Source organism: Nonomuraea sp. NPDC003707, from assembly GCF_053587055.1.
Map to the genome: position 1 here is coordinate 1 of NZ_JBSFNK010000053.1, position 57,671 is coordinate 57,671.

Here is a 57,671-nt window from a genome sequence, read left to right on the forward strand (position 1 = left end):
GGGATTTCGCCGCGTGAGGCGTTGGCGATGGATCCGCAGCAGCGGTTGTTGCTGGAGACGTCGTGGGAGGCGGTTGAGCGGGCGGGGATCGATCCGACGGGGTTGCGGGGCAGTCGGACGGGTGTGTTCGCCGGGGTCATGTACCACGACTACGGGCTGGGCACTCCGGCGAACACCAGTGGTGGGAGTTTGGTGTCGGGTCGGGTCTCTTACACGTTGGGGCTGGAGGGCCCGGCGGTGACCGTGGACACCGCCTGCTCGTCGTCGTTGGTGGCGTTGCATTGGGCTGCTCAGGCGTTGCGGTCGGGGGAGTGTGATCTGGCGCTGGCCGGTGGTGTGACGGTGATGTCGACGCCGGGGATGTTCATCGAGTTTTCGCGGCAGCGGGGGCTGGCGGCGGATGGGCGGTGCAAGGCGTTCTCGGCCTCGGCTGATGGTACGGGCTGGGGTGAGGGTGTCGGTGTGCTGCTGGTGGAGCGGCTGTCGGATGCGCAGCGCAATGGGCATCGGGTGCTGGCGGTCCTCAAGGGTTCGGCGATCAACCAGGACGGTGCGAGCAACGGGATCACGGCTCCGAACGGTCCTTCCCAGCAGCGGGTGATCCGGCAGGCGCTGGCGAACGCCGGGTTGTCGGCCGCCGATGTGGACGTGGTCGAGGCGCACGGGACTGGTACGACGCTGGGTGACCCGATCGAGGCTCAGGCTTTGCTCGCGACGTATGGCCAGGAGCGGGACCAGCCGTTGTGGCTGGGGTCGCTGAAGTCCAACTTCGGTCACACGCAGGCCGCCTCTGGTGTGGGCGGCGTGATCAAGATGGTCATGGCGATGCAGAACGGCTTCATGCCCCGGACCTTGCACGTGGACGAGCCGTCGCCGCATGTGGACTGGTCGGCCGGTGCCGTTGAGCTGCTGACCGAGGCGCAGCCGTGGGAGCAGAACGGGCATGCCCGTCGTGCGGCGGTCTCCTCGTTCGGGATCAGCGGCACCAATGCGCATGTGATCATCGAGCAGGGGCCGAGGGCAGAGGAGCAGCCGGAGCCTGTTGACGAGCCGCAGGTGGTGCCGTGGGTGGTCTCGGCCAAGGACCCGCAGGCGCTTCAGGCTCAGGCGTCTCGGCTGGCGTCGTGGCTGGAGGAGCGGCCGGAGCTGAAGACGGCCGATGCCGCGTGGTCGTTGGCCACGGGGCGGGCCGTGTTGGAGCAGCGTGCGGTCGTGGTAGGTGCTGACCGTGACGAGCTGCTGGCCGGGTTGCGGGCGCTGGCCTCGGACGTGGTTTCCGAGAGTGGCTCGGGTGGCCGGCTGGCGTTGTTGTTCGCCGGTCAGGGGAGCCAGCGGGTCGGGATGGGCCGTCAGCTCGCTGAGGCGTTCCCGGTGTTCGCCGAGACGCTGGAGGAGATCAACCAGCTCCTGCCGATCCGCGAGGTCATGTTCAACGACCCGGACGGGGTGTTGAACGAGACCGGCATGACCCAGCCGGCGCTGTTCGCCTTCGAGGTCGCGCTGTATCGGCTGCTGGAATCCTTCGGCATCCGCGCCGATGTGCTGGTCGGGCATTCGATCGGGGAGATCGCCGCCGCGCACGTGGCCGGAGTGTTCTCGCTGGCCGATGCATGCGCGCTGGTGGCGGCCCGGGCCCGGCTGATGCAGGCCCTGCCGACCGGCGGTGCGATGCTCGCGATCGCGGCACCCGAGGCGGAGGTTCTGCCGCTGCTGGGGGACCGGGTCGGGATCGCGGCGGTCAACGGCCCGGCTGCGGTGGTGATCTCCGGAGACGCCCGAAAGATCGCTGAGATCGAGGAGCGGGTCAGCGCTCGGACGCGCAGGCTGCGGGTCTCGCACGCCTTCCACTCGCCATTGATGGAGCCGATGCTGGCCGACTTCGAGCAGGCCATCACCGGGCTGACCTACCACGAGCCCACTCTCGCGATCGTTTCCAACCTCACCGGCCAGATCGCTGAACCGGGCCAGTTGACCACCCCGAGCTACTGGGTGGAGCACGTGCGCCAGGCCGTGCGGTTCGCCGACGGAGTAGCGGCTGCGGAGGCTGGTTGCTTCCTGGAGGTCGGCCCGGATGGGGTGTTGACCGGGTTGGCTCAGCAGAGCATCGCCGATGGGGTGTTCGTTCCCGCCACGCGCAAGGACCGCGATGAGGTCCGCGCGCTGGTCGAGGCGCTCGGTCGGTTGCACACCCACGGCATCGCCGTGGACTGGACGGCCGTGCTGACCCCGGCCAGGCACGTAGACCTGCCCACCTACGCCTTCCAGCGGGAGCGGTACTGGGTCAACGCGCAGGTCGAGGCCCGTGAGATGAGTTCCGTCGGGCTGGCGGACGTGGACCATCCGCTGCTGGGCGCCATGACCGAAGTGGCCGCCGGAGAGTCCGTGGTCTTCAGCGGCCGGTTGTCGGTGGCCACGCAGCCCTGGCTGGCCGATCACATGGTCAACGACACGATCCTGCTCCCCGGCACGGCGTTCCTGGAGCTGGCGCTGCACGCCGGGAACGAAGTGGGCTGCTCCCGGCTGCAGGAGCTCACTCTTCAGGCGCCTTTGCTGCTGCCTGCGGATGCCAGTTGTCAGCTGCAGGTCGTGGTGGGCGCGAGCGACGAGTCCGGGACGAGGCCGGTCTCGATCCACTCCCGTGTCGAGACCGACGCCGCGGGCGCGTGGACGGGACATGCCGAAGGCGCGCTGACCACGGCTCCGCCGGTGTCGGTGTCGGCGTCCAGGCTGGAGCAGTGGCCGCCGTCCGATGCCGTCGGGATCGATGTGGCAGACGCCTACGACATGCTGCTGGACCGCGGTTACGAGTACGGGCCGGTCTTCCAGGGGCTGCAGGCGGCCTGGCGGCGCGGCGAAGAGATATTCGCCGAGGTCGCGCTGCCGGAGCAGGCATTCGCCGACGCGGGACGCTTCGGGATCCACCCGGCTCTGCTGGACGCCACGCTGCACGCGCAGCTGGTCGCCGGAGAAGGGCCGACGGTCCTCCCGTTCTCCTGGGCCGGAGTGGATCTGCACGCGGCCGGCGCGACCAGCGTACGGGTGCGGATCTCCCCCTTGCGCGACAACGCCATCGCCCTGACCATCGCCGATCCCACCGGGGCTCCGGTCCTGTCGGTGGAGTCGCTCGCCGTACGCCCGATCTCGGCTGACCAGCTCGCCGCGGCCAAGAGGAACAGCCTCGAGTTACTGCACCACCTCGAGTGGAGCACGGTTCCGGCCGATCCCGTGGCGCAGGTACCCACGTGGGCATTGCTTGAGGGACTCGCCGAAACCGGGACGGTTCCGGAGTGCGTGTTGGTGGCGGCCCCCGCCGGACGGGGAGCAGCGCATGAGGTGCTGGGCCTGCTGCAGGAGTGGCTGGCCGACGAACGGTTCACGTCGTCGCGGCTGGTCGTCGTCACGCGTGGCGCGGTGGCGGCGAGTCCGGCGGATGTGCCGGAGCCGGCCCAGGCGGCGGTGTGGGGTCTGGTACGGGCCGCGCAAGGCGAGCAGCCGGGCCGGTTCGTCCTGCTCGACCTGGATGACGACACACCTGAGGACGTGATCGGCCGGGCGCTGGCCTGTGGTGAGGCCCAGGTGGCGGTGCGGGCCGGTGAGGTGTGGGCGCCGCGTCTGGCCCGGGCAGCAGTGCCCGAGGGCCTGAGGCCGGTGTTCGGGCCGGAGTCGACGGTGCTGGTCACCGGCGGTACGAGCGGCCTGGGCGCGCTGGTGGCCCGGCATCTGGTCACGGCGTACCAGGTGAGGCATCTGGTGCTGGTCAGCAGGCGGGGCGCGGACGCTCCGGGGGCCACAGAACTGGTGGCGGAGCTGTCCGAGCTGGGCGCCGAGGCGAGTGTGGCCGCCTGCGACGTGAGCGACCGTGACGCCGTTGCCGAGCTGATCGCCTCCATGCAGCGTCCGCTGGCCGGTGTCGTGCACGCCGCCGGCGTCCTGGACGACGGCGTGATCACTTCCCTGACGTCCGAACGGCTCGACACGGTCATGCGGCCCAAGGCCGACGCCGCCTGGCACCTGCACGAGCTGACCCGGGATCTGGATCTGTCGGCGTTCGTCCTGTTCTCCTCGATCGCCGGGGTGCTGGGTGGCCCTGGCCAGGGCAACTACGCGGCGGCGAACGCGTACCTGGACGCCCTGGCGGAACACCGCAGGGCACAGGGGCTGCCCGCGATCTCGCTGGCCTGGGGCCTGTGGAACACGGGCGGCATGACCGAGGAGCTGACCGAGGCCGACCTGCGCCGCATGGAGCGCGTGGGGCTGAAGCCGCTGTCGGAGGCAGAAGGGCTGACGCTCTTCGACGCCGCGCTGTGCTCCGATCGGTCGGTGCTGGTCGCGGCGCGGTTCGCGCAGGCCAGGAGCGCTCGTACCCAGCCGCGGCGGGCCGCCGCGGTCAACGGGCTCGCCGACCGGCTGGCCGCGATGGAGCCGGCCGAACGCCACTCGGCACTGTCGAACCTGGTGCGCCAGGAGGTGGCGACCGTCCTGGGCCACGCCTCGGCCGACGCGGTACAGCCCGATCGGACGTTCCAGGATCTCGGCTTCGACTCCCTCACCGCGGTCGAGTTCCGCAACCGGCTCACCACGGTCACCGGGCTGCGCCTGCCGGCCACGCTGATCTTCGACTACCCGACCGCCGCCGCGGTCGCCGATTACCTGGACTCGGAGCTGACGGGGGCCGCATCCGCGGCGTCCGTCGCCGTGGCCCGGACGGTGATCGACGACGAGCCGATCGCGATCGTGGGGATGGCCTGCCGCTATCCGGGTGGCGTGGTGTCTCCGGAAGGGCTGTGGGAGCTCGTCTCCTCCGGCACGGATGCGATCGGGGAGTTCCCCACCGACCGTGGCTGGGACCTCGGCAGGGTGTACGACCCCGACCCGGAGAGCAAGGGCACCTCCTACGTTCGCCACGGCGGGTTCTTGTACGAGGCCGCCGAGTTCGACCCCGGGTTCTTCGGGATCTCGCCGCGTGAGGCGTTGACCATGGATCCGCAGCAGCGGCTGCTGCTGGAGACCTCGTGGGAGGCGCTTGAGCGCGCCGGTGTCAGTCCCGTCGGGCTGCGCGGCAGCCGGACCGGTGTGTTCGCCGGGGTCATGTATCACGACTACGGGCTGGGCACTCCGGCGTCGACCAGCGGCGGCAGCCTGGTGTCCGGGCGGGTGTCGTACACGTTCGGGTTCGAGGGCCCGGCGGTGACTGTGGACACGGCGTGCTCGTCGTCCCTGGTCGCGCTGCACCTGGCGGCGCAGGCGCTGCGGTCCGGTGAGTGTGATCTGGCGCTGGCCGGTGGTGTGACGGTGATGTCGACGCCGGGCACGTTCATCGAGTTCTCCCGCCAGCGCGGCCTGGCCACGGACGGCCGGTGCAAGTCCTTCGCCGCCGCGGCGGACGGTACCGGTTGGGGCGAGGGCGCCGGCGTGCTGCTGGTGGAGCGGCTGTCTGACGCGCGCCGTAACGGTCACCAGGTGCTGGCGGTCCTCAAGGGCTCGGCGATCAACCAGGACGGTGCGAGCAACGGGATCACGGCTCCGAATGGTCCTTCGCAGCAGCGGGTGATCCGGCAGGCGCTGGCGAACGCCGGGTTGTCGGCCGGGGACGTGGACGTGGTCGAGGCGCACGGCACGGGCACCAAGCTCGGCGACCCGATCGAGGCCCAGGCGCTCCTCGCGACCTACGGCCAGGAGCGGGACAGGCCGTTGTGGCTGGGTTCGCTGAAGTCGAACTTCGGTCACACGCAGGCCGCCGCCGGCGTGGCCGGGGTCATCAAGATGGTGATGGCCATGCGGCACGGGCTCATGCCCCGGACCTTGCACGTGGACGAGCCGTCGCCGCACGTGGACTGGTCGGCGGGTGCTGTTGAGCTGCTGACCGAGGCCCGCCCGTGGGAGCGGCAGGACCGGCCGCGGCGGGCGGCGGTCTCCTCGTTCGGGATCAGCGGCACGAACGCCCACGTGATCATCGAGCAGGTTGACGCCGAGGTCGCGAGTGACGACGCGGTTCTGCCCATGGTGCCGTGGCTGATCTCGGCCAGGACCACCGAAGCGCTGCGGGCCCAGGCCCGGCGTCTGGAGTCGTGGGTCTCGGAGGAGACCTCGATCGCCGGTACGGGCGCGGCGCTGGCGCTGAACCGGGCAGTGCTGGAACAGCGTGCGGTCGTGGTGGGCGCTGACCGTGACGAGCTGCTGGCCGGGTTGCGGGCGCTGGCTGAGGGTTCCTCGGAGGTGGCGGCTGGAGGCAGGCTGGCGTTGTTGTTCGCCGGTCAGGGCAGCCAGCGGGTCGGGATGGGTCGGCAGTTGGCCGAGGCGTTCCCGGTGTTCGCCGAGACGCTGGAGGAGATCAACCAGTTCCTGCCGATCCGCGAGGTCATGTTCAACGACCCCGATGGGGTGTTGAACGAGACCGGTATGACCCAGCCGGCGCTGTTCGCCTTCGAGGTCGCGCTGTATCGGCTGCTGGAGTCCTTCGGCATCCGCGCCGATGTGCTGGTCGGTCACTCGATCGGGGAGATCGCCGCCGCGCACGTGGCCGGAGTGTTCTCGCTGGCCGACGCATGCGCGCTGGTGGCGGCCCGGGCCCGGTTGATGCAGGCCTTGCCGACCGGCGGGGCGATGCTCGCGATCGCGGCGCCCGAGCCAGAGGTTCTGCCGCTGCTGGAGGGCCAGGTCGGGATCGCGGCGGTCAACGGCCCGGCAGCGGTGGTGATCTCCGGAGACGCCCAGACGATCGCCGAGATCGAGGAGCGGGTCAGCGCTCGGACGCGCAGGCTGCGGGTCTCCCATGCTTTCCACTCGCCGCTGATGGAGCCGATGCTGGCCGACTTCGAGGAGGCCATCTCCGGTCTGACCTACCACGAGCCGACGGTCGCGATCGTCTCCAACCTCACCGGCCAACTGGCCGAGCCGGGCCAGCTGACCACTCCGAGCTACTGGGTGGAGCACGTGCGGCAGGCGGTGCGGTTCGCCGACGGGGTGACGGCTTCAGGGGCGAGCCACTTCCTGGAGGTTGGCCCGGATGGGGTGCTGACCGGGCTGGCCCAGCAGAGCATCGCCGACGGCGTGTTCATCCCCGCCACCCGCAAGGACCGCGACGAGGTCCGTACCCTGGTCGAAGCCCTGGGGCGGATGCACGCCTGTGGCCTGGCCGTCGATTGGGAGGCGTTCTTCGCCCCCGTGGGGGCGCAGCGGTCGGATCTGCCCACCTACGCCTTCCAGCGGGAGCGGTACTGGGTGCCCGCCGCACAGGGCACCGGCGATGTGGACGCGGCCGGGCTGGGCGCCGTCGATCATCCGTTGCTGAGCGCGGTGACCGAGGTGGCCGGCGGCGAGTCGGTGGTCTTCAGCGGCCGGCTGTCGCTGGCCACGCAGCCCTGGCTGGCCGATCACCTGGTCAACGGCATGGTCCTGCTTCCCGGCGCGGGCCTGGTGGAGCTGGCGGTTCGCGTCGGTGACGAGGTGGGCTGCTCGTGCCTGCAGGAGCTGACCCTGCAGGCCCCGCTGGTGGTGTCCGCCGAGGGCGGCGTGCAGCTGCAGGTGGTGGTCGGCGCGGAGGAGGAGTCCGGTCAGCGGTCGGTGAGCATTCATTCCCGGTCCGGTGACGGGGACGAGTGGGTCCGGCACGCCGAGGGCGTCCTGGCGGCCACGGCCGCGGAGCCGGGCTTCGACGTGGCGCAGTGGCCGCCGGCGGACGCGGTGCCGGTCGATGTCGAGGACCTGTACGAGAACCTGGCGGGGATCGGCCTGGAGTACGGCCCGCTCTTCCAGGGCCTGACGAGCGCGTGGACCCGGCCGGGCGAGGTGTTCGCCGAGATCACGCTGCCGGACCAGGCGCACGCCGAGGCGGCGCGGTTCGGGATGCATCCGGCCCTGCTGGACGCCGCGCTGCACGCCAGCGCACTGGGCGATCTGCTGCCGACGCCCGAGCCGGGTCAGCCGTTCCTGCCCTTCGCCTGGTCGGGAGTGTCGCTGCACGCGACCGGAGCGACCGGCCTGCGCGTAAAGGCCACCAAGAACACCGCCGCCGGCAGCACCTCCGTCTCGCTGACCATCGCGGACGGCACCGGCGCGCCGGTGGCCGACATCGACGCGCTCACCGTCCGGCCGCTGTCCACCGGCCAGCTGCAAACGGGTCAGAACCCCCTCTACCAGGTGACCTGGACGAAGCCGGCCGAGGTTCCGGCAGCGCCCGTCGAAGTGGGCGAGTACCCGGACCTGGCGGCTCTAGGGGACGCGGTGCCTGAGTGGGCGTTCCTGGAGTGCCCGGCCACCGACCCCGCGACGGACGTCCCCACCGCCGTACGGCAGGCCATCCGTCCCGTCCTGGAATCGGTGCGGGAGTGGCTGGCGGACGAGCGGTTCGCGTCGTCGCGGCTGGTCATCGTCACGCGTGGCGCGGCGGCGGTGCGGCCCGACGAGTCCGTGGACGTCGGCGTGGCCCCGGTATGGGGGCTGGTGCGGGCGGCCGAGGCCGAGAACCCGGGCCGGTTCGTCCTGGTGGACGTGGACGGCAGCGAGGAGTCCTGGCGCGCTCTGGGCGCGGTGGTCGCTTCCGGGGAGCCCGAGGCCGCTGTCCGCGAGGGCGAGGTGTGGGTGCCGCGGCTCGCGCGGGCCGCGAGCGCGGAAGGCGGGTCACCGGCGTTCGGGCCGGACGGCACGGTGCTGGTGACCGGTGGCACCGGCGGGCTCGGCGCGCTGGTCGCCCGGCACCTGGTGGTCACCCACGGAGTGCGGCACCTGCTTCTGGCCAGCCGCAGCGGGCCGGCGGCCGCGGGCGCGGCCGATCTGGTGGCCGAGCTGGGCGAGCTCGGGGCCGAGGTGTCGGTGGCGGCCTGCGATGTCGCCGACCGGGACGCGCTGGCCGAGGCGATCGCCTCCGTCCCTCAGCAGCATCCGCTGGTCGGTGTGGTGCACGCGGCGGGCGTGGCCGACAACGGGCTGGTGGGTTCGCTGTCGGCCGAGCGGATCGACGGGGTGCTGGGGGCGAAGGCCGACGGAGCCTGGCACCTGCACGAACTGACCCGCGATCTGGACCTGTCGGCGTTCGTGCTGTTCTCGTCGGCCGGCGGGTTGGTGCTGGCGGCCGGGCAGGCGGCGTACGCGTCGGCCAACGTGTTCCTGGACGCGCTGGCGGTGCACCGTCGCTCGCTGGGGCTGCCGGCGACGTCCTTGGCGTACGGGCTCTGGGACGCCGAGACAGGGCTGAGCGCCTGGCTGAGCGAGGCCGACCTGGAACGGATGCGGCGTCAGGGGCTGCCGGCGCTGTCGGTGGACGAGGGCCTGGCGTCGTTCGACGCGGGCGTGGCCGCGGAGGCGGCGGTGCTGGTGCCGTTGCGGGTCGACGCGCAGGCGCTGCGTTCGCGGGGTGACGGCCTTCCGGCGCTGCTGCGCGGGCTGGTACGCGGCTCGGCCCGGCGGGTGGCGCGCTCGGACGCGTCGGCGCTGGGGCGGCGGCTGGCCGGTCTGGAGCCGGCGGAGCGCCGGCAGGTGCTGCTGGAGCTGGTACGCCAGGAAGTGGCGACCGTCCTGGGCCACGCCTCAGGGGACGCGGTGCAGCCCGATCGCGCCTTCCAGGAGCTGGGCTTCGACTCGCTGACCGCGGTGGAGCTGCGTAACCGGCTGAACGCCGTTTCCGGGCTGCGCCTGCCCGCCACCCTCGTCTTCGACTACCCGACCGCCGCCGCGGTCGCCGATTACCTGGACTCGGAGCTGACGGGTGCCGCGTCCGCGGCGTCCGTCGCCGTGGCCCGGACGGTGATCGACGACGAGCCGATCGCGATCGTGGGCATGGCCTGCCGGTATCCCGGCGGCGTGGTGTCTCCCGAGGGCCTTTGGGAGCTCGTGCTCTCCGGTACGGACGCGATCGGGGAGTTCCCCACCGATCGCGGCTGGGACCTGGACAAACTGTACGATCCCGACCCCGACACCAGGGGCACCTCCTACGTACGCCACGGCGGGTTCTTGTACGACGCAGGGGAGTTCGACCCCGGGTTCTTCGGGATCTCGCCGCGTGAGGCGCTGGCGATGGACCCGCAGCAGCGGCTGCTCCTCGAAACCTCGTGGGAGGCCCTGGAGCGGGCCGGAATGGACCCGCACGGGCTACGCGGCAGCAGGACCGGCGTGTTCTCCGGCGTCATGTACCACGACTACGCCTCTCAGCTCACTTCGGTGCCGGAAGAGCTGGAAGGGCTGATCGGCACCGGCAACTCGGGCAGCGTCGCCTCCGGCCGGGTGTCGTACACCTTCGGCTTCGAGGGCCCCGCGGTGACCGTGGACACGGCCTGCTCGTCGTCGCTGGTGGCGCTGCACCTGGCGGTGCAGGCGCTGCGGTCCGGTGAGTGCGACCTGGCCCTCGCCGGCGGCGTGACCGTGATGGCGACGCCGGGCACGTTCATCGAGTTCTGCCGGCAGCGCGGCCTGTCCACCGACGGCCGCTGCAAGGCGTTCTCGGCCGAGGCGGACGGCGCCGGTTGGAGCGAAGGCATCGGGGTGCTGCTGGTGGAGCGCCTGTCGGACGCGCAGCGCGACGGCCACCAGGTGCTGGCGGTCATTCGCGGTACGGCGGTCAACCAGGACGGCGCCAGCAACGGCCTGACCGCGCCGAACGGTCCCTCCCAGCAGCGCGTGATCCGCCAGGCCCTGGCCAACGCCGGGCTGTCGGCCAACGACGTGGACGTGGTCGAGGCGCACGGCACGGGGACCCCGCTGGGTGACCCGATCGAGGCCCAGGCGCTCCTCGCCACCTATGGCCAGGAGAGGGACCAGCCGGTGTGGCTCGGCTCGATCAAGTCGAACATCGGCCATACGCAGGCCGCCGCCGGCGCGGCGGGCGTCATCAAGATGGTCATGGCGATGCGCAACGGCGTGCTTCCCAGGACCTTGCACGCGGACGAGCCCAGCCCGCACGTGGACTGGTCGGCGGGCGCGCTGGAACTGCTGAACGAGCGCCAGCCGTGGGACCGGCAGGACCGCCCGCGCCGGGCAGCGGTCTCCTCCTTCGGCGTCAGCGGCACGAACGCGCACGTGGTGCTGGAGGAGCCGCCGATCGAGGCCCCGGTGCAGCCGGAGCCCGTTGACGAGCCGCCGGTGGTGCCGTGGGTGCTGTCGGGCCGTAGCGCGGAGGCGTTGCGGGCCCAGGCGGGCCGGTTGGCCGATGCGGCGACCGGGATCCGACCGGCAGATGTCGGCTGGTCGTTGCTCGGCCGCTCGGCGTTCGACCACCGTGCGGTGGTGATCGGCGCCGACCAGGAGGAACTGCTGGCCCGGCTGGAAAGGCTGGATGAGGGCGCGGTGCGGGGCGTGGCCGGGCCGGGTGGCAAGACGGCGTTCGTCTTCCCCGGTCAGGGGTCGCAGTGGCTCGGCATGGGCGTCGAACTGCTGGACGACTCGCCGGTGTTCGCGGCGCGGATGGCGGAGTGCGAGGCGGCGCTGTCGGAGTTCGTGGACTGGTCCCTCACAGATGTGCTGCGTAGCGGGGAGGGCCTGGACCGGGTCGATGTGGTGCAGCCGGTCCTCTGGGCCGTGATGGTGTCCCTGGCCGAGGTGTGGCGCTCGCTCGGAGTGGTCCCGGCCGCAGTGGTGGGCCATTCCCAGGGTGAGATCGCCGCCGCCGTGGTGGCGGGTGCGTTGTCGCTTGAGGACGGTGCCCGGGTGGTCGCGCTGCGGAGCCAGGCCATCGTGGCACTGGCCGGACAGGGCGGCATGGCATCGATCCCGCTACCGGCTGCAGAAGTGACCGCAGACGACCGGATCTCCATCGCGGCCGTGAACGGACCTTCTTCGACGGTGGTGTCAGGAGACGCGGACGCCATTGACGAATTGATCGCCGGCTATGAGGCCCAGGGGGTGCGGGCGCGGCGGATCGAGGTGGACTACGCCTCGCATTCGGCCCATGTCGCGGCGATCGAGGACGAACTGGCGAGACTGCTGGCCCCGGTCACCCCGCAAACGAGCGACGTGCCGTGGTACTCGACCGTCCGGCAGCGCTGGCTGACCGGCACCGAGGTGGACGCCGCGTACTGGTACGAGAACCTGCGGCAGACGGTGTGGTTCGCCCCGGCGGTGAGTGAGCTGGCGGGTTCGGGCTTCCGGTTCTTCGTGGAGGTCAGCGCGCATCCGGTGGTGCAGATCGGGATGCGCGAGGCGGTCGAGGAGGCCGGCGCCGAGGCGGTCGTGGTGGGTACGCTGCGCCGCGACGACGGCGGCCTGCGCAGGCTGTGGACCAGCGCCGCCGAGCTGTGGGTACGCGGCGCGGAGATCGACTGGGCCGGTGTGTACGAGCCCGCCCGGCCGAACCAGGTCGAACTGCCCACCTACGCCTTCCAGCACCAGCGCTTCTGGCTGCTGGAGTCGGCCGGTGCCGGCGACGCGGAGAGCCTTGGCCTGTGGGCCACGGGACACCCGCTGCTCGGCGCGGTCACGGGCCTCGCCGACGGCGGAGCGGTGGTCCTCACCGGCCGCGTGTCGATCGCCACCCACCCGTGGCTGGCCGACCACGCCGTCAACGGGCAGGTGTTCCTCCCCGGCACGGGCTTCGTGGAGCTGGCCATCAGGGCCGGCGACGAGGCCGGCTGCGACCTGCTCGAAGAGCTCACCCTGCAGGCGCCGCTCGTCGTGCCCGAGCGCGGCGCGGTCCAGCTCCAGGTGGCCGTCAGCGCCCCGGACGAGGACAGCCGCCGCCGGCTGGGGATCTACTCCCGCCTCCACGGCGCGCAGGACGAGCTCTGGACCCAGCACGCCGCCGGAACGCTGACGCGAGCCGGCGTGACGGTGCCGGAGCCCGAGAGCGTCTGGCCGCCGGAACGGGCAGAGGCAGTGGCGCTGGACGGCCTGTACGACCAGTTCGCCGCCATGGGCCTCGGCTACGGCCCCGCCTTCCGCGGGCTCCGGGCCGCATGGCGCAAGGGCGACGAGGTCTTCGCCGAGCTGGCGTTGCCGGAGGAGATGGCGCGCGACGCGGCCCGGTTCGGGCTGCACCCGGCGCTGTTCGACGTGGCGCTGCACGCCACCGCGCTCGGCGGGTTCGCGCCGGACGCGGAGCCCGGCCGCCCGTCCCTGCCGTTCGCCTGGAGTGGCGTGGCGCTGCACGCCTCCGGCGCCACGAAGCTCCGCGTACGGATCTCCTTGCGGGCACAGGGCGCGGTTTCCGTGACATTGACGGACACGGGCGGCCTGCCCGTGGCCACGGTCGCCTCGCTCGCGGTGCGTCCGGTGTCCACCGGTCAGCTGGAGACCACCCCGGCGGCCAGGAGCAGGAACAAGCTGTTCCAGGTCGACTGGGTGCCGGTGGAGTTGAGCGCGACGGGCGACCCGCAAGAGATCCTGGCAGGGCTCGCCGAGATCGGGACGGTTCCGGAGTGCGTGCCGGTGGCGGCTCCGGCCGGTGCGCACGAGACGCTGGACCTGCTGCAGGAGTGGCTGGCGGACGAGCGGTTCACGTCGTCGCGGCTGGCGGTCGTCACGCGTGGCGCGGTGGCGGCGGGTCCGGCGGACGTGCCGGATCCGGCACAGGCGGCGATCTGGGGCCTGGTACGCGCCGCGCAGGCCGAGCAGCCCGGCCGATTCGTCCTGCTCGACCTGGACGACGACACGCCCGAGGACGTGATCGGCCGGGCACTGGCCGGCGACGAGGCCCAGGTGGCCGTGCGGGCCGGTGAGGCGCGGGTCCCGCGCCTGGCGCGGGCGGCGGTGCCGGAAGACCTGGCACCGGTGTTCGGGCCGGAGTCGACGGTGCTGGTCACCGGCGGTACGAGCGGTCTGGGCGCGCTGGTGGCCCGGCACCTGGTCACCACCTATCAGGTCAGGCATCTGCTGCTGGTCAGCAGGCGCGGGCCGGATGCTCCGGGGGCCGCGGACCTGGTGGCCGAGCTGTCCGCGCTGGGCGCGGAGGTGAGCGTGGCCGCCTGCGACGTGGCCGACCGTGAGGCGCTGGCGGCGGTGGTGACCTCGGTGGCGGACTCGCTGACCGGCGTCGTGCACGCGGCCGGCGTCCTGGACGACGGCGTGATCACCTCCCTCACATCCGAACGGCTCGACACGGTCATGCGGCCCAAGGCCGACGCCGCCTGGCACCTGCACGAGCTCACCCGCGATCTGAACCTGTCCGCGTTCGTCCTGTTCTCCTCCCTGGCAGGCGTCATGGGAGGCGCGGGCCAGGGCAACTACGCGGCGGCGAACGCGTACCTGGACGCCCTGGCGGAGCACCGCAGAGCACAGGGGCTGCCCGCGATCTCGCTGGCCTGGGGCCTGTGGAGGGAAGGCGGGCTCGCGGAGCTCGACGACGCCGCCCTGCGGCGGCTCGCACGCTCCGGCGTCGACCCGTTGTCGGCCGAGGACGGGCTGGCCCTCCTCGACGCCGCGCTCGGCACCGACCGGGCCACGCTGGTCCCCGCCCAGCTGAACCTCAAGGTCCTCGGAGCCCACGCGGACATGCTGCCCCCGCTGCTGCGCGGGCTCGTGTCCGGTCCCGCCAGGCGCGTGGTGACGGCCGCGTCGGAGGCCGCCGCCACGCTGAAGCAGCAGCTGGCGAGCATGCCGGCGGCCGGACAGCAGTCCGTGCTGGAAGACCTCGTACGCGATCAGCTGGCCGTGGTGCTCGGCTTCGCCGACCGGTCGGCCCTCGACGAGGGCATGTCGTTCCAGGAGCTGGGCTTCGACTCGCTGATGGCGGTGGAGTTCCGCAACCGGCTCAGCGAGGTCACGGGCATCCGGCTGCCGGCGACGCTGGTCTTCGACTATCCCACCCAGGCGGCGCTCGTCAGGTTCCTGTCCGGCGAGCTGCTGGGCACGCGTGAGGTCGCGGTCACGGCACGGACGTCGGCGGCCGACGACGAGCCCATCGCGATCGTCGGCATGGCCTGCCGCTACCCCGGCGGGGTCGCCTCGCCCGAGGACCTGTGGCGGCTGGTGGCGCAGGCCGGGGACGCCGTGGGCGAGTTCCCGGCGGACCGCGGCTGGGATCTGGACAGGCTCTACGACCCGGACCCCGGCAACCGGGGTACCTCGTACGCCCGGCACGGCGGCTTCCTGTACGACGCCGCCGAGTTCGACCCCGGCTTCTTCGGGATCTCGCCGCGTGAGGCGCTGGCCATGGACCCGCAGCAGCGGCTGCTGCTCGAAACCTCATGGGAAGCGCTCGAACGTGCCGGAATCGATCCCCACGGGCTGCGGGGCAGCCGGACGGGTGTGTTCGCCGGTGTGATGTACCACGACTACGCGTCCCAGCTGTCCTCGGTGCCGGAAGAGCTGGAAGGCCTGATCGGCACCGGCAACTCGGGCAGCGTCGCCTCCGGCCGGGTGTCGTACACCTTCGGCTTCGAGGGCCCCGCGATGACCGTGGACACCGCGTGCTCGTCGTCCCTGGTCGCGCTGCACCTGGCGGTGCAGGCGCTGCGGTCGGGGGACTGCGACCTGGCGCTGGCCGGCGGCGTGACCGTGATGGCCACCCCGTGGACGTTCATCGAGTTCGCCCGGCAGCGCAACCTCTCCGTGGACGGCCGGTGCAGGGCGTTCGGCGAGGCCGAGGGCGGCGTCGGGCTGTCGGAGGGCGCGGGCATGCTGCTGGTGGAGCGGCTGTCGGACGCGCGGCGCAACGGCCACCAGGTGCTGGCGGTCGTCCGCGGATCCGCGGTCAACCAGGACGGTGCCAGCAACGGCCTGACCGCCCCGAACGGCCCCTCCCAGCAGCGGGTGATCCGCCAAGCCCTGGCCAACGCCGGACTGTCGGCCGCGGACGTGGACGCGGTCGAGGCGCACGGCACGGGCACGGTGCTCGGCGACCCGATCGAGGCCCAGGCGCTGATCGCGACCTACGGCCAGGAGCGGGACCAGCCCCTGTGGCTCGGCTCGATCAAGTCGAACATCGGCCACTCCCAGGCCGCCGCGGGCGTCGCGGGCGTGATCAAGATGGTGATGGCGCTGCGGAACGAGACGCTGCCGCAGACCCTGCACGCGGACGAGCCGTCCACGCACGTGGACTGGACGGCAGGCGCGGTGCGGCTGCTCACCGACGCGCAGCCCTGGCAGCAAAACGGGCACGCGCGCCGCGCCGGCATCTCCTCCTTCGGGATCAGCGGCACGAACGCCCACGTCGTCCTGGAGGAGTCCCCGGTCGCGCCCGAGCCGGAGCCCGCCGGCGAACTGCCCATGGTTCCGTGGGTGCTGTCGGGACGCAGCGAGCAGGCGCTGTCGGCGCAGGCCGGACGGCTCCGCTCCTGGATCGAGTCGCGGCCCGAGCTGGACGTGGCCGACGTCGGCTGGTCGCTGGCGGCAGGCCGGTCGGTGCTGGAGCACCGCACGGTGATCACCGGCACGGACCGCGCCGAACTGCTCGAAGCACTGGCGGCGCTGGCCGACGGCAGCCCGGACGAGCCGAGGACCCAGACGGGGCTGGTGCGCTCGCGGGCCAAACTGGCACTGCTGTTCGCCGGTCAGGGCAGCCAGCGGGTCGGGATGGGTCGGCAACTCGCCGAGACGTTCCCGGTCTTCGCCGAGACACTGGAGGAGATCAACCAGCTCCTGCCGATCCGCGAGGTCATGTTCGACGACCCGGATGGGGTGTTGAACGAGACCGGAATGACCCAGCCCGCGCTGTTCGCCTTCGAAGTCGCTTTGTATCGCCTGCTGGAATCCTTCAGTATCCGCGCGGATGTGCTGGTCGGGCATTCGATCGGTGAGATTGCCGCCGCGCACGTGGCCGGGGTGTTCTCGCTGGCGGATGCGTGTGCGCTGGTGGCGGCCCGGGCCCGGCTGATGCAGGCCCTGCCGACCGGCGGGGCGATGCTCGCGATCGCGGCACCCGAGGCGGAGGTTCTGCCGCTGCTGGAGGGCCGGGTCGGGATCGCGGCGGTCAACGGTCCGGCAGCCGTGGTGATCTCCGGAGACGCCCAGACGATCGCTGAGATCGAGGAGCGGGTCAGCGCTCGGACGCGCAGGCTGCGGGTCTCCCATGCTTTCCACTCGCCGCTGATGGAGCCGATGCTGGCCGACTTCGAGGAGGCCATCTCCGGTCTGACCTACCACGAGCCGACGGTCGCGATCGTTTCCAACCTCACCGGCCAGTTGGCCGAGCCGGGTCAGCTGACCACCCCGAGCTACTGGGTGGAGCACGTGCGCCAGGCCGTGCGGTTCGCCGACGGGGTCGCCGCCGCTCGTGCCGCCGGGGCGAAGGTGTGGGTGGAGGTCGGTCCGGACACCACTCTGACCGCGCTGGCCCAGCAGAGCCTGGAGGACGGCGCCTTCGTACCGGCCGCGCGCAAGGACCGCGACGAGACCCGTACGTTCGTCGAGGCCCTGGGCCGGATGCACGCGAACGGCGTCGCCGTCGACTGGGAAGCGTTCTTCGCGCCGGCCCGCCCGTCCCGGGTGGACCTGCCCACGTACGCCTTCCAGCACGAGCGCTACTGGCTCCTGCCCGGCCCCGACACCGGCGACGTCACCACCGCGGGCCTGGGCGCCGTCGAGCACCCGCTGCTCAGCGCGGCGACCGAGGTGGCCGGCGGCGAGACGGTGATCTTCAGCGGGCGGCTGTCGGTCGCCACGCACCCCTGGCTGGCCGACCACGTCGTGGGCGGCAGCGTGATCGTGCCGGGCACCGCGCTCGTCGAGCTGGCCGTCCGAGCCGGGGACGAGAGCGGCTGCCCGCACCTGCAGGAGCTCACCCTGCAGGCCCCCCTGGTCCTGCCCGAGGGCGGCGGCGTCCAGCTCCAGTTGGTGTCCACCGCCACCGAGGAGCCGGGCCGCAGGTCGCTGGCGATCCACTCCCGTACGCAGGACGCGACCGAGTGGACCCAGCACGCCCAGGCCACGCTCACGGCGACCGTGCCCGAGCCGGACATCGACCTGCGGCAGTGGCCGCCCGCGGGCGCGGAGCCGGTCCCGGTTCAGGACCTCTACGACGACATGCTCGCGATCGGACTGGACTACGGGCCGACGTTCCAGGGGCTGACAAGCGCCTGGGAGCGGGGCGGCGAGGTGTTCGCCGAGATCGTCCTGCCCGAGGAGGCGCACGCGGACGCCGGCCGGTTCGTGCTGCACCCCGCCCTGCTGGACGCCGCGCTGCACGCCACCGCCCTGGGTGGTCTGCTGCCGCGGCCCGAGCCGGGGCGGCCGTACCTGCCGTTCGCGTGGTCGGGCGTGTCCCTGCTCGCGGCGGGAGCGACCAGCCTGCGCGTCAAGATCGCCAACGTCGGCGGCGCGGCCATCACGCTGAGCATCGCCGACGAGCTCGGCGCGCCGGTCGCCGCCGTCGAGACCCTCACCCTGCGCCCGATGGCCGGCGGCCGGCAAGGCGGCGGGAACCAGGGCACCCTGCACCAGATCGAGTGGACCCGGCTCCCCGACGCGCCCGCGTCCGAGACGCCGCGCTGGGCGCTGCTCGGTGCCGACGACCTCGGCACCGGCCGCGTCACCTATCCGGACCTGGCCACTCTGGTCTCGCTGCACGACCCCGCCGATCTCCCGGAGGCGGTCCTGACCGGCCCCTCCGCCGGGCAGGACCATCACGCGGCGACGCACGGCGTCCTCGAACTGCTGCAGAGCTGGCTGGCGGAGGAGCACCTCGCGTCGTCCCGGCTCGTCATCCTCACGCGCGGCGCCCTCACACCCACCACCGGTGAGAGCCCGGACCTCGCCCAGGCGGCGGTCGGCGGCCTCGTGCGGGCCGCGCAGGCCGAGCAGCCCGGCAGGTTCGTGCTGCTGGACCTGGACGGGGACACGTCCGAGGACGTGATCGGCCGGGCGCTGGCGTCGGGTGAGTCGCAGCTCGCGGTGCGGGCGGGCGAGCTGTGGGTGCCGCGCCTGGGCCGGGCCACGGATCTGGAGGATCGGGGCCCGGTGTTCGGGCCGGAGGGCACGGTGCTGGTCACCGGTGGCACGGGCGGGCTGGGTGCGTTGGTGGCCCGCCACCTCGTCACCGAGCACGAGGTCAGGCGGTTGGTGCTGGTGAGCCGTCGTGGCCTGGGGGCGCCGGGCGCGGCCGAGCTGGTGGCCGAGCTCTCGGAGCTGGGTGCCGAGGTGGAGGTGGCGGCCTGCGACGTGGCCGACCGTGAGTCGCTGGCGGCGACGGTCGCCTGGGTGGCGGACTCGCTCACCGCTGTCGTGCACACGGCCGGTGTTCTGGACGACGGGGTGATCACGTCCCTGACGTCCGAGCGTCTTGACACGGTCCTGCGGCCCAAGGCCGATGCCGCCTGGCACCTGCACGAGCTGACGAGAGGGCTCGACCTGACCGCGTTCGTGCTGTTCTCCTCGATGTCGGGAGCGCTGGGAGGAGCGGGCCAGGGCAACTACGCCGCGGCGAACGCGTTCCTCGACGCGCTGGCCCAGCTGCGGGCCGCCGAAGGGCTGGCGGGCACGTCCCTGGCCTGGGGGTTGTGGGAGCAGGGCGGCATGTCCGGCGAGCTGACCGAGGCCGACCTGCGCCGCCTGGCGCGCATGGGTGTGGCGCCGCTGTCCGCGGCCGACGGGCTGGAGCTGTTCGACACCGCGGTCGCGTCCGGCCGGTCATTGCTCATCCCGGCCCGATTCGTCCAGGCCCGTGCCAGTGCGCGGGCCTCCATGCGGCGGGCGGGAACCACCGACGGGCTCGCCGAGCGGCTGTCCGCGATGGAACCGGCCGAGCGGCGGTCGGCGCTGTCGGACACCGTTCGCGGCCAGGTGGCGGCCGTCCTCGGGTTCTCCGACGGATCCGCCATCGACCCGCAGCGCCCGTTCCAGGACCTCGGGTTCGACTCCCTGACCGCGGTCGAGTTCCGCAACCAGCTCGGCCGGGCCACGGGCCTGCGGCTGCCCGCCACCCTCGTCTTCGACTACCCCACCCCGGTGGCCCTGACCGACCACCTCATGGGGTACTTCGGCGAAGCCGGGGCGGAGAACGAGGAGGCCGGCATCCTGCGGATCTTCGCGGAGCTGGACCAGATCCAGGATTCACTGACCACACTCGCCGAGGACAGCACGGTGCGCGCCAGGCTCACCGCGCGCCTCAAAGAGCTCCTGTCGGGCCTGAACGGCACGGGCGAGTCGGACGTCGCGGACCAGCTCGAGTCCGCCAGCGACGACGAGATGTTCGCCTTCATCGACAACGAGCTCGAGATCTCTTGACAGTTGCAGCGGCTCAGAAGGGCTACGTTCGATGGCAAACGAAGACAAGCTCCGGGGCTACCTGAAGCGGGTCACGGCCGACCTGCACCAAACCAGGCAGCAACTGCGGGAGATCCAGGGCCGGGAGCACGAGCCGATCGCGATCGTCGGCATGGCCTGCCGCTACCCGGGCGGGGTCACCTCGCCCGAGGAGCTGTGGCGGCTCGTCGCCGACGGCGTCGACGCGATCTCCGAGTTCCCCACCGACCGCGGCTGGGACGAGAACCTCTACCACCCCGACCCGGACAACCCGGGCACGACCACGGCCCGGACGGGCGGCTTCGTCTACGACGCGGCCGACTTCGACGCCGGCTTCTTCGCGATCTCGCCACGTGAGGCGTTCGGGACCGACCCGCAGCAGCGGATGTTCCTGGAGTCGTGCTGGGAGGCGTTCGAGCGCGCCGGCATCGACGCGAACTCCGTGCGCGGCAGCCGGACCGGCGTCTACGCCGGCGTCATGTACCACGACTACTTCCGCGCCGAGGCGCTCGGCAGCGTGGTCTCCGGCCGGGTGGCGTACGCGCTGGGCCTCGAGGGCCCGGCGATCTCGGTCGACACGGCCTGCTCGTCGTCGCTGGTGGCGCTGCACCTGGCGGCGCAGGCGCTGCGGCGCGGCGAGTGCTCGCTGGCGCTGGCCGGCGGCGTGACGGTGATGGCGACCCCGAACACCTTCATCGAGTTCTCCCAGCAACGGGGCCTGTCGGCCGACGGCCGCTGCAAGTCCTTCGCCGACGCGGCGAACGGCACCGGCTGGAGCGAGGGCGTGGGGGTGCTGCTCCTCGAACGCCTGTCGGACGCCCGGGAGAACGGGCACCACGTCCTCGCGGTCATCCGCGGCAGCGCGGTCAACCAGGACGGCGCCAGCAACGGGCTGTCCGCGCCGAACGGCCCCTCCCAGATCCGCGTGATCAGGGAGGCGCTGGCCGACGCGGGCCTGTCGCCCTCGCAGGTGGACGCGGTGGAGGGGCACGGCACCGGCACCACCCTGGGCGACCCGATCGAGGCCCAGGCGCTCATCACCGCGTACGGGCAGGACCGGGACCAGCCTCTGTGGCTGGGCTCGCTGAAGTCGAACATCGGCCACGCCCAGGCCGCCGCCGGCGTCGGCGGCGTGATCAAGATGGTGATGGCGCTGCGCAACGAGACGCTGCCGCGCACCCTGCACGTGGACGAGCCGTCCACGCACGTGGACTGGTCGGCCGGCGCCGTCGAGCTGCTCACCCAGCCCCGGCCGTGGGAGTCCGGCGAGGCGCCCCGCCGCGCCGCCGTCTCGGCCTTCGGCTTCAGCGGCACCAACGCCCACCTGATCCTCGAAGAGACGCCGGCCGAGCAGGACGACACCGCCGAGCAGGCTGGGCTGAACCTGCCGCTGGTGCCCTGGACGGTCTCCGCCAGGGACGCGCAGGCGCTGGCCGCGCAGGCCGACCGGCTCAGTACGTGGGCGGCCACGCGGCCGGACCTGCGCGTCGAGGACGTCGGCTGGTCGCTCGCGACCGGCCGGGCGGCGCTCGACCAGCGCGCCGTGATCGTGGGGGAGACCCGGGACGAGCTCCTGGCCGGTCTCCGGTCGCTCGCCGACGGCGCCACCGCCGTCACGGGTTCCGGGGCGGGAGGCAGGATCGCCTTCCTGTTCGCCGGCCAGGGCAGCCAGCGGGTGGGCATGGGCGCCGCGCTCGCCCAGGCGTTCCCGGTGTTCGCCGCCGCGCTCGAAGACGTCTGCAAGGTGCTGGACCCGCTGCTGCCGCACCCCATCAGAGACGTCATGTTCACCGACCCCGACGGGGTGCTGGACGAGACGGGCATGACCCAGCCCGCCCTGTTCGCCTTCGAGGTCGCCCTGTACCGGCTGCTGACCTCGCTGGGCATCGAGGCCGACGTGCTTGCCGGGCACTCGGTCGGCGAGCTCGCCGCCGCCCACGTCGCGGGGGTGCTCTCGATCGGCGACGCCTGCGCGCTGGTCGCCGCGCGGGCCCGGCTGATGCAGGCGCTGCCCGCGGGCGGCGCCATGCTGGCCGTCGCCGCCCCGGAGGAGCAGGTCCTCCCGCTGCTGGCCGGCCGCGCGGACCGGGCCGGGATCGCCGCGGTCAACGCGCCGGGCGCGGTCGTCGTCTCCGGCGCCGCCGGCGACATCGACGAGATCGCGCAGGCACTCGAGGCAGGGCAGGTACGCACCCGCCGGCTGCGCGTCTCCCACGCGTTCCACTCGCCGCTCGTCGAGCCGATGCTGGAGGAGTTCCGGCAGGTCGCGGAGTCCCTGACGTACGGCGAGCCCGCCATTCCGATCATCTCCGACGTGACCGGGCAGAAGGCGCAGCCCGGGCAGCTCACCGACCCCGGCTACTGGGTGGACCACGTCCGCCGGGCGGTGCGCTTCGGTGACGCCGTCACCACCGCCAGGGCCGGCGGCGCCACCGTGTTCGTGGAGGTCGGCCCGGACGGGGTGCTGACCAGCCTGGCCAGGCAGACGCTCGACGGCGACGACGCCGCGTTCTTCGTCAGCGCCACGCGCAAGGACCGCGACGAGGCCCGCGCCTTCGTCGAGGCCGTCGGCCGGCTGCACTGCCGGGGCGTCGCCGTCGACTGGGACGCGTACTTCGCCGACGCCGTCCCCCAGCGCGTCGACCTGCCCACGTACGCCTTCCAGCGCAAGCGCTTCTGGTTCATGCCCGGCGCGACCCCGGCCGAGCAGGCGCCCGACGGCTCCGTCGACCCCGAGTTCTGGGCCGCGGTCGAACGCGAGGACGTGGCCGCGCTCGCCGCCACCCTCGGCATCGAAGACGGCTCCCCGCTGGCGGCCATCCTGCCGGCGCTGTCGTCCTGGCGGCGCCGGCGCCGCGACCAGGACGTGCTCGACTCCTGGCGGTACCGCGTCACCTGGACGCCCGTCGGCACATCCGGCGGGAAGCCGCCCGCGCTGTCGGGCACCTGGCGCGTCGTCGTCCCGGCGGACCGGGCCGGCGGCGACGCGGCGGCCTCCGTCGCCGGGGCGCTCGAACGGCACGGAGCCCGGTACGAGCTCCTGGAGGTCACCGGCGACTCCGGAAGGGACGACCTCGCCGCGCTGCTGGGCGGGGACGAGGCGCCGGCCGGCGTGCTCGCCCTTCACTGCGACCTGGCCCGGACGGTCACGCTGATCCAGGCCATGGACGACGCCGGCGTGGCGGCGCCGCTCTGGATCGCCACCGACGGCGCCGAGAGCGTCAGCCGGGCCGACCCGGTCCGCGACCCGGAGCAGGCCGCGGTCTCCGGGCTCGGCCGGGTCTTCGGCCTGGAGCACCCCGCCCGTTGGGGAGGTCTCGTCGACCTGCCGGAGACGCTCGACCAGCGCGTCCTGACCCGCCTGGTCACCGTGCTCGCCGGGATCGGGGAAGAGGACCAGCTTGCCATCCGCGCCTCGGGGATCTTCGCCCGCCGCCTGTCCAGGGCGCCAAGGGCGCGGACCGACTCGGCCGAGCACTGGCGGGCCCGCGGCACCGTACTGATCACCGGCGGCACCGGCGGCCTGGGCGCGAACGTCGCGCGGTGGCTGGCCCGCGACGGCGCCGAGCACCTCGTGCTCACCAGCCGGCGCGGCGCCGACGCCCCCGGCGCCGCCACGCTCGTGGCCGAACTCCAGGAGCTCGGCGCGCGGGTGACGGTGTCCAAGTGCGACGTGGCCGACCGCGACGCGCTCGCGGCCCTGGTCCGCGAGATCGAGGCGGACGCCCCCGTCCGATCGGTCTTCCACACCGCGGGCGTGCCCCACATGCAGCCCCTCACCCGGCTCGGACGGGACGAGCTGGCCGAGGCCACCCAAGCCAAGATCGTCGGAGCCGCCAACCTGGACGCGGCCTTCGACGGGTCGCTCGACGCGTTCGTGCTGTTCTCGTCCGGCGCCGGTGTCTGGGGCGGCGCCCTGAACGGCGCGTACGCCGCCGGCAACGCCTACCTCGACGCGCTGGCCGCGCACCGCCGCGCCCGCGGCCTCGCCGCCACGGCCGTCGCCTGGGGCTTCTGGGACGCCGCGGGCGGCGGCATGACCACGCTCCTCGACGAGGGGGACGCCCGCAGGACCGGCGTCCGCTACATGGACGCCGGCCTGGCCATCGACGCCCTGCGGCAGGCCTTGGACGACGGCGAGACCAACCTGGTCGTCGCCGACGTCGACTGGGAACGGTTCTTCCCCATCTTCACCGCCGCCCGGCGGCGGCCCCTTCTCGACGGCGTCCCCGAGGCCGTGGCGGTGTTCCAGAAGGAGGCGGTAGCCGACTCCGAGTCCTCCGAGCTGCGCGCGAAGCTCCTCCCGCTGAGCGAGGACGAGCAGGACCGGCTGCTGGTCGCGCAGGTGCGCGAGCAGGTGGCCGCCGTGCTCGGGTACGCCCCCGGCGAGGTGGAGGTGGACCGGGCCTTCCGAGACCTCGGCTTCGACTCGGTCACCGCGGTCGAGCTGCGCGGCAGGCTCAACGCCGCGCTGGGCGTGCGGCTCCCGGCGACCGTGGTCTTCGACTACCCGAACGTCAAGGCGCTCGCGGGCCTGGTCCGCGGCGAGGTCCTGGGCACCCGGACGGAGGCCGGGCCCACCGGCGAGAGCCGCGGGCCGGTCTCCGACGACCCGATCGTGATCGTCGGGATGAGCTGCCGGATGCCCGGCGGCGTGACCAACGCCGACGACCTCTGGCGGCTGGTCGCCGAGGGCGGGGACGCGATCTCGGCCCTCCCGGACGATCGCGGCTGGGACGTCGAAGGGATCTACGACCCGGACCCCGAAGCCCAGCTCGCCTCGTACGTACGGGACGGCGGCTTCCTGCGTGACGCGGCCGAGTTCGACCCCGAGTTCTTCGGCATCAGCCCGCGCGAGGCCCTGGCCATGGATCCGCAGCAGCGGGTCCTGCTCGAAGCCTCGTGGGAGGCGATCGAGCACGGCCGGATCGAGCCCGGCTCGCTGCGCGGCACCCGTACCGGCGTCTTCGTCGGCGCGGCCTACGAGGAGTACGGCCGCCACTCCGACCAGGTCCCGCTGGAATCCGTGGGGCACCTGGTCACGGGCACGCTGAGCAGCATCGCGTCCGGCCGGGTCGCGTACGCGCTGGGGCTCGAAGGGCCCGCGGTCACGGTGGACACGGCGTGCTCGTCGTCGCTGGTGGCGCTGCACCTGGCGGCGCAGGCGCTGCGGAACGGCGACTGTGACCTGGCCCTGGCCGGCGGTGTCACGGTGATGTGCACCCCGCTCGGCTTCATCGGCTTCAGCCTCCAGGGCGCGCTCGCCCGGGACGGCAGGTGCAAGCCCTTCGCCGGCGCGGCGGACGGGTTCGCGCTGTCGGAGGGCGTCGGCATGCTGCTGGTGGAGCGGCTGTCGGACGCTCAGCGCAATGGGCATCAGGTGCTGGCGGTCCTCAAGGGTTCGGCGATCAACCAGGACGGTGCGAGCAACGGGATCACGGCTCCGAACGGTCCTTCTCAGCAGCGGGTGATCCGGCAGGCCCTGGCCAACGCCGGGCTGTCGGGCGCCGAAGTGGACGTGGTCGAGGCGCACGGGACGGGCACGACGCTGGGCGACCCGATCGAGGCCCAGGCGCTGATCGCCACCTATGGCCAGGACCGGGACCAGCCGCTGTGGCTCGGCTCGGTCAAGTCGAACATCGGCCACACCCAGGCCGCCGCCGGTGTCGCCGGGGTCATCAAGATGGTCATGGCCATGCGGCACGGCCTGCTGCCGCAGACGCTGCACGTGGACGAGCCGTCGCCGCACGTGGACTGGTCGGCCGGGGCCGTCGAGCTGCTCACCGAGGCCCGGCCGTGGGACGTGCAGGATCATCCGCGCCGCGCCGCCGTCTCCTCCTTCGGCATCAGCGGCACCAACGCCCACGTGATCATCGAGCAGGTGCCGGGCACGGACGAGGAGCCCGAGCCCGTCGACGAGCCGCCGGTGGTGCCGTGGGTGCTGTCGGGTCGCAGCGCGGAGGCGTTGCGGGCTCAGACGGGCCGGTTGGCCGATGCGGTGGCCGGGGTCCGGCCGGTGGATGTGGCGCATTCGCTGGTGGCCTCACGGTCGGCGTTCGACCACCGTGCGGTGGTGATCGGCGCGGATCGGGAGGAGCTGCTGGCCGGTCTGGACGAGGGTGCAGTGCGGGGTGTGGCCGGGCCGTGCGGCAAGACGGTGTTCGTCTTTCCTGGTCAGGGGTCGCAGTGGCTCGGTATGGGCGTCGAGTTGCTGGATGACTCGCCGGTGTTCGCGGCGCGGATGGCGGAGTGTGAGGCGGCGCTGTCGGAGTTCGTGGACTGGTCCCTCACAGATGTGTTGCGTAGCGGGGAGGGCCTGGACCGGGTCGATGTGGTGCAGCCGGTGCTCTGGGCCGTGATGGTGTCCCTGGCCGAGGTGTGGCGCTCGCTCGGAGTGGTCCCGGCCGCAGTGGTGGGCCATTCCCAGGGTGAGATCGCCGCCGCCGTGGTGGCGGGTGCGTTGTCGCTTGAGGACGGCGCCCGGGTGGTGGCGTTGCGGAGTCAGGCGATCGTGGCGCTGGCCGGTCGGGGCGGTATGGCGTCGATCCCGCTGCCCGCTTCGGAGGTGGCGGTGGACGACCGGATCTCCATCGCGGCCGTGAACGGACCTTCTTCGACGGTGGTGTCAGGCGATGCGGATGCCATTGAGGAATTCCTGGCTCGGCACGACGCGGTGCGGGCGCGGCGGATCGAGGTGGACTACGCCTCGCATTCGGCGCATGTCGCGGCGATCGAAGAGGAGCTGGCGAGGCTGCTGGCCCCGGTAACCCCGCAAACGAGCGAGGTGCCGTGGTATTCGACCGTGCGGCAGTGCTGGCTGAGCGGGACCGAGGTGGATGCCGCGTACTGGTACGAGAATCTGCGGCGGACGGTGTGGTTGGAGCCGTCGGTGCGGGCGCTGGCCGAGCAGGGGCATGGGGTGTTCGTTGAGGTCAGCGCTCACCCGGTGCTGATGATGGCGGTGCAGGAGACGGTCGAGGACGTGGTGGCCTGTGGCACGCTGCGCCGCGACGACGGCGGTCTGCGCAGGCTGTGGACGAGCGCCGCCGAGCTGTGGGTACGCGGAGTGAACGTCGATTGGGCCCAGGCCCTGGACCCCGCCGCCCCCCGGATGGTCGACCTGCCCACCTACGCCTTCCAGCACCAGCACTTCTGGCTGGAGGAGCGCACCGCGAGCGCTGGTGACGTCGGAGCCGCCGGGCTCGGGGCGGCCGGGCATCCCCTCCTGGCCGCCGCCGTCTCGCTGGCCGACTCCGACGGCGTGCTGCTGACCGGCAGGCTCTCGCTGAAGACCCACCCGTGGCTGGCCGACCACCAGGTCAACGGCCAGGTGCTGCTGCCCGGCACGGCGTTCGTGGAGCTGGCCGTCAGGGCCGGCGACGAGGTCGGCTGCGACCTGCTCGAAGAGCTGACTCTGCAGGCCCCGCTCATCGTGCCGGAACGCGGCGCGATCCAGCTCCAGCTGGCCGTCGGCGCCCCCTACGAGGACGGGCGGCGGCAGCTCACCGTCCACACCCGGCCCGACGGCGGAGCCGCCGACGACCCGTGGACCTGCCACGCCACCGGCGTGCTCGCGCCGGAGGCCGCCGCGCCGCCCGCCCAGGAGACGGCCGCCTGGCCGCCCGAGGGCGCGCAGCCGCTCCCGATGACCGGCCTGTACGACTGGCTCGGCGCGGTCGGCCTGGGCTACGGACCCACGTTCCAGGGCCTGAAGGCGGCCTGGCGGCGCGACCAGGAGCTGTTCGCCGAGGTGGCGCTGCCGGAAGGGACCGAGACCGGCGGATTCGGGCTGCACCCGGCGCTGCTCGACGCCGCGCTGCACAGCGTCGCGCTCAACGCGGCCACCGCCGAGGACGGGCCGCGGATGCCGTTCGCCTGGACCGGCGTACGGCTGCACGCGACCGGCGCGACCTCGATCCGCGTCCGGCTCACCCCCCGCGGCACCGACGACGTGACGCTCGCCGTCACCGACACGACCGGCGTGCCCGTCGCGCACGTGGACTCGCTGATCCTGCGCCCGCTTCCCGCCGACCTCGGCGCCGAGCAGCGCGCCACCGGAGAGGACTCGCTCTACACGCTCGAATGGGCGCCGGTGCCCGCCGGCGAACCCGCGGGCGAGCAGCGATGGGCGGTCATCGGCGACCCGTCCGACCTGGCGGCCGCCAGGATCGACGCGGCCGCGCACGCCGGCCTGGCCGAACTCGTGGCCACCGGATCGGTGCCCGAATGGGTGGTCGTCCCGCTGGACGGCGAACCGGAGCCCGATCTGGCCGCGGCGGTCGCCGACCGGACCTGCCAGGTGCTGGAGCTGCTGCAGACCTGGCTGGCCGAGGAGGGCTTCCCCGCCTCCAAGCTCGTCCTCCTCACCCGGGGCGCGGTCGCGACCACGGCGGAAGAGGAGGTGCCGGACCTGGTCAACGCCGGGGTCTGGGGCCTCGTCAGGTCCGCGCAGTCGGAGAGCCCCGAACGGGTCGTCGTCCTCGACCTCGACCGTGACGCGGACTCCTGTCGGGCGCTGCCCGCCGCGCTCGCGACAGGCGAGGCGCAGCTCGCGATCAGGAACGGGACGGCGTACGCGCCCCGCCTGGCCCGGCCCGGAGCCGACGGCGCGCTGACCCCGCCGGCCGATGCCGCGAACTGGCGGCTGGACGTCACCGCCCGCGGCACGCTCGACGACCTCGCGCTGCTCCCCACCCCGTCGGCGCCGCTCGCTCCCGGCGAGGTCCGCATCGGCACCAAGGCCATGGGCCTGAACTTCCGCGACGTGCTGATCGCCCTGGACATGTACCCGGGAGACGCGCCCATGGGCGGCGAGGGCGCCGGCGTCGTCATCGAGGTCGCCGACGACGTCACCACGCTCGCGCCCGGCGACCGGGTGATGGGCATCGTCGACGGCTTCGCCCGGGAGGCGGTCACCGACCACCGGCTGCTCGCCCGCATCCCGGACGACTGGACGTTCGTCCAGGCGGCGTCCGTGCCGATCGCCTTCGTCACCGCCTACCACGCCCTGGTGGACCTGGCCGGGCTCCAGGCAGGCGAGGCGCTGCTCGTGCACGCCGCCGCGGGCGGCGTGGGCACGGCCGCCGTGCAGCTCGCGCACCACCTGGGCGCCGAGGTCTACGGCACCGCCAGCGAGAGCAAATGGGACGCGGTACGCGAGCTGGGCGTTCCCGCCGAGCGCATCGCCTCGTCCCGGACGCTGGAGTTCGCGCGGACCTTCGCCGCGGGCGTGGACGTCGTGCTCAACTCCCTCGCGGGCGAGTTCGTGGACGCCTCGCTGGGCCTGCTGCGACCGGGCGGGCGCTTCATCGAGATGGGCAAGACGGACGTACGGGACCCGGCCGAGCTGCCCTCGGTCCGCTACCAGAACTTCGACCTCACCCTGCTCGGCCCGGCGCGCACCGGCGAGATCCTGGCCGAGATCGCCGCCCTGTTCGCGCGCGGCGCGCTCCGGCTCCCGCCGATCAGCACGTGGGACGTCCGCCGCGCCCCCGACGCGTTCCGGTACGTCGCCCAGGCCCGCCACATCGGCAAGGTCGTCCTGACGGCACCGCCCGCCCTCGACCCCGAGGGCACCGTGCTCGTCACCGGCGGCACCGGCGCGCTCGGCGCCCTCGCCGCCAGACGCCTGGTCACCGAGCACGGCGTGCGGCACCTGGTCCTGGCCAGCCGGCGCGGCCCCGCCGCCGACGGCGCGGCGGCGCTGGAGGCGGAGCTGACCGGGCTCGGCGCCACCGTGACGGTCGCCGCCTGCGACGCCGCCGACCGCGACGCCCTCACCGCGCTGCTCGCGAGCATCCCCGCCGAGCACCCGCTGACCGGGGTCGTCAGCACGGCGGGCGTGCTCGACGACGGGATGATCTCCTCGCTCACCCCGGAACGCGTCGAGGCCGTCATGCGCCCGAAGGTGACCGCTGCCGCCAACCTGCACGAGCTGACCACCGATCTCGACCTGGCGCAGTTCATCCTGTATTCGGGCGCCGCGGGCATCCTCGGCAGCCCCGGCCAGGGCAACTACGCCGCGGCGAACACGTTCCTGGACGCGCTCGCCCAGCACCGCCGAGCCCGCGGGCTGGCGGCCACCTCCCTGGCCTGGGGCCTGTGGTCGCCGCAGAGCGGCAGCGGCATGACCGGCCACCTGGACGAGGCGGACCTGAGCAGGCTGAGCCGGTCCGGCATGGGCGCGCTCGACCTCGACGAGGGCCTCGGCCTGTTCGACCGGGCGCTGAGCGTGGACGAGGCGGCGCTCGTGCCGATCCACCTGGATCTCGCCACGCTGCGCGCGGGCGCGGCCAAGGGGTTCGGCCACCCGCTCTTCCGCGGCCTGGTACGCATCTCCACGCGCCGCGTGCTCGCGGCGGAGACGCCCATGGGCGAGTCGCTCACCGACCGGCTGGCCGCCCTGCCGGAGGCGGAGCGGGCTCCGATGCTCCTCGACCTGGTACGCGGCCACGTGGCCGCCGTGCTCGGCTTCGCCGGGCCGGAGTCCGTCGAACCGGGACGGGCGTTCAAGGACCTCGGCTTCGACTCGCTGACCGCCGTGGAGCTGCGCAACCGGCTCAAAGCGGTCACGGGACTGCGGCTGCCCGTCTCCCTGATCTTCGACTACCCCAACGCCGCCGCGCTGGCCGGGCACCTGCTGGAGGAGCTGGCGCCGCCCGCGCACAGCGCCGAACAGCAGGTCCTGGCCGAGCTCGACCGGATCGAGGCCAGGCTGGCCGTCATGGCGGCCGAATGCGCCACCGCCGGGGAGATCACCGCCCGGCTCGAACAGCTGGTCTTCTCCTGGAAGGAACGGCACCAAGAATCCGGAGCCACCGTCGAGGACGTGGCCGATCAGCTCAGCTCGGCCACGGCCGACGAGATCATCAGTTTCATCGACAGCGAGTTCGGACTCTCCTGAGCAGGCGTCACCGAAGGCTAGGAAGGCAGCACACATGGCGACAGAAGAGCAGCTCGTCGAATACCTCAAGCGCGTGACGACCGAGCTCCACGACAGCAAGAAGCGGCTGCAGGCGGCCGAGGACAAGGACCACGAGCCCATCGCCATCATCGGCATCGGCTGCCGCTACCCCGGCGACATCGCGAGCCCCGAGGACCTGTGGCGGGTCGTGTCCGGCCGTACCGACGCCATCTCCGGGATGCCGGACGACCGCGGCTGGGACCTGGAGTCGATGTACAACCCCGATCCCGACGCGGTCGGCACCTCGTACGTCCGGGACGGCGGCTTCATGCGGGACGCCACCGCCTTCGACGCCGCGTTCTTCGGCGTCTCGCCGCGCGAGGCCGTGGCCATGGACCCGCAGCAGCGGCTGCTGCTCGAAACCTCGTGGGAGGCGATCGAGCGGGCCGGCATCGACCCGGACGCGCTGCGCGGCAGCCGGACCGGCGTGTTCGTGGGCGCCAACAGCCCCGAATTCCTCACGATGATGATGCAGGCGCCGCCGGAGCTGCAGGGCTACCTGATGACCGGCGTCGCCCCGAGCGTGGTGTCGGGCCGCGTCTCCTACACCCTGGGCCTGGAGGGACCGGCCGTCACGATCGACACGGCCTGCTCCTCATCCCTGGTGGCGCTGCACCTCGCGGTACGGGCGCTGCGCAACGGGGACTGCTCGCTGGCGCTGGCCGGGGCCGTGACCGTCCTGTCCACGCCGGGCACCTTCATCGGCTTCAGCCGGGTACGCGGGCTGGCCAGGGACGGCCGCTCCAAGGCGTTCTCCGCCGAGGCGGACGGCATGGGGCTCGCCGAGGGAGTCGGCATCCTCCTGGTCGAGCGGCTGTCGGACGCCCGCCGCAACGGCCACCCGGTGCTGGCGGTCATCCGCGGCTCGGCGGTCAACCAGGACGGCGCCAGCAACGGCCTGACGGCGCCGAACGGCCCTTCCCAGCAGCGGGTGATCCGCCAGGCGCTCGCCGACGCCAGGCTCGCGCCCGTCCAGGTCGACGCGGTCGAGGCGCACGGCACGGGGACCCCGCTGGGGGATCCGATCGAGGCCCAGGCACTGCTCGCGACCTATGGCCAGGACCGGGACCAGCCGCTGTGGCTGGGGTCGGTCAAGTCGAACATCGGCCACGCCCAGGCGGCCGCCGGCGCGGCGGGCGTCATCAAGATGGTCATGGCGATGCGCAACGGCGTCCTGCCCGCGACGCTGCACGCCGAGGAGCGTTCGCCGCACATCGACTGGTCGGCGGGCGCGGTCGAGCTGCTCACCGAGGCCCGCCCCTGGCCCGCGGGCGGCGAGCCGCGCCGGGCCGGCGTGTCGTCGTTCGGCATGAGCGGCACGAACGCGCACGTGGTGCTGGAGGAGGCGCCCGCCGAGACCCCGGCGGAGCCCGGCGGGGAGCTGCCCGTCGTGCCGTGGACGCTCTCGGCCAGGACGGGCGAGGCGCTGGAGCGGCAGGCCGGACGGCTGGCCTCGTGGACCCGGTCGCATTCCGAGCAGGGTGCGGTGGACGTCGGCTGGTCGTTGCTCGGCCGCTCGGCGTTCGACCACCGTGCGGTGGTGATCGGCGCGGATCGGGAGGAGCTGCTGGCCGGTCTGGACGAGGGTGCGGTGCGGGGTGTGGCCGGGCCGTGCGGCAAGACGGTGTTCGTCTTTCCCGGTCAGGGGTCGCAGTGGCTCGGCATGGGCGTCGAGTTGCTGGATGACTCGCCGGTGTTCGCGGCGCGGATGGCGGAGTGTGAGGCGGCGCTGTCGGAGTTCGTGGACTGGTCCCTCACAGAGGTGTTGCGTAGCGGGGAGGGCCTGGACCGGGTCGATGTGGTGCAGCCGGTGCTCTGGGCCGTGATGGTGTCCCTGGCCGAGGTGTGGCGCTCGCTCGGAGTGGTCCCGGCCGCCGTGGTCGGTCACTCCCAAGGTGAGATTGCCGCCGCAGTCGTGGCGGGTGCGTTGTCGCTTGAGGATGGCGCCCGGGTGGTCGCGTTGCGGAGCCAGGCGATCGTGGCGCTGGCTGGTCGGGGCGGCATGGCGTCGATCCCGCTGCCCGCTTCGGAGGTGGCGGTGGACGACCGGATCTCGATCGCGGCCGTGAACGGGCCTGCCTCGACGGTGGTGTCAGGTGACGCGGACGCCATTGACGAATTGATCGCCGGCTATGAGGCCCAGGGGGTGCGGGCGCGGCGGATCGAGGTGGACTACGCCTCGCATTCGGCGCATGTCGCGGCGATCGAAGAGGAGCTGGCGAGGCTGCTGGCCCCGGTAACCCCGCAAACGAGCGAGGTGCCGTGGTATTCGACCGTGCGGCAGTGCTGGCTGAGCGGGACCGAGGTGGATGCCGCGTACTGGTACGAGAATCTGCGGCGGACGGTGTGGTTGGAGCCGTCGGTGCGGGCGCTGGCCGAGCAGGGGCATGGGGTGTTCGTTGAGGTCAGTGCCCATCCGGTGTTGACGATGGCGGTGCAGGAGACGGTCGAGGACGTGGTGGCCTGCGGCACGCTGCGCCGCGACGACGGCGGCCTGCGCAGGCTGTGGACGAGCGCCGCCGAGCTGTGGGTACGCGGCGTGGAGATCGACTGGGCCGGTGTGTACGAGCCCGCCCGGCCGAACCGGGTCGAACTGCCCACCTACGCCTTCGAGCGCGAGCCGTACTGGCCCAAGACCGTCCAGTCCAACGGCGACCTCACCCAGGTCGGCATGGGCCCCGCCGGGCACCCGCTGCTGGCGGCGGCGGTGTCGCTCGCGGACGGCGAGGGCGTGCTGCTGACCGGCAGGCTCTCGCTGAAGACCCACCCGTGGCTGGCCGACCACCAGGTCAACGGCCAGGTGCTGCTGCCCGGCACGGCGTTCGTGGAACTGGCCGTCAGGGCCGGTGACGAGGCCGGCTGCGACCTGCTCGAAGAGCTGACCCTGCAGGCCCCGCTGATCCTGCCCGAGCGCGGCGGCGTCCAGGTGCAGGTGGCCGTGGGGGCGCCCGACGAGGACGGCCGGCGGGCGCTGACCATTCACGCCCGGCTCGACGACGAGCCCTGGACCAGGCACGCCACCGGCTTCCTCGCCAAGGACACCGGCGCCGTGGCGTTCGGCGAGCCGTCGTGGCCGCCCGCGGGCGCGACCGCCGTCGGCGCCGACGACGTCTACGAGCTGCTCGCGGGCATCGGCGTCGGCTACGGCGCGGCCTTCCGCGGCCTGCGGGCCGTCTGGCGGCGCGACCGGGAGCTGTTCGCCGAGGTCGCCCTGCCCGAGGAGGCCACCGCGGACCTGGCCGGATTCGGGCTGCACCCGGCGCTGCTCGACGCGGCCATCCAGCCGCTCGCCGTGGGCGACTTCTTCCCCGCCCAGGACGGCGCCGGGCCCGTCCTGCCCTTCGCCTGGACCGGCGTGCGGCTGGCCGCCACCGGCGCGGCCACCTTACGGGTCCGGCTGGCGCCCGCGGGAGCGAACGCGGTCCGCATCGAGGTGGCCGACGCCACCGGCGCGCCCGTCGCCTCCGTGGACTCGCTGGTCGTGCGCGCGATGGCCGCCGCCGACCTCAAGGCCGCCGCGGACCCGCTGCGGGACGCGCTGTTCGCCCTCGAATGGGTGCCCGCGCAGCCCGCCCCCGCCCGGGACGGCATCCGATACGCGCTCGCCGGCGGCGACGCCTCCCGGCTCGGCCTGCCGGTGGACGCCCTCGACCCGGACGGCCCCGTGCCGGACCTGGCGATCCTGGTCTGCACCCCGTACGCGGGCGACGACCCGGCCGCCGGCGCCCGCGCCGCGACCGGTGAGGTGCTGGCCGCCGCCCAGTCCTGGCTCGAACAGGAGCGGTACGCCGACGTGCCCCTAGTCGTCCTCACCCAGGGGGCCACCGGCGACGACCTGCCGAGCGCCGCCGTATGGGGGCTGATCCGCTCGGCCCAGTCGGAGAACCCCGGCCGGTTCGTCCTCCTCGACGTGGACGGCACGGACGCGTCCTGGCAGGCGGTCCCCGCCGCCCTCGCCGCGGGCGAACCCCAGCTCGCGCTGGTCGAAGGCGAGGCCCTGGTCCCGCGGCTGGCCCGGCACCGCGCCGCGGAGCCCGCCGGCCACGGCACGTGGTCCCCCGACGGGACCGTGCTGATCACCGGCGGCACCGGGACCCTGGGCGGGATCGTCGCCCGTCACCTGGTGACCGAGCACGGGGTCCGGCGGCTGGTGCTGATCAGCCGGCGCGGCCCCAACGCCGACGGCGCGGCCGACCTGATGACCGAGCTGACCGGGCTGGGCGCGGACGTGACCGTCACCGCCTGCGACGCCGCCGACCGGCAGGCGCTGGCGGACGTGCTGGCCGCCATCCCGGACGAGCACCCGCTCACCGGCGTCGTCCACACGGCCGGCGCGCTGGACGACGGCGTCCTGGCCGCGCTGACGCCCGAGCGGATCGACAACGTGCTGCGGGCCAAGGCCGACGCCGTCCTGAACCTGCACGAGCTGACCAAGGACCTGCCGCTGACCGCGTTCGTGCTGTTCTCGTCGGCCGCCGGCGTCTTCGGCGGCCCCGGCCAGGGCAACTACGCGGCCGCCAACGCGTTCGTGGACGCCCTCGCGCAGTGGCGCGGACGGCTCGGCCTGCCCGCCCTGTCCCTGGCCTGGGGCCTGTGGGAGCAGGACAGCGGGCTGACCGGCACTCTCAGCGAGACCGACCGGGCGCGGCTGGCCCGCACCGGGGTCGCGCCGCTGTCCACCGCCGACGGGCTCGCGCTGCTGGACGCGGCCTGCGCCGCGGACCGGGCGGCGCTGGTGCCGATCCGGCTGGAGTTCGCCGCGCTGCGGATGGCGGCCCAGTTCGGGGCGCTGCCCACGATCCTTCAGGAGCTCGTCCCCACCTCCAAGCGGCGGGTGGTGGGCAACGACCCGGCCGCCGCGTCGGAGCTGCGCGAGCGCCTGGCCCGCATGCCCGAGGCCGAGCACGCCAGGGTGCTGCTCGACCTGGTGCTCGGCCAGGTGGCGACCGTGCTCGGCTACCGCGACGCCGGCGCCGTGGAGCAGGACCGCCCGTTCAACGAGGCCGGGTTCGACTCGCTGACCGCCGTCGAGTTCCGCAACAGGATGAACGCGGCCACCGGGCTGCGGCTGCCCGCCACGCTGATCTTCGACTACCCGACGCCCGTCCAGCTGGTCCAGTATCTCCGGGGCCGCCTGCTCGACGGCCCCCAGACGGCCGTCTCCGCCACGACCCGGGCCGGTGAGGAGGAGCCGATCGTCATCGTCGGCATGAGCTGCCGGCTCCCCGGCGGCGTCACCAACCCCGACGAGCTGTGGAACCTGGTGGCCGAGGGCGGCGACGCGATGTCGATGTTCCCCTCCGACCGCAACTGGAACCTGGACGAGCTCTACCACCCGGACCCCGAGCACCCCGGCACCACGTACGCCCGCGAGGGCGGCTTCGTCTACGACGCCACCGCGTTCGACCCGGCGTTCTTCAGCATCTCGCCCAGGGAGGCCGTGGCCATGGACCCCCAGCAGCGCCTGCTGCTGGAGAGCTCGTGGGAGGCGCTGGAGCACGCCGGCATCGACCCGGCCGGGCTGCGCGGCAGCAAGACCGGCGTGTACGTCGGCCTGATGTACCACGACTACGGGATGCACCTGCAGCAGCCGGCGAGCGACCTCGAGGGCCTGGTCGGCACCGGCATTTCGGCCGGCGTCGCCTCCGGGCGGGTGTCGTACACCTTCGGGTTCGAGGGCCCGTCGGTCACCCTCGACACCGCCTGCTCCTCCTCGCTGGTGGCGCTGCACATGGCGATCCAGGCACTGCGGCGCGGTGAGTGCTCGCTGGCCCTGGCCGGCGGCGTCACCGTGCTGTCCACCCCCTCCGTGTTCGTCGACTTCAGCCGCCAGCGCGGCCTTGCCTCCAACGGCCGCTGCAAGTCGTTCGCCGCGGCCGCCGACGGCACCGGCTGGGCGGAAGGCGTGGGCATGCTGCTCGTCGAGCGGCTCTCCGACGCGCGCCGCAACGGCCACCCCATCCTGGCCGTCGTACGCGGCAGCGCGATCAACCAGGACGGCGCCAGCTACGGGCTCACCGCGCCCAACGGCCCATCCCAGCAGCGGCTCATCGAGCAGACGCTGAGCGACGCGGGGCTGGGCGCCGCCGACGTCGACGCCGTCGAGGGCCACGGCACCGGCACCACCCTCGGCGACCCGATCGAGGCGCAGGCCATCGTCGCCACCTACGGCCAGGACCGGCCGCAGGACCGGCCGCTCTACCTGGGCTCGGTGAAGTCGAACCTCGGCCACACCCAGGCCGCGGCCGGAGTGGCGGGCGTCATCAAGATGGTGATGGCCATGCGGCACGGCGTGCTGCCGAAGACCCTGCACGTGGACGAGCCGACGACGCACGTCGCGTGGGACGCCGGCGCCGTCAGGCTGCTCACCGAGGCCACCCCGTGGCCGGAGACCGGCAGGCCGCGCCGCGCGGGCGTCTCGTCCTTCGGCATCAGCGGCACCAACGCGCACGTCATCGTGGAGCAGGTCCAGGAGGAGCCCGCCGCGCCGCCTGCGGAGACCGGGCGGCCGGTGATCCCCTGGGTGCTGTCGGCCAAGACGCAGGACGCGCTGAAGGCCCAGGCCCGCCGGCTGCGCGAGCACCTGGCGGCCCGGCCCGGCCGGCCGGCCGCGGACCTGGCCTGGTCGCTCGCCACCACGCGGTCCTCGTTCAAGCGGCGGCTGGTCGTCCTGGGCGCCACCCGTGATGAGCTCGCCGCCGGGCTGGAGGCGGCGATCGAGGGGACCGCGGCAGACAACGTGATCACCGGATCGGCGGCCCGCGGCAGGACGGCGTACCTCTTCACCGGCCAGGGCAGCCAGCGCCCGGCCATGGGGGAGGAGCTGTACGCGGCCTACCCCGAGTACGCCGAGGCCTTCGACGCGGTCTGCGACAGGTTCGACCGGCACCTCGACCGGCCGCTGCGCGAGGTCATCGCCGGCGACGCCGAGCTGCTCAAGCAGACGCGATACACCCAGGCGGCGCTGTTCGCCGTCGAGGTCGCCCTGTTCCGGGTCCTGGAGGCGTGGGGCGTGCGGCCCGACTACCTGGCCGGCCACTCCATCGGCGAGATCGCCGCCGCGCACGTCGCCGGCGTGCTGTCGCTGGACGACGCGGTGACGCTCGTCGCCGCCAGGGGCAGGCTCATGCAGGCGCTGCCGCCCGGCGGCGCGATGGTCTCGGTGCGCGGCGCCACCGAGGAGGAGGTCCTGCCGCTGCTCGCCGGGTACGAGGAGCGCGTCGGCATCGCCTCGCTCAACGGGCCGGCGTCCCTGGTCCTGTCCGGCGACGAGACGAGCGTGCTGGAGCTGGCCGAACGGCTGGCCCGGCGCGGCTGCAAGACCAAGCGGCTGACCGTCAGCCACGCGTTCCACTCGCCGCTGATGGAGCCCGCGCTGGAGGAGTTCGTGAGCGTGGCGCGGGGGCTGGCCTTCCGGCCGCCGGCCATCCCCATCGTCTCCAACGTCACCGGCGAGCTCGCCACCGCCGACGAGCTGACCTCGCCCGAGTACTGGGCCCGCCACCTGCGGCAGGCCGTGCGCTTCTGCGACGGCGTGCGGACCCTGCGGGACCAGGGCGTGTCCACGTTCCTGGAGCTCGGCCCGGACGCCGTGCTGTCGGCCATGGTCGAGGACTGCCTGGACGGCTGGAGCGGCGTCGCCGCGCCGGTGCTGCGCCGCGACCGGGCCGAGGCCACCACGCTGGTCGAGGCCCTGGCCCGGGCGCACGCGAACGGCGTCGGCGTCGACTGGGGCGCGGTGATCGGCACGGGCACGCCCGTACCGCTGCCGACCTATCCCTTCCAGCGGCAGCGCTACTGGCCGGACGCGCCGCGGCACGAGGAGGCCGCGGGGCCCGACCAGGAGTTGTGGGACGCCGTCGCCCGGGGCGACCGCGACGGCCTGCTCGCGGTGCTCGGCCTGCGGGGCGGGGCGACGCTCGACGAGCTGCTGCCCGCGCTGGCCAGATTGCGCGGCCAGGACGGCGCCGACCACGCCGACGTGCGCTACCAGCTCGGCTGGCAGCCCCTGACGGATCTGCCCGCACCCGCGCTCCGCGGCACCTGGCTGGTGGTCGCGCCCGACGGCGCCGGCCCGGACGGGACGCCGGTCGGCACCGCATCGGGCCAGGCGCTGGTGGGCGGGCTCGCGGCGCACGGCGCGGACACCGTACGGCTGACCGCGATGCCGGACACCGACGGCGGCGTGGCGGGCGTCGTGTGCCTGCTGCCGGAAGGCGCGACCGCTCCGGACCTTCCGGCGGGATCGGCGCCGGTCTGGTTCCTCACGCGGGGAGCGATCCAGGTGGCGCCGTCCGACCCGCTGGCCGGGCCGCAGGCCGCCCGCGACTGGGGCGACCTGCGGGCCACGGCCGGTCAGGGGCGCGGCGGGCTGATCGACCTTCCGGACCGGCTGGACGAGCAGGTCATGCGCCGGCTGTGCGGGGTGCTGTCCGGGCGGACCGGCGAGAACGAGGTGGCGGTGCGCTCCGGCGGGGCCTTCGCCCGCAGGCTGCGCCCGGCACCGCCGCGCGGCGCCCCGGCCGGCCGCGAATGGCGTCCCGGCGGCACGGTCCTGGTGGCCGGTCCGCTCGACGAGACCGCCGCCGAGCTGGCCAGATGGGCCGCGCGCAACGGCGCAGACGAGGTCGTCCTGACCCAGCCGCACGCCGAGCTCGAAAGCGAGCCGGGCGTGGTGGTCCGGGCCGTCGGCGGGCGGCTGCCCGCGGGCCGGGTGACCGCCGTCGTCTGCACGACCGCCGAGGCGGCGTACGCGCTCGACAAGCCCGCCCGCGCCGCGGACGTGCCCGTCTTCCTCATGCTGGCCCCGGCGCACGCCGCCTGGGGCGGGGACGGCGCCGGCACGTACGAGTACTTCACCGCACTCGCCGACGAGCGGCTCGCGTCCGGGCAGCCCGCGCTGGCCGTCGCGGCGGGTCTCAAGGAGCCCGCGGACGCGGTCTCCGCCGTCCGCCAGGCCCTGCGCCAGGGGGACAGGGCGCTCGTCGTCGCCGACCCGGACTGGGCCGCGCTCGCCGCGGCCGGGCCCGCCCGGCTGCTGGGGGAGATCCCGCAGGCGGCGGCCCGGCAGGACGGGCCGGACGACATGGTGGACGGCATCGCCGCCTTCCGCCGCCTGCTGTCCGACAGCCCGGCCGACGAGCACCACGGCATCGTGCTCGACGTGGTACGCGGCCAGGCCGCCGCGATCCTGCAGCTGCCGCTGCCCGACGCGGTGGAGCGGGACGCGGAGTTCTTCGAGCTGGGCTTCTCCTCGATGGCCGCGGTGGAGCTGCGCAACAGGCTCGTCGAGCTGACCGGCATCGAGGTGGCGGCCGACGCGATCTACGACTACCCGACCCCTGCCGAGCTGGCCGAGCACCTGCTCGCGGAGGCCGTGAGCTGAGCTCGCCGACCCACCCTCGCGGACCCACCCCTCGCGGACCCCACCCCTCGCGGACCCCACCTGAGAAAGGACGCACCCATGCTGGATGGCTGCACGCCCTGGCCGGAGGAGTTCGCCGAGCGTTACCGCTCGGCCGGTCACTGGCGCGACGAGACGTTGGGCGAGATCCTCGGCGCGCGGGCGCGCTCCCACCCGGACAAGCTCGCTCTCGTGGCAGGCGACCACCGGTGGAGCTACGCCGAGCTGGACAGCCGGGCCGACCGCATGGCGGCGCGGCTGCGCGAGATCGGCATCGGCCCGGGGGACCGGGTCGTCGTGCAGCTCCCCAACGTCCCGGAGCTCGTCGCGCTGCTGTTCGCCCTGTTCAGGATCGGTGCTCTGCCGGTCATGGCGCTGCCGGCCCACCGCGGCAGCGAGATCACGTACTTCTGCGAGTTCACGGAGGCGGCCGCGTACGTCATCCCGGACGTGCACGCCGGGTTCGACTACCGGGACCTGGCCGCCGACGTGGCCGCGCGGGTGCCCACGCTCAAGCACGTGCTCGTCGCGGGCGACCCGGGCGGCTTCACCCGGCTGGACTACGCGGACGCCGGGGCGACCGGCCTGCCCCGGCCCGACCCCGCCGGCGTGGCGCTCTTCCTGCTGTCGGGCGGTACGACCGGCGTGCCCAAGCTCGTGCCCCGCGCGCACCAGGAGTGGGCCTACAGCGGGCGCGCGGTCGCCGAGGCGTGCGACTACGGCGAGGAGACCGTCCACCTGGTGAGCCTGCCGCTGTGCCACAACTGGCCGCTGACCCACGGGCTGCTGGCCACCTTCCACGCCGCCGGCACGCTCGTGCTGGCGCCCGTCCCCAGCCCGGACGAGACCTTCCCGCTCATCGAGCGGGAAGGAGTGACCGAGACCGGCCTGATCCCCGGCGCGGCCCTGCTGTGGATGGAGGCCGCCGAGTGGGACGAATACGACCTGTCCAGCCTGCGCCGCGTCACGATCGGCGGGTCGAAGCTCCAGAACGAGCTGGCCCGCCGGGTCCAGCCCGCGCTCGGCTGCCGGCTCCAGCAGGCCTTCGGCATGGCCGAGGGATTGTGCGGGTTCCACCGGTGGGACGACCCGGAGGACGTGGTCCTGGTCAGCCAGGGGCTCCCCGTCTCCCCGGACGACGAGGTGCGGGTCGTCGACGAGGACGACCGCGACGTCGCGCCGGGCGAGGTGGGGCAGCTCCTGGCGCGCGGCCCGTACACGGTGCGCGGCTACTACCGGGCGCCCGAGCACAACGCCAGGACGTTCACCGCCGACGGCTACTACCGGACCGGCGACCTCGTACGGCTGCTGCCGGCCGGGCACGTCGTCTTCGAGGGCAGGGTCAAGGACCAGATCAACCGGGGCGCCGAGAAGATCGCGGCCGAGGAGGTGGAGAACCACCTGCTCGCGCACCCGGGCGTCAGGGAGGTCGCCCTGGTGGGCCTGCCCGACGAGGTGCTCGGCGAGCGGGCGTGCGCGTGCGTCGTGCCCCGCGGCACGCCGCCGGCGCTCGGCGACCTCACCGCGTTCCTGCGAGAGCGCGGGGTGGCGGCCTTCAAGTTCCCCGACCGCCTGGAGATCGTCCAGGAGCTCCCGGTCACCCCGCTCGGCAAGGTCAGCAAGAAGGCGCTCGCCGGGATGTTCAGCTAACCCACGCTCGCAGAGGATGTACCCGATGCACGTCGCAGACATCGACTTGCCCGGCTTCCTGGAAGTGCACGCCAAGGCCACCATCGAGGCGCGCAACAACGCCTGCCCGGCGCTGGCGACCTGGCGCCAGGAGATCCCGCCCGTGGACCCGGTCGGGCTGCTGAGACCGCTGTTCGAGCGGTCCACGCGGACCTTCGTCTGGATGTCGCCGCACGCCAGCGTCATAGCGATGGGCAGCGCGACGGACTTCACGCACACCGGTCACGACAGGTTCGCCGGCATCCGGCGAGGCTGGGAGCGGGCGGCCGGGACCGCGGTCTCCGGCGGGCCGGGGCCGCGCGCCATGCCGTCGCTGGTCGGCGGGTTCGCCTTCGCACCACGCCCCGGGCCGCTGCCCGAGGCGCTGATGTGGGTGCCCAGGGTGCTGATCTCGCGGGACCCCGACGGCACGACCTCGCTCGCGCTCAGCGTCAGCGTCGACCCCCGGCCCACCACGACGGACGGGCCCGCGCGCACGGTCGCGGACGCCTTCGCCCTGATCTCGTCCGGCGGGATCCGTCCCTGCCCCAGCCCGCTGCTCCCGGGCACGACCATGATCGAGGTCCCCTCCGCGTCGGAGTGGAAGGCGCTGGTCGCGCACACCACCGAGCAGATCGCCCGCGGCAGGTTCGACAAGGCCGTGCTGGCCCGCCAGCTGCGGATCACCTCCCCGTGGGGGTACGACCTGGCCTCCGTGCTGGGCTCCCTGCGCGACACGCAACCGGGGAGCACCGTCTTCGCCGTGGCCGCGTACGGGCACGCCTTCGTGGGCGCCACCCCGGAGCGGCTGGTCGGCCTGCGCGGCGGCCGGGCCGAGTCGATGAGCCTGGCGGCGTCCATGCCGCGCGGCGCGACGCCCGCCGAGGACGCGTGCCTGCGCGCCGCCCTGCTGCAGGACGACAAGAGCCGGCGCGAGCAGCGGATCGTCACCGCGACGCTGCGCCACGCGTTCGACCAGGTGTGCCGCACGGTCACGGTGCCGGACGAGCCGCACGTGCTCGACCTGCCGAACCTGCGGCACCTGCACACCCGCATCGTCGGCGAGATCGCCGACCCGGAGACCGCCAGCGTCCTCGACCTGGTGGAGCGGCTGCACCCGTCACCCGCCGTCGGCGGCCATCCGCGCCGGGCCGCGCTCGAGTGGGTCCGCGACGCCGAGCCCTTCGACCGCGGCTGGTACGCGGGCCCCGTCGGGTGGATGAACGACGAGCAGGAGGGCGAGTTCGCGGTGGCGATCCGCTCGGCGCACGTGCAGGACGAGACCGCGACCCTGTACGCCGGATGCGGCATCGTGGCGGGCTCCGACCCGGAGGCCGAGCTGGAGGAGACCCGGCTCAAGTTCCGGCCCATGCTAAATGCGCTGGCGATTCCGTTGTCGGAAAGGGCACCATATAGACAGTCCCGATGAGAAGATCTTGGAAACGACCGGTCTCTGGAGGGGCTGGAAATGATTGAAATAACCGGCTTGACGAAACGCTACGGCAATAAAACCGCGGTCGACGGATTGACGTTCGGCGTCCACCCCGGGCGGGTCACCGGATTTCTCGGCCCCAACGGCGCGGGCAAATCCACCACGATGAGGGCCATTCTCGGCCTCGACCGCCTCGACGGGGGAAGCGTGACGGTCAACGGGCGCGCCTACGCGGGCCTGCCCCGGCCGATGCGCGAGGTGGGCGCCCTGCTGGACGCCCGCGCCGTGCACCCCAGGCGCACGGCCCGCAATCACCTGCTCTGCATCGCCCAGACCAACGCCATCCCCGCCCGTCGGGTGGACGAGGTCCTGCGCCTGGTCGGGCTGGAGTCGGTGGCGGGCAAGCGCGCCGGCGGCTTCTCGCTGGGCATGGGGCAGCGGCTCGGCATCGCGGTGGCGCTGCTCGGCGACCCGAAGGTGCTGTTATTCGACGAGCCCGTCAACGGCCTCGACCCCGAGGGCATCAAGTGGATCCGCGAGCTGATGCGGGGGCTGGCCGCGGAAGGCCGTACCGTGCTGGTCTCCAGCCACCTGATGAGCGAGATGGCGCAGACCGCCGACCATCTCATCGTGATCGGCAGGGGAAAGCTGATCGCGGACATCGGCATCAGCGAGTTCGTCCGGCAGGGCTCCAACGTGCTGGTGCGGGCCGAGGAGCACGAGCTGCTCGTCCCGCTCCTGACCGAGGCCGGCGCCACCGTCCACCCGGGCGCCGACGGCGCCCTCATCGTCACCGGGCTGGAGCCCAGGGAGATCGGCAAGGCGGCGCTGGCCGCCGGGGTGGTGCTGACGGAGCTGACGCCGCAGCGCTCCCTGGAGCAGGCCTACATGGATCTGACCCGTGACAGCATCGAGTTCCAGGCGAGTGTGGCATGAGCGTGGCCATCGCGGACACGATCCGCTCCGAGTGGACCAAGTTCCGCACGATACCGTCCAACATCCCCACGATCCTCACCGCCGTGGCGCTCATGGTCGGCCTGGGCGCGGCCACCGCCAACGGCGCGGCCGAGGGCTACCTGGCGGCCTCCGCGACCGGCCGGGCGATGTTCGACCCCACCTACATCAGCATGTACGGCGGGTTCCTGTTCGCCCAGATCACCGTGGGCGCGCTGGGCGTGCTCGTGGTGACCCACGAGTACGCCACGGGCCTGATCCGCACCAGCGTGACCGTGGTCCCGCGGCGCGGCCGGCTGCTGGCCGCCAAGGTGGCCACGTTCGGGCTGATCGCCCTGCTGATGGGCCTGGTGGCGGGCTTCGGCGCGTACTTCCTCGGGCAGCGGGTGATCGGGGCGGCCGGCGCGCCCACCGCCTCGCTCGGCCAGCCGGGCGTGCTGCGCGCCATCGTCGGCATGGGCCTGATCTGGGCGCTGGTCGGCCTGGTCGGCGTGGCGGTCGGCGGCCTGCTGCGGGCCACGATGAGCGCCACGACCGTGGTGGTGGCGATCAACTTCATCATCCCCGTCATCACGCCCAGGCTGCTGCCCGACGCGGTCGGCGACTGGGTGACGACGTACTGGCCGATCTCGGCGGGCCTCCAGATCACCACCACCGTGCAGCTGCCGGATCGGATGCTCCCGTGGTCCGGGCTCGGCGTGATGGCCGCGTTCACCGCGGTCCTGCTGTTCGTGGCGTTCGCGCTGTTCCGCTCGCGCGACACCTGAGATGTTCCCCGCTCCCGGCGCGCGTCACGCGCGCCGGGAATTCGGCGTGCCGTCCGGCCCCGAAGTGGGGCTTGAGCGGCCTCTTTAATGGGCGCTAGGGGTTACCCGCCTTATCCCGGCTCGCGAATACTGATGACGCTTGACCGGGAAATTCTGGCGGGGAGGGGCGTTCAACAATGGCGTCGAGTTTCGCGAACGGCCAGTGCCGTTCCTTCCGCGGCGACGGGCGGCCGGACCTGTTGGTGCGCAACACGGAAACCGGCGAATTGTTCGTCCATCCGCACAGCGGCGAGTTCAACGGGACCGAAACCTACGGCGACCCGGTGAAGATCGGTGACGGCTTCGGCTGGTGGCGGTTCTTCTTCGTCCGCGCCGTCGACGCGACCGGCGACGGGCACGCCGACATCTGCGCGTTCAGCGCCAGCGAGTACGGCATCAACCCCGGCGAGCACGGCGAGCACGGCTTCTTCCTGCTGCGCAACCTGGGCGGCCCCGGCGAGATCGGCCCGTTCGCCGATCCGATCCGCGTGTCCGGCAAGCGCGACGACGGCCGGGAATGGGAGACGATCGGGTTCGCCGACGTGACCGGCACCGGCCCCGACGACACGTTCGGCAAGGGCAAGGATGCCGGCAACGTGGACGTCTTCCCCCACCGCGACCTGGGGGTCGTGCGGAACGACACCTACGACAAGGACCCGGTGCGGCTCACCGAGGTCGGCGTCGACGACCTTCCCGTCGCCATGGCCGACTTCACCGGCAACGGCAACCTGGACCTGCTGGTCCGCCGCGCGAACGGCGACCTCGACCTGTACGAGTTCGCGGCCCCGCCCGGCACCCCGGCCGCCGCGACCACCGAGGGCACCTGGTACACCGTCGCCCACGGCTGGCAGGACATGCGCCTCGTGACGCTCACCGACATCGACCTGGACGGCCGGCCCGACCTGCTGGGCCTGCGCCCCGACGGAACGCTCGAGGCGTATGCGCACTCCGGGAAGTTCAGGCCCGAGGACCCGCTCGACCTCTTCCGCGAGCCGGTCACCGTCGGCACCGGATTCGGCAAGTACGACGTCATCAGCTGATGGCCCAAGAGCGTTTCCCTGCCCTCTGCTCGCTCCGTCGGAAACTGGATTGGTTCAATGTCCTACGAACGCTCCTCTCGTAGTTTCTCCGACGACGCGGTGGCGATCGTCGGCATATCCTGCCGCCTCCCTCAGGCCCCGGACCCGGACTCCTTCTGGCGGCTGCTGCGCGACGGGGGCGACGCCGTCACCGACGTTCCCAGCGGCCGGTGGAACTCCCCGGAGACCGAATCGCTCCGCGGCGGCTTCCTCACCGGCATAGCCGAGTTCGACGCCGAGTTCTTCGGGATCTCGCCGAACGAGGCCGCGATGATGGACCCCCAGCAGCGGCTGCTCATGGAGCTGAGCTGGGAGGCGCTCGAAGACGCCGGCATCGTCCCGGACAGCCTGCGGGGCACCGGCACCAGCGTCTTCATCGGCGCCATGGCCGGCGACTACGCCCAGTTGCTGCAGGGCACCGGCCGCGCGGCGCTGACCCGGCACAGCCTCACGGGCATCAGCCGGGCGCTGCTCGCCAACCGGATCTCGTACACGCTCGGGCTGAACGGCCCCAGCATGACCGTGGACTCCGCCCAGTCGGCCTCCCTCACCGCCGTGCACCTGGCCTGCGAGAGCCTGCGCAGCGGCGAGTCGGGCCTGGCCATCGTCGGCGGCGTGAACCTCAACCTGACCCCCGACAGCACGCTCGCCGCGCTCAGGTTCGGCGCCCTGTCGCCCGACGGCAGGTGCTTCACCTTCGACGCCCGCGCCAACGGCTACGTCCGCGGCGAGGGCGGCGGCATCGTCGTGCTCAAGCCGCTGGCCCGCGCGCTCGCCGACGGTGACCACGTCCACTGCGTGATCGCCGGCAGCGCCGTGAACAACGACGGCGGCGGCGACGGGCTCACCGTCCCCGACCAGGACGCCCAGGAAGAGGTCATCCGGCTGGCCTGCGAGCGGGCCGGCGTGCCGGCGGCCGACGTCCAGTACGTCGAGCTGCACGGCACCGGAACCCGGGTCGGCGACCCCATCGAGGCACGCGCCCTCGGCGCCGCCATCGGCACCGCCAAGGACGCGGGCACCCCGCTGCTCGTCGGCTCGGCCAAGACCAACATCGGCCACCTGGAAGGCGCCGCCGGAATCGTCGGCCTGCTCAAGACCGTGCTGGCCATCCGGCACCGCGAGCTGCCGGCGTCACTCAACTTCGAGACGCCCAGCCCGCTGATCCCCTTCGTCGAGCTGAACCTGCGCGTCAACACCGCGCTGTCCGCCTGGCCGCGCGCCGGCGAACCGCTGGTCGCCGGGGTCAGCTCGTTCGGCATGGGGGGCGCCAACTGCCACGTGGTGCTCGCCGAGCATCCGCGGGAGACGCCGCGACCGGCGCCCGGCCCCGCCGGGCCGGTGATCCTGCCGCTGGCCGGGCAGAGCGAGGCCGCGCTCCGCGCCCAGGCGGGCCGGCTGCGCGACCACCTGCTCGCCGAGCCCGCCGCCGACGCTGTGTCCGCTGCCGACGCTGTGTCCGCCGCCGTGTCCGAGGCCGTGGACACGGCCTACTCGCTGGCCACGACGCGCACGGCCTTCGACCGCCGCGCCGCGATCGTCGTCGACGAGCCGTCCGGACTGGCCGCCGCGCTCGACCGGCTCGCCAGGGGAGAGGCCGCCGCCGAGATCGTGACCGGCCGGCCGAGCGATGGCGACGTCGCCTTCCTCTACTCGGGCCAGGGCAGCCAGCGCCCGGGCATGGGCCGCGAGCTCTACGCCGCGTACCCGGCCTTCGCGCGGGCCCTCGACGAGATCGCCGCCTGCTTCGACGGCGAGCTCGCCAGGCCGCTGCTCGAGGTGATGTTCGACGATCCCGACGGGGTGTTGGGCGAGACCGGGATGACCCAGCCCGCGCTCTTCGCCTTCGAGGTCGCGCTCACCCGCCTGTACGAGCACTGGGGCATCCGCCCCGACCGGCTGATCGGCCACTCCATCGGCGAGATCTCGGCCGCGCACGTCGCCGGTGTGCTGTCCCTGGCCGACGCCTGCACCCTGGTCGCGGCGCGCGGCAGGCTGATGCAGGCCCTGCCCGCCGGCGGCGCGATGATCGCCGTCCAGGCCACCGAGGCGGAGCTCCGCCCCCTTCTCGACGATTCGGTCAGCATCGCCGCGATCAACGGCCCCGACTCCGTCGTGGTCTCCGGCGCGGAGGAGCGCGTCACGGAGATCGCCGAGGCGTTCCGCGCCCGCGGCCGCAAGACCCGCCGGCTGCGCGTGAGCCACGCCTTCCACTCGCCGCTGATGGACCCGATGCTCGCGGAGTTCCGGCAGGTGGCCGAGTCGCTCACCTACCGCGAGCCGGCCGTACCGATCGTCTCCAACCTCACCGGGGCCGTCGCGTCCGGCGAGGACCTGTGCTCGCCCGGCCACTGGGTGTGGCACGTCCGCGAGGCCGTGCGCTTCAGCGACGGCATCCGCGCGCTGGCCGACACGGGCGTGACCACGTTCGTCGAGGTCGGCCCCGGCTCGGTGCTGGCCGCCATGGGCCAGCACTGCCTGCCCGCCGACCCCGGCACCCGGTTCGTCGCCACGCTGCGGGACAACCGGGGCGAATGCCACAGCGCCGCCCTTGCCCTGGCCGAGCTGCAGGTACGCGGCACCGCGCCCGCCTGGGACGCCCTCTACCCGGGCGCGCGGCGCGTCCCGCTGCCCACCTACGCCTTCCAGCGCACGTACCACTGGCTTCCCGAGCCGGACGGCGCGGCGCCGCCCCCACCCGCGCCCCCGGAGCCGGCGGCCACCGGCGACGGGGCGCAGCCGCTCGCCGACCGGCTGCACGGCCTGCCGGGGCCGGAGCAGGAGCAGCTGGTCCTGGAGCTCGTACGGACCTGCATCGCGCTCGTCCTCGGCCACGCCAACGCCGCGACCGTGGACACCGCCACCGCCTTCAAGGCGCTCGGCTTCGACTCCTTCAGCGCCGTCGAGCTCAGGAACCGGCTCAACGCCGCCACCGGGCTCCAACTCCCCAGCTCGCTGCTGTTCGACTACCCCTCGCCGCAGGCGCTGGCCGCGTTCCTGCGCGCGGAGCTGACGGGCGGGCAGGCCGCCCAGGCCGTGGTGACCGCCGCCTCGGTGGCGGACGAGCCGATCGCGATCGTGGGCATGGCCTGCCGCTTCCCCGGCGGGGTGCGTTCCCCGGACGACCTGTGGAACCTGGTGATCTCCGGTACGGACGCCATCGGGGAGTTCCCCGTGGACCGCGGCTGGGACCTGGCGGCCCTGTACGACCCGGATCCGGACAGCCGTGGGACGTCGTATGCGCGGCACGGCGGCTTCCTGTATGACGCGGGGGAGTTCGATCCCGGATTTTTCGGGATTTCGCCGCGTGAGGCGTTGGCGATGGATCCGCAGCAGCGGTTGTTGCTGGAGGCGTCGTGGGAGGCGATCGAGCGGGCGGGCGTCGATCCGGGCGGGCTGCGCGGCAGCCGTACCGGCGTGTTCGCGGGCGCGATGGCCCAGGACTACGGCCCGCGCCTGCACGAGGCGACCGGGGCCGCGGAAGGCTACGTGCTGACCGGCACCTCCGCCAGCGTGATCTCCGGCCGCGTCGCGTTCTCGTTCGGGTTCGAGGGCCCGGCGGTGACCGTGGACACGGCGTGCTCGTCGTCGCTCGTGGCGCTGCACCTGGCCGCGCAGTCGCTGCGGTCGGGGGAGTGCGACCTGGCGCTGGCCGGTGGCGCGACCGTGATGGCGTCCCCCGGCATGTTCGTGGAGTTCTCGCGGCAGCGCGGGCTGTCGCCGGACGGGCGGTGCAAGGCGTTCTCGGCCTCGGCCGACGGCACCGGCTGGGCCGAGGGTGTCGGCATGCTGCTGGTGGAGCGCCTGTCGGACGCCCGGCGCAACGGCCACAAGGTGCTGGCCGTCGTCAAGGGCTCGGCGATCAACCAGGACGGCGCCAGCAACGGCCTGACCGCCCCGAACGGCCCTTCCCAGCAGCGGGTGATCCGCCAGGCCCTGGCCAACGCCGGGCTGTCGGCCGGAGACGTGGACGCGGTCGAGGCACACGGCACCGGCACCGTGCTCGGCGACCCGATCGAGGCCCAGGCGCTTCTCGCGACCTACGGCCAGGAGCGGGACCAGCCGCTGTGGCTGGGCTCGCTGAAGTCGAACATCGGCCACTCCCAGGCCGCCGCCGGGGTGGGCGGCGTGATCAAGATGGTCATGGCCATGCGCCACGAGGTGCTGCCGCAGACCCTGCACGCGGACGAGCCGTCCCCGCACGTGGACTGGTCTGCCGGCGCCGTTGAGCTGTTGACCGAGGCCCAGCCGTGGGAGCTCCGGGACCGCCCGCGCCGCGCCGCCGTCTCCTCTTTCGGCATCAGCGGCACCAACGCCCACGTCATCATCGAGCAGGGCGACCCGGCCGTCCCGACCCTCCGCGACGACGCGAACCTCCCCGCCGTCCCCTGGCTCATCTCGGCGAGGACACCCGAGGCGCTGGCCGGGCAGGCCGAGCGGCTCGCGTCCTGGGCCTCCGAGGCGACGCCCGAGATCCCCGTCGCCGCCGCCGGTGCCGCGCTGGCCGCCGAGCGGTCCGTGCTCGAACACCGCGCGGTGATCGTCGGCCGCGAGCGTGACGACCTGCTGGCCGGTCTGCGGGCACTGGCCGGCGGCCCCGCCGCGCCCGGCGTGCTGACCGGCAGCGGACCGGCGGGCCGGCTCGCCCTGCTGTTCACCGGGCAGGGCAGCCAGCGGCTCGGCATGGGCCGCGAGCTGGCCGCCGCCTTCCCCGTCTTCGACGAGGCGCTGGAGGAGATCTGCGCGCTGCTGGACCCCCACCTGCCGCACCCGCTGCGCGAGGTGATGTTCAGCGACCCCGACGGGGTGCTCAACGAGACCGGCATGACCCAGCCGGCGCTGTTCGCCTTCGAGGTCGCCCTGTACCGGCTGCTCGAATCCCTCGGTGTACGGGCGGACGTGGTGGTCGGGCACTCCGTCGGCGAGATCGCCGCCGCCCACGTGGCCGGGGTGTTCTCCCTCGCCGACGCCTGCACCCTGATCGCCGTACGGGCCCGGCTCATGCACATGCTGCCCCCGGGCGGCGCGATGCTCGCCATCGCCGCGTCCGAGGCCGACGTCCTGCCGCTGCTCGACGGGTACGAGGACCGGGTCGCCATCGCGGCCGTCAACACCCCGACCTCGGTGGTCATCTCCGGCGCGGAGGCCGCCATCGAGGAGATCGCGGGGAACGTCACGGCACGCAAGCGCCGGCTGCGGATCTCCCAGGCCGCGCACTCACCGCTGATGGAGCCGATGCTGGCGCCCTTCGAGGAGGCCATCGCGGGGCTGACCTACCACGAGCCCACGATCCCGGTGATCTCCAACGTCACCGGCAGGCTCGCCGAGCCCGGCCTGCTCACCAGCCCCCGCTACTGGGTCGACCACGTCCGACGGCCCGTCCGTTTCGCGGACGGCATCGCCGCCGCGGACGCCGCGCTCTTCCTGGAGGTGGGGCCCGACGGCGTCCTCACCGGACTGGCCCAGCAGATGCTCTCGGACGGCGTCTTCGTCCCCGCCGTACGCAAGGACCGCGACGAGATCGACACCTTCGTCCAGGCCCTCGGACAGCTCCACGCCTGCGGCGTCACCGTCGACTGGAACGCCTACTTCGGGCCCGCCCCCGCGCTCCACGTCGACCTGCCCACCTACGCCTTCCAACGTCAGCGGTTCTGGCTGGAGGCACGCGGTCCCGTGGACCTGCCCACCGAGCACGTCGGGCTGTTCGAGGTGGACTGGATGCCCGTACCCGCCACGGGCGATGCCACCATCGCGCCCGGCGACGTGCTCCTGCCCTGGCACGAAGAGGACGAAGGGGACGGGCCGGACCGGGCGCGCGCGGCCGTGCTCCGCGTGCTCTCCGCCGTCCAGGACTGGCTCGACGGCGAGCAGCCCGCGTCGGCCCGGCTGGTGATCGTCACCAGGGGAGCGACCGACGAGGTGCCCGACCTGGCCGGCGCCGCCGTGTGGGGCCTGGTCCGGTCGGCGCAGACGGAGTACCCGGACCGGTTCGTGCTGCTCGACGACGACGGCAGCGCCGAGGACGCCGTCGCCGCCGCCCTCGCCTACGACGAGCCCCAGCTGGCGATCAGGTCCGGCAAGATCCACGTTCCGAGGCTGGCGCGGCGCGGCCGGCCGGCGGCGGACCGGCCCTGGGATCCCGAGGGGACCGTGCTGGTCACCGGCGGCACCGGCGCGCTGGGACGCACGGTCACCCGGCACCTCGCCACCCGGCACGGCGTACGGAACCTCGTCCTCGTCACCCGCGACCCGCACTCGGCCGGGGCCGTCGCGATCGCGGCCGAGCTGGCCGAGCTCGGCGCGCACGCCGAACTGGTCGCCTGCGACGTCACCGACCGCGAAGCGCTGGCCGGGCTCATCGACTCCTGCCGCGACCTCACCGGCGTCGTGCACATCGCCGGCGTGCTCGACGACGGCGTCGTCCCGGCGCTGACCCCCGGGCGGCTCGACACCGTGTGGCGGACCAAGGCCGAGACCGCCTGGCTCCTGCACGAGCTGACCCGCGAGCGCGAACTGTCGGCGTTCGTGCTGTTCTCGTCGTGCGCGGCCACGCTCGGCAGCGCCGGCCAGGCCAACTACGCCGCCGCCAACGCCTTCCTCGACGCCCTCGCCCGCCACCGCCACTCGCTCGGCCTGTCCGCCACGGCCCTGGACTGGGGCCTGTGGGACAACTCCGCCGAATTCGGCGGCATGGCGGGCACGCTCGCCACGGCCGACCTGGCGCGCTGGGCCCGGCTCGGCGTCGCCCCGCTACCGCGCGACGAGGCGCTGGAGCTCTTCGACTCCGCGCTCGCGGGTGGCGCCGTGACGACGCTGCCCGCCCGGCTGAGCCTGGCCAAGGTCGCGGATCCCGTACCGGCGATGCTGCGCGGGATGCTGCGCAAGCCCGTCGAGCGCCGCGCGGCCGGCGGCTCCGGCTCCGGCTCCGCTTCCGGCGAGGCATCGCTGGCGCAGTCCCTGCGCGGGCTGAGCCCGGACGAGCAGGAACGCGCCCTGCTCGACCTGGTACGCGGCCAGGCCGCCCTCGTGCTCGGGCACGTGACGCCGAACGTCATCAGCGCCACCGGAGCGTTCAAGGACGCCGGGTTCGACTCGCTCACCGCGGTCGAGCTCAGGAACCGGCTCAACGCCGCCACCGGGCTGCAACTGCCCAGCTCGCTGCTGTTCGACTACCCGTCGCCCAAGGCGCTGACCGACCACCTGCGTACCGAACTGCTCGGCGGCTCCGCCACGCCCGCCACCGCGGTGCGGCCGGCCGGCCACGACGAGCCGATCGCGATCGTGGGCATGGCCTGCCGCTTCCCCGGCGGCGTGCTGTCGCCGGACGACCTGTGGGAACTGGTCGCGCAGGGCCGGGACGCGGTGGGCGAGTTCCCCACCGACCGCGGCTGGGACCTGGACCGGCTGTTCGACCCCGACCCCGGCAACCGGGGCACCTCCTACACCCGGCAGGGCGGCTTCCTGTACGACGCCGCCGACTTCGACGCGGCCTTCTTCGGCATCTCGCCGCGCGAGGCCCTGGGCATGGACCCGCAGCAGCGGCTGCTCCTGGAGGCCTCGTGGGAGGTCTTCGAACACGCCAACATCGACCCGGCCACGCTGCACGGCAGCCAGACCGGGGTCTTCACCGGCATCGCGCCGATGGAGTACGGGCCACGGCGCTCCGAGGGCTCCGACGCGGTCGAGGGATACCTCCTCACCGGCCAGCTGGCCAGCGTGGCGTCCGGGCGGGTGTCGTACACGTTCGGGTTCGAGGGCCCGGCGGTGACCGTGGACACGGCGTGCTCGTCGTCGCTGGTGGCGCTGCACCTGGCCGCGCAGGCCCTCCGGACGGGCGAGTGCGACATGGCCCTGGCGGGCGGCGCGATGGTGATGGCGTCGCCCGGCACGTTCGTGGAGTTCTCCCGGCAGCGGGGGTTGTCGGCGGACGGGCGGTGCAAGGCGTTCTCGGCCTCTGCCGATGGCACGGGGTGGAGTGAGGGTGTCGGCGTGCTGCTGGTGGAGCGGCTGTCGGACGCGCGCCGTAACGGTCACCAGGTGCTGGGGGTCATCAAGGGCTCGGCGATCAACCAGGACGGGGCGAGCAACGGCCTCGCGGCGCCGAACGGTCCTTCGCAGCAGCGGGTGATCCGGCAGGCGCTGGCGAACGCTGGTTTGTCGGCCGCTGAAGTGGACATGGTCGAGGCGCACGGGACCGGGACCAGCTTGGGTGACCCGATCGAGGCGCAGGCGCTTCTCGCGACCTACGGTCAGGAGCGGGAACGGCCTCTGTGGCTGGGGTCGCTGAAGTCCAACATCGGTCACACGCAGGCCGCCGCCGGTGTGGCCGGGGTCATCAAGATGGTGATGGCCATGCGGCATGGGCTCATGCCCCGGACCTTGCACGTGGACGAGCCGTCGCCGCACGTGGACTGGTCGGCCGGTGCTGTTGAGCTGCTGACCGAGGCCCGGTCGTGGGACGTTCAGAATCATCCGCGTCGCGCTGCCGTCTCGTCGTTCGGGGTGAGCGGCACCAACGCTCACGTGATCCTTGAGCAGGGGGATCTGGTCGATCCGGCTTCTGACGAGGTCGTGGGCTCGCCGGTGGTGCCATGGGTGCTCTCGGCGAAGAGCCGCGAGGCGCTGGTGCAGCAGGCCGGGCGGTTGGCGTCGTGGGTGTCGGCGCGGCCGTCGCTCTCGGTGCCGGACGCCGCTTGGTCGTTGGCGACGGGGCGTTCTGCGCTGGAGCAGCGTGCGGTCGTGGTGGGTGCTGATCGTGATGAGCTGCTGGCTGGGTTGCGGGCGCTGGCCTCGGATGGGGTTTCCGGGAGTGGCTCGGGTGGCAGGCTGGCGTTGCTGTTCGCCGGTCAGGGCAGTCAGCGGGTCGGGATGGGCCGGCAGTTGGCTGAGGCGTTCCCGGTGTTCGCCGAGGCGCTGGAGGAGATCAACCAGTTCCTGCCGATCCGCGAGGTGATGTTCGACGACCCCGATGGCGTGTTGAACGAGACGGGCATGACGCAGCCCGCGTTGTTCGCCTTCGAGGTGGCTCTGTATCGGCTGCTGGAGTCCTTCGAGGTCCGGGCGGATGCGCTGGTCGGGCATTCGATCGGGGAGATCGCCGCCGCGCACGTGGCCGGAGTGTTCTCGCTGGCCGATGCATGCGCGCTGGTGGCGGCCCGGGCCCGGTTGATGCAAGCTCTACCGACCGGTGGCGCGATGCTCGCGATCGCGGCACCCGAGGCGGAGGTTCTGCCGCTGCTGGAGGGTCGGGTGGGGATCGCGGCGGTCAACGGTCCGGCAGCGGTGGTGATCTCCGGTGATGCCGAGGCGATCGCGGAGATCGAGGGGCGGGTGAACGTTCGGACGCGCAGGTTGCGGGTCTCGCATGCTTTCCACTCGCCGTTGATGGAGCCGATGCTGGCTTCCTTCGAGGAGGCCATCTCCGGGTTGACCTACCACGAGCCCACTCTTGCGATCGTTTCCAACCTCACCGGTCGGCTGGCCGAGCCGGGCCAGCTGACCAACCCCGGTTACTGGGTGGAGCACGTGCGGCAGGCCGTGCGGTTCGCCGACGGAGTGACGGCTGCGGGGGCTGATTGCTTCCTGGAAGTCGGCCCCGATGGGGTGCTGACGGGGCTGGCTCAGCAGAGCATCGCCGATGGGGTGTTCGTTCCCGCGACTCGTAAGGACCGGGATGAAGTCCGTGCCTTGATGGAGGCGCTTGGCCGGCTGCACACCCAGGGGATCGCCGTGGACTGGACGGCGGTGCTGACCCCGGCCAGGCACGTCGATCTGCCCACCTACGCCTTCCAGCACCAGCGGTACTGGCTGGAGTCGGGCAGAGCCGTCAGCGACGTGACCGCCGCCGGGCTGAGCGCCGTTGAGCACCCGATACTCAGCGCGGCCGTGCCCGCCCCCGACTCCGACACCCTCACGCTCACCGGGCGGCTGTCCCTGGCCACGCTGCCCTGGCTCGCCGACCACGCGGTCAACGGCACCGTGATCCTTCCCGGCACGGGCTTCCTCGAGATCGCGCTGCGGGCCGCGGCGGAGACCGAGGACTGCGAGGCGGTCTCCGAACTGGCCATCCAAGCTCCTCTCGTGATCACGCACGAGCACCCCGTACAGCTCCAGGTGGTCATCGACGGGCCGGACGACGGCGGCCGGCGTGGCATCGCCGTGTACTCCCGCCCCGAAGGCGGCGACTCCTGGCAGCGGCACGCCCAGGGCACGCTCGGCCCCGCCGCCGCCGAACCCGGCTTCGACCTCGCGCAATGGCCGCCGGCCGGGGCGCAGCCCATCGACATCGACCACCTGTACGACGACCTGGCCGTCTCGGGCCTGGAGTACGGCGAAGCCTTCCAGGGGCTGGTGAGCGCCTGGCAGCGCGACGGCGCGGTCTACGCCGAGATCGTGCTGCCCGACCAGGCGCTGACGGGCGCGGAGCGGTTCGGGTTCCACCCCGCCCTCCTGGACGCGGTGCTGCACTCCATCACGCTCGGCGATCTCCTGCCGCGTACCGAGCCGGGGCAGCCGTTCCTGCCCTTCGCCTGGTCCGGCATCTCGCCGCACGCGGTGGGCGGGACCATGGCGCGGGTCCGTACGACGGCGAAGGGCCAGGGTGAGCTGTCGCTGAGCGTCGCGGACGACACCGGCGCGCCGATCCTCACCGTGGACTCCCTGGTGGTCAGGCCCGTGACGGCCGAGCTGTCGCCCGGGAGCACGCCGTACGCGCTGGACTGGGTGACCGCGCCCGCCACCGCCGGGCCGGAGCCCGAGCGCGTGGTGGAGCTCGACGGCCTGGCCTCGCTGGATGACGTGGAGGCGGTCCCGGACCTGGTGCTTGCCCGGGTCCCGGGCGGTGAGGGACGTATCAGGACGTACGAGGTGCTGGCGCTCGTCCAGCAGTGGCTCGCGGACGAGCGGTTCGCGCAGGCCAGGCTGGCGCTGGTGACCGGTGGGGCGGTCAGCGCGGTCGAGGGCGAGGTGCCGGATCTGTCCACCGCGCCCGTCTGGGGCCTGATGCGGTCCGCCCAGTCCGAGCACGCCGGGCGGTTCGTCATCGTCGACACCGACGACCATCCCGACTCCGCGGCCGCGCTGCTGCGCGCCTGCGCGTCCGGCGAGCCGCAGGTCGCCCTGCGGCAGGGCGAGCTCCGCGTGCCGCGCATCGTTCCCGTGACCCAGCCCGCGCCCGCGCCCGCGTCTATGACGGTGGACGGGACCGTGCTGCTGACCGGCGGCACGGGCGAGTTGGGGGCCCTGGCCGCGCGGCGGCTCGTCA

9 protein-coding genes (1 of these 9 running past the window's edge) are annotated in these 57,671 nt (G+C 73.3%); all 9 read left to right on the forward strand.

Annotated elements, in window-relative coordinates:
- Positions 1-3 precede the first annotated feature (3 nt).
- Complete coding sequence (locus ACWDRB_RS60970) at positions 4-20,085, forward strand: SDR family NAD(P)-dependent oxidoreductase (protein ID WP_449910913.1); 20,082 nt, start codon at positions 4-6, stop codon at positions 20,083-20,085.
- Positions 20,086-20,116: 31 nt separating this feature from the next.
- Positions 20,117-31,006 (forward strand): type I polyketide synthase, encoded by a 10,890-nt coding sequence (locus tag ACWDRB_RS60975; protein WP_449910901.1) that lies wholly within the window; start codon positions 20,117-20,119, stop codon positions 31,004-31,006.
- A 34-nt stretch (positions 31,007-31,040) separates the two neighbouring features.
- Complete coding sequence (locus ACWDRB_RS60980) at positions 31,041-40,451, forward strand: SDR family NAD(P)-dependent oxidoreductase (protein WP_449910903.1); 9,411 nt, start codon at positions 31,041-31,043, stop codon at positions 40,449-40,451.
- A 78-nt stretch (positions 40,452-40,529) separates the two neighbouring features.
- Positions 40,530-42,119 (forward strand): (2,3-dihydroxybenzoyl)adenylate synthase, encoded by a 1,590-nt coding sequence (locus tag ACWDRB_RS60985; protein WP_449910904.1) that lies wholly within the window; start codon positions 40,530-40,532, stop codon positions 42,117-42,119.
- A gap of 25 nt (positions 42,120-42,144) precedes the next feature.
- Positions 42,145-43,566, forward strand: coding sequence for an isochorismate synthase (locus ACWDRB_RS60990; RefSeq protein WP_449910906.1), 1,422 nt, complete (start codon positions 42,145-42,147; stop codon positions 43,564-43,566).
- Positions 43,567-43,605: 39 nt separating this feature from the next.
- The gene (locus ACWDRB_RS60995; protein WP_363979381.1) at positions 43,606-44,505 is read left to right on the forward strand and encodes an ABC transporter ATP-binding protein; all 900 of its coding nucleotides are present in this window, start codon (positions 43,606-43,608) and stop codon (positions 44,503-44,505) included.
- Entirely contained in the window at positions 44,502-45,290 is a 789-nt protein-coding gene (locus ACWDRB_RS61000) for a hypothetical protein (RefSeq protein WP_350742342.1), read from the forward strand. The genes ACWDRB_RS60995 and ACWDRB_RS61000 overlap by 4 nt, the downstream gene beginning before the upstream one ends.
- 176 nt (positions 45,291-45,466) lie before the next feature.
- Positions 45,467-46,369, forward strand: a complete 903-nt coding sequence (locus tag ACWDRB_RS61005; RefSeq protein WP_449910909.1) for an FG-GAP repeat domain-containing protein — start codon at positions 45,467-45,469, stop codon at positions 46,367-46,369.
- A 57-nt stretch (positions 46,370-46,426) separates the two neighbouring features.
- Positions 46,427-57,671: part of an SDR family NAD(P)-dependent oxidoreductase coding region (locus ACWDRB_RS61010; protein ID WP_449910911.1), annotated on the forward strand (this coding region is incomplete at its 3' end). 6,005 nt of the annotated region lie beyond the right edge of the window; the window shows 11,245 of its 17,250 annotated nt.

What these genes read in the sequence shown, in the direction of transcription:
- ACWDRB_RS60985 (WP_449910904.1), top strand. Translation starts at nt 40,530, where the DNA reads ATGCTGGATGGCTGCACGCCCTGGCCGGAGGAGTTCGCCGAGCGTTAC.
- ACWDRB_RS60980 (WP_449910903.1), top strand. Translation starts at nt 31,041, where the DNA reads ATGGCGACAGAAGAGCAGCTCGTCGAATACCTCAAGCGCGTGACGACC.
- ACWDRB_RS60990 (WP_449910906.1), top strand. Translation starts at nt 42,145, where the DNA reads ATGCACGTCGCAGACATCGACTTGCCCGGCTTCCTGGAAGTGCACGCC.
- ACWDRB_RS60975 (WP_449910901.1), top strand. Translation starts at nt 20,117, where the DNA reads ATGGCAAACGAAGACAAGCTCCGGGGCTACCTGAAGCGGGTCACGGCC.
- ACWDRB_RS61005 (WP_449910909.1), top strand. Translation starts at nt 45,467, where the DNA reads ATGGCGTCGAGTTTCGCGAACGGCCAGTGCCGTTCCTTCCGCGGCGAC.
- ACWDRB_RS61000 (WP_350742342.1), top strand. Translation starts at nt 44,502, where the DNA reads ATGAGCGTGGCCATCGCGGACACGATCCGCTCCGAGTGGACCAAGTTC.
- ACWDRB_RS60995 (WP_363979381.1), top strand. Translation starts at nt 43,606, where the DNA reads ATGATTGAAATAACCGGCTTGACGAAACGCTACGGCAATAAAACCGCG.